The sequence below is a fragment of the Lachnoclostridium sp. An169 genome, from assembly GCF_002160525.1.
Taxonomy (GTDB): Bacteria; Bacillota; Clostridia; order Lachnospirales; family Lachnospiraceae; genus Mediterraneibacter; species Mediterraneibacter cottocaccae.
This window is the reverse complement of record NZ_NFKT01000003.1, coordinates 115,343-172,522: the sequence shown is the minus strand read 5'-3', so window position 1 is coordinate 172,522 and position 57,180 is coordinate 115,343. Positions and strand designations below refer to the sequence as shown.

The following is a 57,180-nucleotide window of genomic DNA, read 5'->3' as shown; positions in this document are numbered from 1 at the left end:
CATTACCGGCGGCACACTCATCCCGCAGACATAATTGACTTCCTGATCCATGAAATCATAGTCTTCCGGAAACGTCTGAGTTGCCACATAATCATGGACGGAATACTTTTCCCCGTCACAGAACCTGGTTACAATCGCGCAGGCGGTATTGGTCGGCGCTACCCGGCTGTCTTCCACAATAGCATTGTTGAACATGGACAGTTTTCCGCGTTCCCTAAGGGAAATATCTGCGAAACAGGTATCCCCTTTCTTCCTTTTCGCCACCAGCTCCGTCATTAGCGCTTTCTGGTAGGGAATCCCATGTTCGCTCCGCACTTCTCCGAAGCGGATCGGCTTCTCATGGAAATCCAGCTTCAGCTTCGGCAGGTCCAGGTCATTGCGATGGGCAATAAAAAAGACACGTCTCCTCCTCTGCGGAACCCCCATGGTATGGGCGTCCAGCAGGAAGATCTGTGTCACATAGCCCGCCGCTTTAAAGGCTTTCAGCAGTTCATTCACATAGCCCCTGGCGTTGCCTTTCAGCAGGCCGGAAACATTTTCCGCGATCACTGCCTTAGGCTTTAAAATCTCCGCTGTCCGGATGAAATGCAGGAACAGATCATCCAGCCGCTGTTTCTTCTGCCCTTCCCGGAATGCCTTTTCCTTTCCCCATGCCTTCTCCCTGTCCCCGGCAGTGGAAAATACGGAACAGGGCGGCGACCCGTCCAGGATATCCAGATGTCTTAATTCCTCCGGGTAGACCTGCAGCTGATTGAATTCCCGGATATCCATCAGATACGGATATTTCGGATGATGGTTCCGTCTGTACAGCTTCATCATCTCCGGGTCAATCTCGCAGTTCCCCAGCACCGTATACCCGGCAAGCTTATATCCCATGGAAGAGCCTCCGCCGCAGGAAAAACAGCTGAATACCGTCCTTCCGTTCTTTGGAACGTCCTTCAGGTCATCCAGCCGCCATTTCCATGGGAACCTGTGGTCAGTTGAATTTAAAGCCGCATCTCGGACATTCGTGTGCGAATTCCTCATCTCCAAACTCCCCCTCGTCATACTCCTTATTGCTTCCCGTATCGTCCGGATCCTCCCGAACTGCGAACAGGTCTGTCACCTCATCCTCGCGGAAGCCGGTCAGGGATACGTCAAAGTCCTCTCCCTGCAGGCTTTCAATCTCGATCCTCAGAAGTTCCTCGTCCCATCCGGCATCCATAGCCATACGGTTGTCCGCCAGGATATACGCTTTCTTCTGGGCTTCGCTCAGATGGTCTGCCAGCACACAGGGAACTTTTTCCATCCCTTCCTCCTGTGCGGCCAGCACACGCCCATGCCCTGCGATAATTCCGCAGTCCCCATCAATGATTACCGGATTAAGGAACCCGAATTCCCGGATCGATGCCCGCAGCTTCGCGATCTGCGCCGGGGAATGGGTCCTTGCGTTGTTGATATACGGCACCAGCTTCGCGGTCTCTACCATCCGCATTTTATGTTCCATCTCACATTCCTCCATTTCTTGCCCGGAGCAGCCGCTCCATCACATCATCCTGGGGCGTAGACCCCTGCCACTCCACCGAACAGTTTTCCTTCACCACCTGGTAGATCTGATACCAGATCTGGTTGACCTGTTTCATATACTGCTGGGACATGGAAACATACGGGGAAGCGATGGCGTTCCCTGTGGTGGGATGTTTGGCAAGGAAGCCATACTCCGAAATACATTCCTCGCACTGGATCCACCGGGATACGGACACCGCATACTGCTCCACCAGCTGGATATTGACCAGCCGGTCACATCCCCGCTCCCTCAGCCATTTCCAAGTCTCTTCATACACCTCTGCTGCGCAGAAACTTTTTCCGCTTTTCTGTTTCGCTTTCAGGTAATCCTTCACCGGCGGCATTTCTTCCCCAGACATCTCCGAAGGCTCCGGCAGATCCAGGACCATTGCCGTGCCGCCGTCGCTGATCCGGTCGGTCAGCGCTTTCTTTTTCCTTCCGGCGCCGACTCTTGCGCCGCCCCGGCCGGTACCATCCCTGGCCATGACCTTCACCTCTTTCCTTTCCGGGGGCAATACCCCCTTTGATTTCCATTTTTTGTACGCGACACCCCCGCACCGTTCCCCGGAAGAAAGGGTACAGAGATTTTGACCGCCCCTCCTCGGCTGAAATTTCACCGGTTATGCCAGCGGTCTCCGTTCTCCGCATGGATCTTCGCATGGCAGGACCGGCACAGGGCGATCAGGTTGCTCCGCTCATGGGTGCCGCCCTGAGACAGCGGCAGCTTATGGTGGATCTCCTCGGTCTTCACATACCGCCCTTCCTTCAGGCACTGCTCACACAGCGGATGCTCCGACGCGTACTTATCGCGGATCCGTTTCCATGCCCGTCCATATCTGCGGCGTACAGCAGGATCCCTGCCGTACTTCTCGTAGCAGCGGTTCTCTTCTTTCTGGTGTTCCTCACAAAACCTTCCCTCCGTCAGGTTCGGGCATCCCGGCCAGGAACATGGCCGTTTCGGTTTTCTCGGCAATACTCCCACCTCCTTCGGGCATAAAGAAAGCCCTGGGGAATCGCTTCCTCAAGGCTCTCTCATTTTATTTTCCGCATCTTAACAATATCACAAAGGCATACTGTAATGTACTTGATTTTACTGTATTGTTTCAGGAATTTTGATTTCCGCAAGGGCTTTCCTGTGAAGCCGGAATACATTATCAATGCCATAGCCAAGCTCAATCGCGATTTCTTCCCATCTCATATAGGACAGATACCGCAGTTCCAATACCACCTGTAGTTCCGAATTGTCCACAGCTTTTATTCTGCGGACAATTCCCTTCTTCAATTCCACAAGCCGAAGCATATCCTGGTTGATTTCTGATTCCAGGTCTATGATCCTGCAGACGGTATCTTCCATTCTGGAACCATCCCTGTTCGGACTCTTCGGCATATCTGAATAAGCCGCTGTAACCTTGGCCGCCAGATTATGAAGTTCCTCAATCTGATTCAGCTTGCTTTCGATCCGCTGGTTCAGCCCGAATGCCTGGGATAAATACTTCTTTGCTTCCTGCTGCTTTCTGTTCATAAGCCACCTCCGATTGAAATCTGTAAATAGTTCCCCTCGGATTGCCTCCCTTGATTGACTATGATGATCTTATCTCCGCCTGAAGTCTGCGGATCAAACATTCTCCATCCACGGAAGTCAGTGACTGATACCAGCCGGAACGGAAAAAGCGCTCAATCCGCAAAGCTTCATTTATGACATCCTTGTTTTTAGGGTGCGCTTTTATTTTCTTCAGCGCTGCTCTGTAATCCTCTGCCGCCTGCACAATGATCGCGTTCGCAAGATTCTCATAAGCATTCCCTGTCTGCTTATTGACTGCTGCCACCTGCCATCACCTCCGCTCTCACAGCATCGATCAATGCACTCTGTGTATGGTCTTTTGTTTCCAGCGCATGCATGATCTGCTCATCAATCGTCTTCGCCGCAAGGATGTGGATCACGGACACCGTCTCCTTCTGTCCCTGCCGCCAAAGCCTCGCCACCGTCTGCTGGTACAGTTCCAGGCTCCATGTAAGCCCGAACCACACCAGGATATTCCCGCCGCTCTGAAGGTTCAGGCCGTGTCCGGCGGATGCCGGATGGATCAGCCCCACAGGGACTTCCCCCTCATTCCACTGCCGGATATTCCGCTCTTTATCCAGTCTGGCGCAGCCGATCTTAAGTCCGGAAAGCCTTTCCTGTATCCGTTCCAGGTCATGCTGGTACCAATAGGCCGCAAGGACCGGCTTTCCGTTCGCCGCCTCAATGATATCCTCCAGGGCATCCAGCTTTCGGTCATGGATCGTTTCATAAGTGCCATCATCAGAATATACCGCTCCGTTTGCCATCTGGGACAGCTTCCCGGACAGCGCTGCTGCGTTCGCGGCTGTCACTTCCCCGTCCGGCAGCTTTAAAAGAAGATCCCGCTTCATCCGCTCATATTTTACAAGTTCCGGTTCATCCAGACGTACCATATATCTGGAATTCACCAGTTCCGGCATCTTCAGGTGGTCAGCTGATTTCATGGAGATCGTGATATCAGAAATCCTGTCATAGATCGCTTCTTCCGCTCCCGGAAGGAGTTTATAGCTGTATACGACATGCCCATTCGTCTTATCCGGCACGAAATACCGGTTCCGGTACTGTCCGATAAACCTTCCCAGTCTCTGCCCCATATCCAAAAGCTTATATTCCGCAAACAGGTCCATCAGGCCGTTGGAAGAAGGCGTTCCGGTCAAGCCCACGATCCGTTTCACTTTCGGCCGCACCTTCATCAATGCCTTAAAGCGTTTTGCCTGCCAGTTCTTAAAAGATGACAATTCATCCACAACTACCATGTCATAATCAAACGGCAGGCCGCTCTTTTCCACCAGCCACTGGACGTTCTCACGGTTGATCAGGTAAATATCCGCCTTTGCTTCCAATGCCGTCATCCGCTCAGTCTCTGTTCCCACCGCCACGCTGTATCGAAAATCCGATGTATGGTCCCACTTTTTAATCTCATCCGGCCAGCTCATGGTTACGACTCTGATCGGGCCGATAATAAGCACTTTATGGATCTCAAAGCTGTCAAACATCAGATCACAGATCGCTGTCAGCGTAATGGAAGTCTTTCCAAGCCCGCATTCCAAAAATACCGCCGCCGCGTCATGCTCTTTGATATATTCCGATGCGTAAACCTGGTAATCATGCGGTTCGTATTTCATCAATGATCCCTCCAATCTGCCCCGGGTCATCCAGCACATACACCCGGTACCCCAAAGACCGCAGCAGCTCATGTCTTGACTCCTGCAATAGCCTTGCTTTCTTCCCCGGAGCCTTTACTTCCACAAAGCCCATCCTCCCGCCCGGTAAAAGAACGATCCGATCCGGCAGGCCATCAAATCCAGGCGCTGTCCACTTGGGACAGATCCCGCCTGCCGCCTTCACCGCTTTTACCAGTTTCTGCTCCACTGTTTTCTCTCTCATACAGCCTCCTATTTCCAGAACAGCAGAACCCAAAATCCCTTACGCGCGTATATATACGCGCTGTACGCACCTTATTTCTATAAAAAACACCATTTATTTGTGCTATAAAGAAATAGATGTTCTCCCGTTCTTTTTCACCTCAAAACCGCCCGTAAAATCAGGCTTTTTCCAGGAACAGCCGTTAGGAACAGAACAAGCATCGGTTCCGTTCCCATCCGCTGTTCCATTGTCTTACCCGTTCCGTCTGTATATCCTCTGCTTGCCGTAGATTGGCAGGACTCTTGCCTTCCCGGTCCTGCTCCACCCGTCCATTCTCTCCATGATGGCCGCAATGGAATAGCTGTCCGATGGCTTCATATCCTCTTTCGGCTTTCCGAAGCATTCGCACCAGATTTCCATGTTGGAAACCTCCATCCGGCGGACGCTGCCGTCCAGCCGCATCGGGTCATCCGCGTCCCGGACATAATCACGCCGCTTATAGACATCCATCGAATCCCAGTTATCGGGCAGGAGCATATCCAGGTATTCCTGCACCAGCCCTTCCCGGTCATCCCGTTCCATCGCCGCCCGCTGCTCTTCTTTGGCATAGTCTTCCAGTTCCGGTGAAAGATACAGCTTCTCCCCGGCTTTGGCATATACCATGACCTCCGCCCAAATCTGCTTCACCGTATCCTCATCCATATCCCAGGGCTTGTACTTCCCGTTTCCCGGCACCTTCACATTCCAGTACCTTCTGTTCCCGGTAATGTCCCTGAGATACCCGCTCTGGCTGTTGGTGGTGCCAAAAAATACGCACTGTCTCGGATGGGGCGTTACCCTTCTTCCGAAGCTTGCCCGGTACTTGTCATCCTGCCTGGAAATAAAGGCTTTCACCTTATCCAGGTCCGCTTTCCGCATCCCGGCAAGCTCCCCGATCTCCATGATCCAGTACCCCTGCAGCTTCTCCGCCGCCGTCTTGTCATTCATATCCGACAGGTTCAGGCTGTCCGAGTACCATTCGCCGCCCAGCTTCGCGATCAGCGTACTCTTCCCGATCCCCTGATCCCCGTTCAGAACAATCATGCTGTCAAACTTGATTCCCGGATGGTACACCCGGCAGTAAGCCGCACAGCTCCTTCCTTGTAACTGCCCGAACATATGGAGTGTCCTCCGCCCCAAGATAATCGATCAGCAGCGTATCCGCCCGCTCTACCCCGTCCCAAGCAGGAAGCGTCTCAAAGAACTCCCGGATCGGATGGTAGGACCGGTCATCCACAGCCTTCGTAACGGCGATATCATAATTCCTGGCAGAAAATGTCCCGTATGCCGCGTCCACATAGCAGATCAGCTGGGCGTCATCCGCGTCACGCCAGAACTTGGCCGGATGCGGCCAGGGAACGTTTCCCCGGATCTCCATACCGTCCGCCAGCTGGTTGAACACAATCCCCTTCAGGTTCTCATCATTCTCCAGGATCAGCATAAGGTTATGCAGGTTATTCTTAAGTTCCATACTCTTCTTTTCATACTGAAGCTGCTTCTTCCACGCGTCCGGATCCGCTTCATCAAAATCCTCCGCTGCCGCCTGCCGCTTTTCCTCAAAGATACGGAGTTTCACCCGCTCATCCGCCACGGCGAATTCGGCCATTGCATTATAGGACTTTTTCGGGTCATCATCCGGGAACTTATGCACCCTCACCGCGTCAAAAGCGTTCAGCAGCTGCCCGCAGGCCGGATCCGTCGCGTGGAAGCTGTAGGCAAACTTCTCATCAATGATGATGACGCCGGCGGAACTGTCTGCGGGGATATAGTCATATCTCCCTTCCATTGCCGACGGCGCGTAAACATCCGGCAGGAACTTTTCAATCGCTTCCCGGATCGGATAAGCACGGCAGAAAGCCCCCACCACGCCGGTCTTTGCCAGCGGGTCCGCCTGCTGTTTCGCAGACTTCTCCACCGCTTCCGATTCCCTGGACGATACCGGCCAGGTGGAAACGTCCCGCCAGTCATCATAAAGCCCCAGGTAAGCATCCGGATCCAGGAGATCGCCGTCCATGACCCGGAACACATACTCCCCGTTTGAGGAAGTAGACGGCCAGTACATAAGCCGGTGCGGCTGGTATGTGGTATCATCAAACAGATTCATTCCGATCTCCTGCGCCACCTTGCGGGCAAGGGCCGGATATTCCTCCTCGGACACATCCCGTTTCAGCGGGAAGATCAGCCGCAGCCGCGGCGCCTCCGGCGTATGCTTGTGCGTAGAGTAGACACACATCTCATGGGAATTGAACAGGGAAAGCTCATCCAGGATATCCGGCGTGCCATGGTCCATATCCAGCGTCAGCATAGACCGGCACAGAACCGTCCCAGTCTTTCTCCTGCCGCCCCGCAGATGCCCGCCCACAAAGCCGCCCACATCCTTGACAGCGTCCTGCTGCGGCTTTGTCATCTTCCTGTATTCCTCCACTGTTTCCGTGGTGGTCTGCGTGGTGCTGACCCTTTTGCAGAAGTCATCCCAGGAGATCTCATTATTCTTCCATCTCTTCTCCATACGGGAATTTCCATACGCGATCTTCATCCTGCCATCCCCTCCTTCTCCCGCAGGTCATCGGTAAAATACCGGATCTTCTTGCGCAGTTTCCTGGCCTTTTCAATCTCAGCGGCCATGCCTTCGGAGACTGTATCCCCGAACACCCAGACCTCTTCGCATTTTCCCATAAAGACAATGCCCATCTTAAGCCCCAGCCACCGTTCTGTTTCCTCATCCAGGTACTGCGGGCAGAGAAGGTGCGGGGCAATCGGGATGCAGTGTCTCTCCACTGCGAACCTGGAAAATGCCCTTGCCCGGAACGTATTCTTCTCCACATCTCCCGCGTAAGGAGAACAGATATAGACCAAAGGGCGGTACGCGGCTGCCGCCCTGGCCGCGCGCTCTTCCGCCTCGATCCTGGTCAGCGCCTCATATACCACGGGATCATAATATCCCTCGCTGTTATACTTGCTGACTCCCATGCTCAGTTCCCCCTTTCAATCAGCGGAAGGATTCCGTCCGCTTTCAGCAGGTCATAGATGAAAAGCCTTCCTTTCTGCGTCCAGTACGTATGCACCTTCGTATGCGTTGTCCCGTCATGCGCCGGATAAGCGTGTGTCTTCGTGCTGGTGTAGCCGCACCCGGCATATTTCTGGTACAAAAGCCAGATCTTTCCGCCCTGCTTATACTGCACGCCTTTCTCATGCAGGTACTGGTTCATCCGCTTCGCGCTCCATCCATAATCTTTCGCGAATTCCGATACCGCCATCAGGCTGGGGCTGTTCAGGACCACATCATAATAGCTTGCCTTCGGCCTCATCTCCGCAAGCTGCTGCTTCTGCACGGCGGCCTCCTGTTCCAGCGCCATCCTCTTAAGCCGCTCGGCCTTAAACGCCTGCAGCGCTTCGATCAGGGCATCCGTGTTGTTCACAATGTCATCCATCGCAAATACTCCGTGCTTTCGGATCGCCGGAAGGACTTTCGATGTCACCCACCTCTTGAAGCGTTTCGCTGAAGGAAGCTTACTGGACAGGATCAGGCTGTAAAGGCCGGATTCGTTGATAAACACCGGCGTCTGCTCCCTTCCGATGGAGTCGCGGATCGCTACCCCATCCATTCTGTCCTCTTCATCCACATGCTTCGCCAGAGCGTCCCTGGTATTGGCGTAACCAAGGATCTCCGCCACATCCTTCCCGACAAAAAACGGCTCGCCATTGACTGTGATACTGCGGACCGAGCCGAACTCCGCGTTGCTGAATACCTGTAACTCACTCATGAATTACCCTCCTTAGTAAGAATTATTGAGTTTGTTTTCTCAAGTCACAGGCAATAAAAAAGAGAGGATTTTTACCCTCTCTCAAAAAAAAAGAATCCGTTTAGCTATCTGCCAAACGGACTTTATACTTTTTAATCGATCTAATTATGTATGTTTTAAGCGGGATCTACATACGCATGTACTATTATCCCCATGATCATCGTCATACCAAAGCACATTAAAGACTCTGCCTGTCATATACCCATATAATCTATGGCTGCCCGTTACGCGCAATGATATTAATGATTCTGCTTCTATATATTTTGAAGCTAACCTGTCTTGTGCAACCTTATTCAATTCGCTCAAATCCAAGGAGTGATTTTGCTTTTTATCTCGAACCAATATTTCGCTCCATGTTTGACTCTCTAATGATTTTAATCTTGGAAGAATCTCTGTCCAAAATAAACTTCCCATATGATCCTCTGAGAATGCCCACATCTCCTGATCAGAATTTGCAAAAGACCATGCAGGATTTTCTGAATAGTATCGCTCAGGATTTCCACCCTGAGCGATAAACTTCCCTTTCGGAGTTTCTTTTTGCTTTATCTCTTTTTTTCGTTTAGAGCCCGCCATAATACAACGCCATACTTTCTTTCGTAATCACATTACTGCATCCGGCACCTAACGGAACTCCTTTTCTCGCTTTAATCCAAGGATCTTCCATGTGTGTCAGCTGACTGAGCCACTGGGCATCGTGGCTGCCATAGTGCTCTAATACTTTATCGATAGTATCTTTTTGATCTGCAGATAAATCTCCATCCCCACCAGTTTCATCGCTCGCACTTACTGAATACTTACCCTGGGTTTTGAAAAACAAATCAGGACATACCGGCCCATTAGCCCAAGCCTGAAAGTCTTCTTCAAATAAAGGAGAATCATCCCAAACAAGAGACCATGCCTGAGAATAATAGCATAACTTTTGAAGTTTCATAGTTGACATAGATCCAGATTGTTCCAAAATATATTTTGCTGTATCAAAAACATTTGCCATTTTTTCATCCTCCTTTCTCCATCTATAATATAACACCAATTAGAGATTGTGACCAGTCTGCAAATTGTGAATTTTTTATGATGGATATTCATATAAATTTTATTATATGTACAGTCTTAATCCTTTTTATAAAACTGTGTTTCGTAGCCATCGGCTCTTAAAACCAGCCCCTCCGCCCAGAGCGGCGTCCGTCCCATCTGCTCACAGATCGCTTCCAGGGAAGCGTCCTTCTGGCACTCGATGATCAGCTCATCATGCACATGGGCGCAGATCCGACAGTGTGACAGAGTCCGTATGGCATAGCAGAGGATATCCCTGGATATGGCCTGCACAATGTTCTCCACAAACTTCGGGCCGTAACTCTCGATCCGCTCCCACTTCTTCGTCCCGCCCACGCCTTCATAGGTCACGGATTCCCCGCCGAAGCGGTTCTCACCAATCCTCGGCTTCACGTAGGAAAGCCTTCTCCCGGAAGGCAGGGTAATGAACAGCATCCCGTTGCGGCACTCAAAACGGATCCCCCGAAGGACAGACGGTTTCCGCTGCTTCACCGCTTTCTTTACCGCCCGGTCCACGTCCCACCAGAACCGAACGATATTGGGATTTGCGGTTCGCCAGGAATCCACCAGCGGCTGAAGTTCTTCTTCTGTCAGTCCCATCTCAATGGCTCCCATGGATTTCAGTGCGCCGACAGACCCGCCGTATCCCAAAGCAAGTTCCGCGATCTTCCCCTTCTGCCGCAGTTCCGCGTTCCGTCCATGCTTTTCCACAGGCACCCCAAACATCGCCGATGCCGACGCGCAGTAAATATCGCCGTTCTTCACAAATACGTCCATCCTCCACCGCTCCCCGGCAAGCCAGGACAAAACCCTCGCCTCGATGGATGAAAAGTCCGCCACGCAGAACTTGTTTCCTCCCGCAGCGACAAAAGCAGTCCGGATCAATTCCGACAATACATTCGGCACGGAATCATACAGTATGGCCAGGGCTTCATAATCCCCATTTTTGACAAGTCCTCTCGCCTGTTCCAAATCCTCCATATGGTTCTGCGGAAGGTTCTGCAGCTGGATGATCCGCCCGGCCCACCTGCCGCTCCGATTAGCCCCGAGGAACTGAAACATGCCCCTCGCCCTGCCGTCCCTGCAGACAGCGTTCCGCATGGCCTGATACTTCTTTACGGAAGACTTTGCCAGCTGCAGACGGAGCTTCAATGCTTTTACGACTTCTTCATCCATATCTCTATCCGCAATCATCTTTGCCGCGTCCTTCTTTCCCAGCGATTCCGTCTCTATGCCCCGGCTGGACAGCCACTGCTTCATCTGCGCCACACTGTTGGGATTTTCCAGCCCGGTAATCTTCTTCATGGCATCCAACAGCTGATCTTTTGAGATGCCATCCAACCGGATTGCGTTCTCCACCATATCTATATCCAACAGGATCCCCCGGTCATTGATCTCCTGGTCAAGCCAGAACTCTTCCCAGACAAAATCCGGCACCGGGAAATTCCGCAGTCTCTCCTGGATGGATCTTTCCACTTCCACATCCCTCTGGTTATAGGACCTGAAACGCTCCCATTTCTCCCTGTCATGTTCCGGGAGGTTCCTGGTTCTTCCTCCATTAGCCTTCGTTGCTTTGCACGGCACGCAGAAATACCGGATCAGTTCTTTCCCTTCTTTCAGCTTCTGCTCTTCCAGCCCCAGCACCGCTCCGGCGCCGGCAAGGGATAGGGGCAGCCCCATATAGGCGGACCAGACCATGGAACATTTCCATCCCCGCGGATCCAGATAATCGCCAACCGTATCTCCCGGCACACTGTAAGAGGAAAAGAATTCCGGATGGTTCCTTCTCAGCCATTCCGACAGGCAGACACGTTCAAAATTGCTGTTGAACGCCCATTTCGTCACGGTTTCATCGGACAGGGCGGCCAGAACTTCCTCCGGCATCGTCTTCCCGGACGCCAGGTCAACCACCCGGACGTCACCGCCGTCCACCGCATAGCCAAAAAGCAGGATGTCAAAATCCGGATGCTGCACATACTTGTACACGCCGCATTTACCCAGGTCATTCTCAGAATATGTTTCAATATCAATACTGATCGTCTCCATCTTTCCTCCAATCTGAAAGCAGGCGCCGGCCATTTCTGACCGGCACCCGTCTTCCCAAATATGATCATCCTGTTCTTAGGAAAGGAAATCTTCCTCATCCGCTTCCGCGAAATCATCTTCCGCCCTGCTCTTGCCGCCAAGGGGCTCGCCGTCCCGGATCTTCTGCAGGTTGTTCAATCCGCAGGCAATCCCCTTGTTCCCGTTGCTGTTGAAAGCGTAGAAATTGATGCTCGCCCTGCCGTACACCCCGGAATACACCTCGGAACGCTCCAGGATCGGGTTCCTGTCCGCGTCCACGATCCCCGGCGCCGTGCCGCTGTTTGCGTTCACGAAATAAGAATTGGCATAGGCCTCGTCATCCGGCCTTTCCGCGTCGCCGTCACGCAGCGGCGTCTTCAGCGCAGAAAGCGCCGGTACAGATCTGCCATTGCCTTTCAGCTTGCTCTGCCCTTCCTCGTAGGCCGCCTGGATTGCCGCCCGGATTTTTTCCAACGTCTTCGTGTCAGACTTCGGGATGATCAGGGACACGGAATATTTCGGCGCACCTCCATTGATGGACTTCGGCTCCCATGCGTTGACATAGCTCCATCTGGTGTTGACTCCGGTAATTACTTTTGTCGGGTTGTTAAACTTAGTCATACTTCTTTTCCTCCTTCATTTTCACTAAAATCTTCATATGCTGTATTAAGCGCCGGTCTCTTATCGGAATCCGGCACCAGCGCCGGCTTGCCTTGCGGCTTTACGATAAACGGGCCAAGCACTTCCTCGAACTTCTTTTTCCCCATAAGGGCAGTCATGGCGGTAATGCCGAGAAGCTTCTTCTCATAGGGATCATATCCCGCGGATTCCGCCGCTGAAATAACCGCGGCCTCATCACTGTATTTCCGGTTCGACCTGCCTTCCACGACTTTGAAGCCTTCATAATGCGTTCCGGACAGGGCCTGCTGCAGGGCGTATTCCTTGATATCTGCCGCCCAGGATACCAGTTCATCAATCTTCGGAAGGATCGCTGCGATCTCAGTCTCTTCCAAAACGGCAGGCATCTCAAAGTCATACCGTGCAAGTTCCAGGTTATATTCCGCTCTCTTGCGGCACGTTGCTTTCACTTTGCAGAACCGGCAGTGTTCCCCTGCCTTGAACTCTCCTTTGCCCTCATAGGCCAGGGCCGCCGTTGGCTTTAAGACTTCCTCCGCCCAGGCGAGCAGTTCTTCTTTTGTCATAGCGCAGGTACTGACATTCTCACGCCGGGGCTGGAAGATGGTCATACGGACCTCTTGGATGTCATACAGGCCGTCAAACAATTCCAGGGCGCCCAGCGCATAGCACATCATCTGCGGGTTCTTCTCCGCAGATACGAGTACGCCCACCCCATGTTTATAGTCGATGACCTGCAGCATCTCATCCGCCACGATCACGCAGTCGCCGGTACCGAAACCGTTCTCCACCCATCGGGAAAAATCCAGCCTCTGCTCGATCAGCACCTGCGGATCCGGGCAGCGCTTCTTTGCCGCCTCGATCTGTTCGTTGACATAAGAACAATAGCTTTCCGCGCAGTCCCGCATCTCCTGGTCGTAATAAGTAAGGTTTTCGGTCGGATCCGTCACATCCTTCCCCAGTGACTTTTCCACCAGATAAGCGCAGAGTTCATGGCAGTCGGTACCCTGCTGCGCGTAAGGGCTGGATCTGTCTTCCTGCTCCGCGCACAGTTTTGCCGAAGGCGGGCATTCCAGCCATCTGTGGCTGGATGACGCCGATAAAAACGCATGCTTTCCCATTATCCCAGCACCTCCGCTTCCGCCATTACCGCCGCGTATTCCTCTTTATCCAGCGCCGACAGCTTGTCCGCCCCGTGCGCTTCAAGGATCTTCCTGATCTCCGCGGTATGCCCGGCCCTGGACTTCTCCGCCAGGAATGCCCTTACCTCAGTAAAGGTATATTCCTTTGCCGGATCTGCCGGAGCTTCTGTCTTCTTTTCCCCTGTCTCAGAAAAAATCCCTGTCAGTTCATCGGCAATGTTCACCAGGCTCTCCCCGCACTTCTTCAATTCCTGAAGCAGCAGGTTCAGTTCACCCATCTTTGACATGTTTTTGCACCTCCTTCCTCAACTTCACGGATGTCTACGGATTCCACCGTCTGCCCCGGTGACAAGAGATACACCTGCGTAAACTCCCCAAACAGGAACTTAAGCAGTCTTGCCGGGAGTTTCACATCCGCGCCCTTCAGCACGTTCTCCTTACGCCCGCTGGAATCCGAGACGTTAATGACAATCTTATGTTTGACCGCCATTTTTTCTTCACCTCTCTTTCTGCAGGAAGCTGTCTTCCTTACATGTCACAGGCAAGAAAAAGGGGAGAGATTTTACCCTCTCCCGAAAAAACCTTTAAAAATATTTCTTAATGCATTCGATCGCCTTATCATAATGGACCTTTGCCACCTTGACGCTTACTCCCATGATCTTCGCCGCCTCTGTCCTGGAGTATCCTTCCAGGCCGATCAGCCGGTAAGCCTGTCTCTGCCGGTCCGTCATCTTTTCAGCGGCGATCTCGCGAAGCTTCAGCACCTCATCCGGCACATCCTCATCAAAGGGGTCATAACTGACCCCGGCAAGCACGCTGCTCTTGTCCAGCTCCCCGTCATCCGTGTCTCCGGCTATGTAATCCAGGGAAAGATTCCAGTTCATATCAAACTTCTCTCCCGGATGCGCTTCTTCCCATTCTTTTTTCGCAGTTTTCTGTTCCGCCGTCAATTTCGGATGCCCGTTCTTGATGTTGTTGGTGACTTCATTATCATCCATCCGGTGCAGATCCTGGATCCACACCTCGGTCACGCCCATCTCGCCCGGCCGGACTGTCGTATAAACCGTCCGGTAACCGCCGCGCCCGTCCTCAACACTCACTGGATAACGGTACACATTTCTCTGGTTCTGTCTCGTCTTTCTTACTCTCATGATTGCCTCCTTAGCTGGCCGGGAGGCAGTGAGAGCAGGGTACCCGGTACGGACTTCTGACCAAAGTACCCAAAGCCAACAAAATGCGCAGGAAAACAAGGGTACTTACACCCGTGTTCCATCAGCTGTCTTTCTCAAAGCTGATTTCCACGGTATGTCGTATCCTGCCTCACTGCGCACATGCGGCCGATATGAATTTTTATCTGAGCATCTTTGGGATACTCATCAGGACCGGCATCCAAAGATGCAGGTTCTGGTCAATACCCAAAGTGTCTTTCTCCTTTTAGCCGGATCTTTTATCCTCTCCTTTCCCAAACGCCTTCGGTGAAGCCTTTTCCGGCCCGTCTATTTACTTATTCTCTTTTTAAAGATGAAATTGTCCCGTTTTTTGTAAACCGCACAAAAAAAGAGCCTGACAAAATACAGATGATTTTCACATCTATACTTCGTCAGGCCCTGGTCGTTATGATCTCTCATACGCCGATTCGCTCAGTACGAACCTTTTTCTTGTGGAAGCTGACCGCAATGACCGATTTGCAGATGGGACATTTAATTTTGATGATGCCCTCTACTGTCTCCGGATCCGCGTCAAACAACCTTTTATTTTTACAACATGGACAAGCCACATGCACTTCCTGCATATCTTTTCGCCTCCCGCAAGAGGCCAGCCAAAAGGGAATGTCAAACTGACCGTTGGTGATTGTTTTATTTTCCTCTGCACTGTTTGCCGTGACTTAAATCCTATGGCAGCGATAAATATAGTATATCGAACGTGTGTTCTGTTGTCAATAATTTTCGCGCTCCCAAGAAAATCCTGGCGAAGTTTTATTCGGTTGAATTTACGTCAGAACCTTTATCTCCAAATCAGCGGATCTAAGACAGTGAAATACAATTATTCAGCACAGAGTATTCACCAAAATACACTGAACTGCAGTATTATAAATTTTTATTCTGTAATTCTTAAATCTAAATTTATAATCACAGATTTCAATAGTGTATTTACAGTAGTCAAATCTCTAAGCCTATGTTAGAATGAATATGTATAGCCGCACCACTGAACAGGTCCTAAAATACAGGTTCCAACCTTTTGACAATTACATCTTACTAAAAAGGACGGACAAATGCGGTTATGCACGGATACACTTAAACAACCCAGGACAAAGTTTGGCAAAGAGGGATAAAGCAATGGATTTCAAAGAGTTTATTCATAGATTGGCCTCTGTCATCAGCGCCGGCGGAAACACAGCAGAATTTACACGCTCAATATTTGAAGCAATCCTTTCCGATGACGGGCAAGTTATTTTAGATGAGTATCAGCCCAGCACCTATAAATCTTTTTATAATGGTCAGGCAAAGATATCGCGGCTTGCCAAGAAAATAAATACATACATTGAGCCTATGGCTTTTTCAGAATATATTCATCAATTTCCAGACGGCGCTGTTGAAAACCTTTGCCGGCAGTTTTCTGATGTTCTTCCGCATATAAGTCTGCATAATGCAGGTGATATGCTCGCCGACTTATTTAATTCAATCATTATTGAAGCGGCGGGTGCTTCTAAAAAAGGAACTATTCCGCCCATTATTATTGAACCTAAAGGCATTGCTCCTGATCTTGCTGCTGTTAAAGACGGAGTATTGTATTTTGGCGGCTTGCCCCAGGAAACCGGCGATGTACCTCATCCTTTTCAAACTTATCTCAATACTGCGTCCACCTATTATTCAACAAAGAAAACTTTGCTTTACGCTGAGAAGCCCCACCCATTTTATGATCTCTTTATCTGCAGCAACATCAAGTATAAGAAATTCAAGGCGTCAGGGCTTAGAGATTTCAAGTCCGAAAAGATTATTGAGAATGCTACTATAGAAAAACTGGAAAAAGAGTCAAATTATATTATTATTGAAGGAACCGGCGGCATCGGAAAATCCATGATGCTTACCCATCTTTTCCTCTCATCGTCTCAGTCGATAGATGCGAAGGGCCATGTTCCCCTGCTTCTTTCTCTCAAAAACTACAAAGATGACACAAATGGAATCGTGGACTTTATCTGGAAATCAGCCAAGGATTTTGATTCGAACATCTCTCAAGCAGATGTTATAAACAGCCTGCTGAATAAAGAACTTGTTCTTTTGATGGACGGACTTGATGAGATTCAGTCATTAGTCAGAGAATCTTTTGATACGGACTTGGAAGCCTTTATAAAATCATATCCGGGCAACATGATTGTGATTACATCCAGGCCAGTTTATAATTTCATAGCGTATTCTAAGTTTTCAATATTTAATATCGAACCTTTGACAAAACCTCAATCCTTAGCACTTATTGAAAAACTGGAGTTCTGGGATACCGCGGCTAAAAATAGTTTCATGGAGGCTTTGGATCAGAAATTATATAACTCTCATTATCAGTTTGCCAGCAACCCGCTACTGCTCACAATCATGCTGATGACCTATTCTTCATTCGGAGAGGTTCCTGCCAAAATGCACGTGTTTTACTCCAAAGCATATGAGACAATGGCAAGACTGCATGATGCTACAAAAGGATCATTCAAACGTCCCCTTCACACAAAGCTTACCCCGGAGGAATTTTCTAAGTATTTTGCAGAATTTTGTGCCAGAACCTATAAAGATGAAGAATTGGAATTTACTGATATCAGCTTTAATTCTTATATGCAGAAGGTACTCAAAGATACATACGCAGAAAAATGCGGTGCAGCACCTTATGACTTTCTTCGCGATCTTACTGACAACCTGTGCATCATGTACCGGGAAGGAGAAAAATATTATTTTATACACCGTTCCTTCCAAGAATATTTTGCCGCAGTTCATTTTGCCTCGGGATACGATTCAAAGCTTATCCGGGTAGGCAACTTCTTTGAAAAAATGCAGGATCGTTCCTATACTGACAGAACCTTTGATATGCTCTGCGACATGATACCGGAAAAAGTAGAAAGATACATTTTTCTTCCTCATTTACGTGCTTTATTAGAAAAATGTTCAGCATCAGGCACAGACGAAGAATATTGGACTTTTCTTGAAGATCAGTATCCTGTTCTATATTATCAGGAAGGAGAAACCGGTGACACCTATTTCAATGAAGCGCAGTCTTTTATTTACAGGAAAATATTAGAATTTAAGCATCTTGGAGGACTTGTTGATTTGGATTTTCTCGACTGGCCTTCACTGATTTATGATCTTCCGACAAAAGAATCCGTACGAGTTTATGAATATTTTTTGGATGAAGATGTTTATGAAAGATTTCAAAATCAAGAAGAAATCGCAGAAAGTCTGATGGATGATACAACAGTTGCTTTTGAAGAGGATGTTCCTTATCAATATAATTACCTCTTCGGCAAGCCGGAGCAAACCGGCATTACTATCGAAATAGAAATATACCAGCTGACGCATAATCCTGGTAAATATAAAATTCTTCGTGACTTTATGGAAGATTCGGGTTTCCCATTAGCAGAAGAATATCAGAACATCAAAAGATACTATGATGAACTGCGTGCTTCAATTCAAAAAGAAGACGAATCTGACGATTTATTCGATGATTAGAAAGGACAAAATCTATGAAAATCAGCTATAATAAACTCTGGAAACTGCTAATCGATAAAGGAATGAACAAACACGATCTTAAAGTTGCATCCGGCGTAAGCTCAGCGTCCATTGCCAAGTTGGGCAAATGCGAAAACATTACTACCGATGTACTGCTGAAAATATGTGAATCGCTGAACGTTCATCTTGAAGATATCCTGGAAACCATTGACGAGGAGGAAAAATAATGAAGCTGCTTTATTCAAATATACTTCCTTTGGGAACAGCGGATGATCAGCAGACAATTATAGACTGCTTTCAGGAACAGCTGGCCAAGGCAGATTATGTGGAAATAGCTGTCGGCTATGTTTCCCGTGCTTCTCTGGAAGAGTTGGATAATTTAATTTCTGATTACAGCATAAAACAGATATGCCTGAATATCGGAATGTACTATATCGAAGGCATGCCCGAAAGTTCCTATCACACTGCTGTAAAAATCAACAAAAAATGGCGCGCGTCCAGAACGGGTGAAATAAGAATTGTCCGTTCTTTCAAGTATCACGGAAAGCTCTATTGTTTTTATAAGGATGGAGTCCCTTTTTCTGCAATCATAGGATCCGCAAACCTCGGAGTTATAAAACTGGAAGCCTCAAACAGAAGACAGTATGAAATCTCTTCTCTTACAATTGATCCATCGGAATGCAAAGAGATATCGGATTTTATACAGAAACTGAAAGCTCCGGCATGTTCAGCCAATATTGAAGATATATCCGATATGCCGCTGATATTTGAAAAGAACACTGCTCTCTCAGGCATCGAGCTCGTTGCAGAAGTACCTCCTTCAAATGTTGAATTTTATAAAAGATGTTCAGCATACGCATCTTTTCTTCTTCCGCTTAAAGTACCTGCTTATGCTGAGAGACACATGGATGACGGCAAACATTTTACCAAATCAAATGTAAATGTATGCTATGCCGCTCCAAGAAACAAACGAAAATCCCGTGATTGGTATGAAACACAGCTGACTGTTGCAAAAGAAATTACCAAAATTGATGGCTATCCAGAAAAGAATAAACCATTTTTCATCATCACAGATGACGGATATTGGTTTAAGGCTCACACCACAAGCGACGGCAACAAACAATTCAGTGCTGTGGGCGATGAGCTGATCATGGGACGTTGGCTTAAAGGCCGCCTTGCCGCTGCAGGTCTTGTTGTTCCAGTAAATGATACCCAGCTGGATACGGACCGAACAGGAATGATCACCAAAGAAATCCTTCAGGAATATGGCTGTGAAAATCTATACCTCAAGAAAACCGGGCAAACAGCCCTTGATGAAGACGGAACAGCTTTAGATGTATGGATGCTCTCTTTCAGGCCTGAAAATAAGGAAGGAGACGAAGAATAATGTCGTATCTCAAAAATTATCTGAATAAAATTGTAGAACGCGGAAATACCGGGCTTGCTGAATCGATTTCGGCAACTGCAGAAGATGTCGGGAATAACTATCTTAAAAAATTCTCATTTATGAGCCATGAAATAGGACTGCTGTTCGGCAACGTACAGTCAGGCAAGACTGGTCAGATGTTCGGAATAATGTGCAAAGCAACTGACCTTGGTTTTCCTGTCTTTGTCCTGCTGACCACCGATAACGTCGTCCTCCAGCAGCAGACCTTGGACCGTGTTAAATCGGATCTGGACGGGTACTGTATCTGCGGCGAAAACGATGCCAGACTTTTTGCTGAGAATAATTTGATGCTCCCGACGATTGTTGTCTTAAAAAAGAACGCAAGAATTCTGAAACTATGGGCCAATATATTCAATTCCACTGGATTCATGCGCGGCAATCCGCTTTTTATCGTTGATGATGAGGCTGATGCGGCTTCTCTTAATACACTTGTCAATAAAAACAGACAATCCTCAATCAACAAATATCTTGGATCTATACGAGACGGCGCCTCAAGCAGTTTATATCTTCAGGTAACCGGAACGCCCCAAGCTATACTTCTTCAAACGGTAGGATCCGGATGGCATCCTCTTTTTACGCATTATTTCAAACCAGGCAAGGGATATCTCGGCGGGGACTTTTTCTTTCCTAAAAGCCGAAAAGCTGAATGCGTAACATACTTGGACACACTGGATCACGCCGAGCGCAATGTAGTTATACGCCATCTTCTTGTTTCAGCGCAGATTTTAGCGTCCGGCGGCCCTGTTTCTAATTGCCTGATACATCCCAGTGTTCGGCAGGCTGCACATCAAAGATTTGCGGACAGCATCATTTCTGAACTTAACTGGTGCAAAGATAACCTCAACGGTGAATTTTCAGATAAACTCAAGAAACAGTATGCCCTGCTTTCTCCGTCAAAAACAGAAAAGCTTCCATTCAAGCAGTTATTTGAATATATAGCAAATCATCTTCTTAATGACGAATCAAAAGTAATCGTGATGAATGGAAAATCAGATGTTGACAGTGATGAATATTCTTTCGGATGCAATTTTGTCATAGGAGGAAACACGCTTGGAAGAGGCGTTACCTTCCCAAGCCTGCAGACCATTTACTATACCCGTACCAGCAAAAAACCGCAGGCTGATACTATGTGGCAGCACAGCCGAATGTTTGGGTACGATCGTGATCCCGGAATGATGATGATTTATATTGACGAGCGCTTATATAAACTTTTTGCCGATATTAATGCCACCAACAATTCCATTATTTCACAGGTCGAACAAGGTTTGGATGATGTCAAAGTATACTATCCAGACGGATTAAACCCGACCCGGAAAAATGTCCTCGACACTGATCATGTGACTGCTATATCGGGCGGAACAAACTATTATCCGTTCCACCCAGACAATGACACCATAGATCAGATTTCTGATCTGCTGTCACCTTTTTCGGAAAATGAACCATATTATCAGGTCAGTCTGCGGCTTATGAAGGAAATACTGTCTCACGTTATCACTGATACAGATTTTAAACTTTCCTCATTCCAGGCAATTCTCGATACAATGCTCGCTGAAGCTCCGACTGCACAGGGAATTCTTATTGTGCGCAGAAACAGAGATATAGCCCAAGGCACCGGTGCATTGCTGTCCCCCAATGATTGGCAGCTGGGAGGCTCCTTCCCCCGTAAAGTAGTTTTAACCATGTATCAAGTTACTGGTACAAAAGGATGGGGCGGCAGACAGTTATGGGTTCCCAATATCAAGCTTCCGCAGGGTGCTGTTTATTATGATGTTGTAGAGGACTGATATGGCTGATAATCATACAAAAGAAGCAAGAAGCCGCAACATGTCTCACATTCGAAGCACGAACTCAAAGCCAGAGGAAACAGTAAGAAAAATTCTGTTTTCTCATGGCTTCCGCTATAGAAAAAATGTGAAGACATTACCCGGGAAACCCGACATTGTCCTTCCGAAATATAAGACCGTAATCTTTGTAAACGGATGTTTCTGGCATAAGCACGATTGCCCTCGTTTCGTATGGCCATCCTCTAATACCGGTTATTGGATTCCAAAGATTCAAAGAAATGTCGAACGAGATAAAGCCAATCAAGCTGCGCTTTCAGCCATGGGCTGGAATGTCATCGTTGTATGGGAATGTGAATTAAAGAAAAAAGTTCTTAAAGACACTATGGAACGTGTTGAAAAGGAAATCCTGGGCAACCTACCCCCAAAATATAATGAAAGAGACAAGAGTTCGTCCCACAAGGAAACGACCAGCTGAACCATCTTCAGCTGGTCGCTACATTATTCATTGATACTTGCTTCTACTGACTCATATTCAATGCCTGCAAAACATTTGAGCAAAGCTTCAAATATTATCTTTGCTCCTCGGCAGGGAACAGCCATTCCAATCTGCTTGCGTACACTTTCCTTACTTCCCAAAAACTCAAAGTCATCCGGGAATGTCTGAAGCCTTGCACGCTCTCTATTCGTTAAAGCCCTGGGTTCTTCCCAATGATAAATATGCGTTCCTCCGCCGCCGCTTCCAGTCACTGTATATGACGGCTTATCCGGATCAAGTCTTTTATATATTTGACTTATTTTTGCGCCTTTGATATTAAGTTTCAACTCATCCGGCAAATCAGCCGTAAAAGCATTCTGCCCGGGAAGTATATGCTTAAGCCTTTCAACAACCTGCTTTGACTGTCTTGTCGGCTCATTATTAAATGCATCGGCAGGAATAGGCGGATTCTCTATTGCATTTCTGCATGTATTATCTATTCCAGCATAAGGTGCAGGAGACGGAACTTTAAATTCAATGTCAATATCGTTTCTTATCCCAATAATAATCAAACGATGTCTCGCCTGCGGTATGCCATATTCTTCAAACTTATACAAATGAGGCGTTATCTTATATCCTGCACCTTCCAGTTCTGATAGGATCTTCTTAAGTGCCTTTCCCTCATTAGCACTTCTAAGCCCGCCAACATTTTCAGCCAAAAACCACTGCGGTCTAAACTTTTTCAGTGCTTTTACTCCATATGTGTACAGAGGTCCAAAAGTTCCATCCATGCCCTTCTGCTCGCCCACTACACTGTAATCGTTGCACGGGAACCCAAAGGCAAGTGCATCGATCGGATCAAGCTGATCCATATCAAAGGTTCTGATGTCTCCGTGATAAACAGAATCCGGATCATCAGGACATATATTATGGCGGTAGGTCTCACAAGTGTCTTCATCATAATCATTAGCCCACTCATGTACAATTCCATATTCCGGGTCATTTATGTCTGCGTGTGTGGCTCCCCAGCCAATTCCGCCAGGACCGCAGAACAATTCTCCAAGATGAAAAATCATATCTATCATCCTTTCTTTTTTAAGATGTAGTCGATCTCTGACTGAATATGCTGTTTATCTTCATCATCCAGCAAAGCAACATTTTTAAACCCTGAGTGATACTCTTCAATATCAGACACATCGAACATTCCAGCCATAAGGCACATAGGGATTATGGGTGCTTCATAAAGAACTGCAAGCTTTTTCAGCTCAGATAGCTTCAAATTGCTCCAAGCTCCATTTTCTGCCTTAGATAATCTTGAGTCCGTTATCCCTGTCTGCTGATAAACCTTATACAAGCTCAGCCCCATATCATTGCGAAGCCGTTTCAAATGCTCTCCCAAATTCTGCATAGTACCACCTCTAAATTATTATAAATTTTCCGCTGCGAAATGTCAAGTATATTTTTATTTTTCGCTGCGTTTTCGCAGCAATCAGATTCTTCCATTCATCTGCCACTTATCATGTCCCTTAATCCTCTGCACCGCCTGTCGCAGTGTACCAGCCCTACCATGCTGGTGATACGGATGTGATGCCTTATGCTTATGAAAGATAATACAGCTGCCTTTCCCCGGATACTCCGGGTTGTGGATGTACCAGTAATGCCCCGTATTCCGGGACATTACCGTTACATCATATTCATCCGCCGCAATGACAGCAAAATATTTCCTATCCAGGCTTTTCAATTCTTCTTTACTGAACAATATCCGGCGCCTCCCTTCGGAACCACGCTTCCAGAGCCCTTTCCACAATATCTGCCGCCTCTGCTGTCTCCCGGTCTGCAAAATACTTTTGGTACACTGCTGTCGGCAGCTTAATATTAACCGTCTCCTTTTTCTTGTGTCTGGCCGCCGCTATTTCCCGGATACTCTTCTGCGTAATATTTCCAGACTCCGCCCTGATCGCCGCCGCATTTTTCGGATTCAGCTTCACCTTATCCTCTGACGCCGCGGCCGCCACAGCCTTCTGCTCTTTCTCCGATAAATAAGACAGATCCACAGCTGCCACCAGGGACAATGCGCCATTATCCAGTTCCTCTTTAAATTCAGGGATCAGCTTATCCACCCTCATATATCTTGCGATATTCCTTCCCGTCATGCCGTACTCGTTTCCCAGTTCATCCCGGCTCCTGAACTTGTGGACATCATGTCCACAAGTTCCTTCCTGTCCATTCAGAGCCGCAATCTCCTGAAGGATATCATTGCGCTTGCCTTGACTGCTGATTTTTTCATACCTCACCGTCAGAACAGCCGCTTTTTCTGACGGAAGCAGTTCCGAAAAAGACCGCTGAATCATATTTGTTTCAATCACATAGACAATCGCGTCTTCATCTGAAAGGTTTTCTTTTACAATGGCAGGAATTTTGTCAAGCCCCGCCAGCATCGCCGCCCTCTGCCGGTTATGGCCGGAGAGCATCTCATACCCGTCTTCCTGTTTCCGGACGATCACCGGATTTAAAACTCCATGTTCCCGGATGCTTTGGATCATGTCTTCCAGCCGCTCCCCTTCATACATCCGAAAGGGATGGCCGCGAAACGGGCGGATACTCTCTGCCGGCAGCATCCGGACCGCATTCTCCGGAACCGCCGCGGCTTCTTCCATCCGATCCAGCAAATCGATCGCGTCATTAAAAATTTTTCTCTTTGCCCCATTAGCTTTCAATAGAAATCAACTCCTCCGCAAATTTTCTGTAAGCAATGCCTGCGCTTGCCTTCGGGCTGTACCGTTCCACTGGCATGCTGTAATAAATGCTTTCCCCCACCTTCACGGTATGGGGGATCCTCGTATCAAATATCCGGATCTGCCCCTGGAAACTCTCTGTCACCTGCTCCGTCAATGTCCTGCACAGGTTCGTCCTCGCCTCGCACATGGTCATCAGGATACCCGCGATCTTGAGTTTGGGATTGATCCGGCGCCGGATCTTCGTCACCGTCCGCAGATAGTCCTGCAGTCCCATCATCGCCAAAAGCTGCGGATTCACCGCGATAATGACCTCATCAGCCGCCGCAAGCGCATTGATGGTCAGCATTCCCAGCGAAGGGCAGGTATCAATCAGAATATAATCATATTTCTCCCTGAGTGGATCCAGGATCTCCGACAGGATCTTTTCCGCTCCCATTTCCAGCCGCAGCTTTGCGTCCGCCACAGACAGATAAATAGAAGAAGGAATAAAATCTACGCCGTCCTCTGTCCGGATGCACTTCTTCATGGCCGGAAGTTTTTCATCCTCTATCGCTGCCATCATCAGATGACCGATGGTATTTTCCAGTTCCCCTGTATTTTCAATCCCATAACAGGCCGTCAGATTCGCCTGGCTGTCAAAATCTACAGCCAGCACTTTCTTTCCCTGTTTCCGCAGCGCGTATGCAAGGTTCAGGGTGGAGGTGGTTTTCCCCACCCCGCCTTTCTGTGATCCGATAACGTAAATCTTTCCCATCATCAATACCGTCCTTTCTTTTCCGCGACCTTATCCGCCGTTTCCCTGCCGCTTTCCTCAAAAGCATCCACATAGCTTGCTTCTTCTCTAGGAACGATCACCAGACGCCCCTCCTCACAAGTAACAGTAATGGATGTCCCGCAGTCAAATCCAGCTTCACGGAGCCACTGCCCTTTCAGCATGATGGCCGGTGTGGATTTATACTGATATCCGCTCTGCTCATAGACTTTCATATTTCTGAATTTTTTCATAGCCATAGATGTGCCTCCTTAAACCGTAAATGAATATTTACTTTAGAAATGCCTTTGTCTTCCAGTTGTCGGCCGTTAGTCCAACGGCACCACCTCCCTTAAATCCTTCTGCCGGAAACATCGCTCAACTAACCTCGGCTTCGCTTCGCTAAGTGTTCACAGCAAAAAGCAGCTGCCAATGCATTCACGCATCAGCAGCTGCCGATTTAAGTTCTGTGTATTATCTATTTGACTGTTTCTCCTGATCCTTGATCCTGTAATAGTCTTCCATATCCAGGGTCAGATCCACATGAGTGTCAGGCTTTGGTTTTCGGTTGCTCAAGAGGCACACAGTCTCTGTATGCACCGTCTGACAGAACTGATCCACCGCCGTCATCCGTTCCACCCGGTACCCTCTCGCCTGGATCATCTCCAGATCCCTTGCCAGGCTTGTCATCTTACACGAGATATACACGATCCGCTCCACGCCGTAATCCAGGATCTTCGGAAGCGCCTTCGGATGGATTCCGTCCCGGGGCGGGTCAAGGACGATTACATCGGGCTTCTCCCGGATCTCATCGAGCACCTGAAATACATCGCCTGCTATGAATTTACAGTTGGAAATTCCATTTCTTGCGGCATTTTCTTTTGCAGCTTCCACCGCTTCCTCGACAATCTCCACACCCACCACCTGCTTCGCCACAGGAGCAAGCACCTGGCTGATGGTTCCGGTTCCGCTGAACAGGTCGAAGACCGTCATATCGTGGATATCTCCGATGTACTCCCGCACGGTCTTGTAGAGCACCTCCGCTCCCTGGGTGTTCGGCTGAAAGAATGAGAAAGGCGTGATCTTGAACTCCAGACCGAGCAGCTTATCATAGAAGTAATCCTGGCCGTAGAGAATCCTCGTCTCATCGCTCTTCACCACATCAGACAGGGAATCGTTGATAATGTGCAGAATCCCCACGATTCTGCCTTCCAGCGGCAGAGCGAGGAGCTGTTCTACCAACTCTGTCAGGTCATGTTCCTCCTGGCTTGTGGTCACAAGATTTACCAGGATCTCCCCGGTGGCCTTTCCCCGTCTTAAAAGAAGGTGGCGCAGATATCCCGTGTGCTGCATTTTCCGGTAATAGCCTGCTTTCCTCTCCCGGAAATATTCCAGCACACAGAGCAGGATACGGTTCATATCCCGGTGAACCAGGCAGCAGTCCCCGGCGGTCAGCACGTCGTAAGTGCTTCCTTTCTTGTGCAGTCCCAGGGAAAGGGGACCGTCCTTATATTCATCGCCAAAGGAGAATTCCATCTTATTGCGGTATCCGAACTCCTCCGGCGCAGGCTTTACCCCTTCAAAACGGTACTCTCCCTGCACCGCCCGGTCCATGATCCTGCGGATCTGTTCTTCCTTCATCTGAACCTGAGCCTCATAAGCCATGGTCTGGTACATACAGCCCCCGCAGGCAGGGAAAATACTGCAGAGAGGCTTCCGGGTCTCAAGAGGGGATTTCTCCAGGACTTCCAGAAGCCTTCCTTCTGCATTTCCGTGTTTGAACTTATTCACCGCAAATCTCACTCTCTGGCCGGGGATCCCATTCTTGACAGTCACATATCTGTCCTCTTCTGCCACATACACGATCCCCTTGTTCGGGAAATCGACACGCTCGATCACCTCATCAAAAATCTGTCCCTTTTTCATCTTCGCCTCCACATTCTTTAATTTCTCATTATTGTCCGCACCTGCCCCGACCTTCGGACCTTCTGCACGGTCCTTCGGACTTTCTGTCCGGACAATCGTTTCCTCTTTAAATACCGAATTTAATTACCGGATTAAAATACCGGACAAAACAGGCAGGATGCAGTGTCATCAACCACATCCTGCCTGAATCCTGTTCACATATCCATACACATTTTTCCCGGACATCCATCTCAGCCTGCCGGATATCCTGCCCGCATGCCGAAACTCTAATGCACGCCGGAACTCTTATACCTGGTCGTCCTCGCTGAAATAATCGTCAAAATCATCATCGAAATCGTCTTCAAAATCTTCCAGATAATCCGGTGTAAAGAAGCGGTATACCGCATAAGCGATGGCTGCAACTGCTGCCACGGCACCGATGATGGCAAGGATCCAGATAATCATGTTTTTCTGCTTCTCTTCTTCATTTCTGTGCAGTATCTCTTTGAGTTTTGATTCAGCAATCATGTCTTCTATTTTTTTGTTCATGTCTACACGTCCTTTCCCCGTCCCAAAACGGCGTTTGCTTTCTGTTATTATACCACTATCATTTTCAGATTACTACTAATTTCTATTGAAAATCTTAAGAACAATCTTAAGATGTGCATTTCTTAAGGTTCCACCTTAACCAGTCTTGCAAACGCGGCAAACATCTTCCGCACTCCGGCGTTGTCAAAATCAACCGTTACTTCGTAATCCCTGCCGCCCTCGCGGATATCCTGAACGGTGCCTTCCCCGAATTTCACATGGCGAACCCGGTCGCCCACCTGATACGGGAGAGAACCTCCCTTTTCCGCCCGGAGCTGGCTGCCTTTCTGCAGAGCGGAAAAAGGCACTGCGCGGAATGCCTGTTTCGCCTGGGCGTATGTATTCTGCACGGGGATCTCCGTATCCTTTTCGATCTTCCGATGTCCGGTCTCGATCAGTTCCATGGGGATTTCCTTGATAAAGCGGGACATTTTATTGTACTGGGTCTCGCCCCGCACCATGCGCTTTCTCGCACAGCTGAGGGTAAGTTCCTGTTCCGCCCGGGTGATTCCCACATAGCAGAGCCTCCGCTCTTCCTCCAGTTCTTCGCCGTCATCCGCCATAATCGTCATATAGCTCGGGAACAGTCCATCCTCCATACCTGCCAGATAGACATGGGGGAACTCCAGTCCCTTCGCACTGTGCAGAGTCATAAGCACCACATAATCCTGGCTTTCGTCAAGGCTGTCGATATCTGCCACCAGGGCAACCTCCTCCAGGAATCCGGCAAGAGACGCCTCCTCGTTCCGGTCCGCACAGGATTCCTCATAAGCCGCAGCCTTGTTCAGGAGCTCATCGATATTCTGGATTCTCGCCTCCGCATCCTCCTTGTCATCTGCTTCCAGCTCCTGCACATAACCGGTCTTTTCGATCACTTCCTTCAGAAGATCGGTAATGCTCTCCCCTGCTGCCTGTCCCTTAAAATATTCGATCAGCGCGGCAAAGGAGTCCAATTTGGACGCGCTGCGCCCGATTCCCGGGATCAAGTCCGGCGCCATCAGCGCCTCGTAAAAGCTGATGCCCCTCTCATCCGCAGACTCCTGGATCCGGTTCACCGTAGTCAGCCCGATTCCCCGCTTGGGAACATTGATGATCCTGCGCACCGCCAGATCATCCCGCCCGTTGTCTATGGTTTTCAGGTATGCCAGAAGATCCTTGATCTCCCTGCGCGCATAGAAATTGATGCCGCCCACGATCTTGTAGGGAATATTCATGGCGACAAATTTCTCCTCAAAGAGACGGGACTGGGCATTGGTCCGGTAGAGCACCGCGTTGTCGTTATAAGACGCGCCATCCCGTACCTGTCTCTGTATATCTTCCGCGATAAAATCCGCCTCATCGTAAGCCGTGTCGAACTGACGGAGATGGATCTTGTCGCCCTCCCCGTTCGCCGTCCACAGCGTCTTGTCCTTCCGCCCGGTATTGTTTCGGATCACGCTGTTCGCCGCCTCAAGAATATTTCCCGTGGAACGGTAGTTCTGCTCCAGTTTGACCACATACGCATCCGGGAACTCCTTCTCAAAATCAAGGATGTTCCTGATATTCGCTCCCCGGAATTTGTAAATGGACTGGTCGTCATCGCCCACCACGCAGAGGTTTCTGTATTTTCCCGCCAGAAGCCTCACAAGCTGGAACTGCACCGTGTTCGTATCCTGATACTCATCTACCATAATATACCGGAACCGCTCCTGGTAATTCTCCAGCACATCCGGCTGGGTCTGGAAGAGCTGCACGGTCTTTACAAGGAGATCGTCAAAATCCAGGGCATTGTTGGACTTCAGCTGTGCCTCGTACTCACGGTAGGCCTTCGCCAGCTTCTGCTTTGATAAATCGCCCCCTGCATTCAGTTCATACTCCTCCGGCGTAACCAGTTCGTTTTTTGCCGAAGAGATCTCGGCAAGAATGGCCCGCTCCCGGATCCGTTTCGTATCGATATCGACCTTGCGGCAGACCTCGCGCATCAGCGTTTTCTGATCGTCCGTATCATAGATGGTAAAACGGTTGTCATATCCCAGTCTGTCGATAAACCGGCGCAGGATCCTGACGCACATAGAGTGGAACGTGCTCACCCAGATACTCTCGGAGCCGAATCCCACCAGGCTGTCCACCCTCTGGCGCATCTCCCCTGCCGCCTTATTTGTAAAAGTGATGGCAAGGATATTCCAGGGATTCACGCCCCGCTCCTCAATCAGATAAGCGATCCGGTGAGTCAGCACCCTGGTCTTTCCCGAGCCGGCCCCCGCCAGGATCAGAAGGGGGCCGTCCGTGTGAAATACCGCTTCTCTCTGAGGTTCATTCAGTTTATCATAAATACTCATAACTCTCTCCTGTTCTGTCATTTTTGCGCAAACTGTAACTATCATTATCGAACACACATTCCCGATTGTCAACCTTATTTTCGGCTTGCCATCTGGTTTTTATTACTATATAATAAATACATCGGGGTGATAATATGACAATTGATACAAATGATATTCTGAACAGTATTCTTGGAAGCCTTTCACGCGTTGATTATATCCGCCCGGGGGAGATCCCGAACATCGATCTGTATATGGATCAGGTCACTACATTTATGGATAAAGAGCTCTCCTCCACCAGAAGATATGCGGACGACAAGATACTGACCAAAACCATGATCAACAATTATGCAAAGAACAATCTTCTTCCCCCTCCGGTGAAGAAAAAATACTCCCGGGAACATGTACTGTTTCTTATCTTTATCTACTACTTTAAAAATATTCTTTCCATCAAAGATATCGAGACCGTGCTAAAGCCCCTCAGGGACAAATACTTTTCCGGGGAAGGAAGCATTGAACTGGCGGAAATCTATGAGGAAATCTGCCGTATGGAAAAAGCCCGGGTCGAACCGCTCAAGGAAGAGATCCGGTCAACGTATGAATCTGCTGTTTCTTCCTTTGAAAACGTTCCCGACGGAGAGGACCGCGAAGAGCTGAAGATGTTCGCTTTTATCTGCAGCCTCAGCTTTGACGTGTATCTGAAAAAAGCGATTATCGAAAAAATGATCGATGAATTTACAGCGCAGGAAAAAGCGAAGGGATCAAACAGGAAACCGAAAGACTGACATCATATTTTCATGACAGCATATTTTCATGAAACAGGCGCGGCTCAGTATACAGAGCCGCGCCTGATTTTTCTGATCTCTATTCCTGTTCCTCCTTATGGTCGAGCCGTTCAAAGACCATGTCATACCCGTCATTCCCATAATTCAGAGAGCGGTTTACCCTGCTGATCGTCGCCGTCGAAGCGCCGGTCTTCTCCGCAATTTCCAGATATGTCTTCTGTTCCCGGAGCATCCTTGCCACCTCAAATCTCTGCGACAATGAGAGAAGTTCATTGATCGTGCAGATATCTTCAAAAAATATATAGCACTCCTCTTTATTTTTCAGGCTGAGAATCGCGCTAAAAAGATAATCTACTGCCTCTGTTCTGATTTTTTTACTCATAATCTATCAAACTCCTTTTCAGTCAAGCTGCTCTCTTAAATAATAAAAACGGCAGCCGGCACATTTTTCCTGCCAGGCTACCGTTACATTTTAGCACACTAAATTTGTAAAGTCTATCATTTTATAACGATTTATAGAGATTTAGAAAAGGAAGAAGTTTCTCCGGATCCGTCGTCACAACCAGTTCTTCGGGAAAAGCGCAGTATTTCAGCACTTCCTCCACCCGGGAGAAATTTCCCGCATCCGCATAAACGTGGGCATCGCTTCCCGTCGTCACAGGGACCTCATACTGTCTGCAAAGATCCAGCATGGTCAGCATGTTCTCCCGCGTCCCTTTCCTGCTGCTCTGGGGACGAAGCGACGAGTTATTGAGCTCCAGAAGCGTGTGCGTCTCTTTCGCCGTCTTCACAAGCACCTCATAGTCAAAAGGGAATCTTCCGTCATCCGGATGTCCGATAATATTGACATAGGGCTTCTTCATCGTCTCCACATATGCCCTTGTATTCTCCTCAGCCGTATGCCCCAGCCCATAGCACGGCGGATGGATGCTCGCGACCACAATATCCAGATCACGGCATGTCTTTTCCGGCAGATCGATGTTCCCGTCAGGATCCATGATATTGACTTCCGCCCCGAGCAGAAGCCGGATTCCGCACATCTCTCTTGGTACTACATCCAGATTCTGAAAATAAAACAGCCCGCAGGTTCCCGGCATCTCGGGCGCGTGCTCCGTGATCGCAAGCGCCTGAAGTCCCTTCGCAGCCGCAGCCTCCGCCATCTCCCGCATGGTATTGTATGCATGGCCGCTGGCCAGTGTATGGGAATGTGTATCTACTTTAAATATCATATCTCTGTTTCCTCCTCAATTACTCAGCATATCATCACTGCCGGCTTATTATAGCACGATTTTTCTTTTCGGGAAAGTCCGGCATCTGTTCATAAAACATCCCGGAACGGACATACTGTTCTCAGAACAAATCCATAACCGAGGTGACAAACATGAAGAACATGAAGAAAAAGAAGACAAACCAGGAACTGATCGACAGCTGCGATTATCTCTCCAATGCAGCTTCTGCAACTGATTTTACCGGGCTGATCCCCTCCCTCCCCGAGACTGAAGCGGAACTGGAATCATACAAAGACCTCTACACCTTCCGTCCGCCTTCCTCGGAAACGCCGGAAAAGGAAAAGTAAGCGCCCCGCACTGTCGAAAATCAACAGGGAAAACCTCTCTTAAAACGACGAAATGTTGCAATTTTCCATTGTTCTCGACACTTCAAAATGCTATAATAGGTATGTTGTAAATTTTGGCCTTATACGAGAGAGGAGTACAGATATTATGAAGTGTCCAATATGTGGAAAAGACCTTGAACTGCGCAAGAAACAGATTGGCACCAATGAAAACGGTGATCCAATCTTTAATGAATATGCAATCTGCCGTGACTGTAAAAAACAGTGGAATCTGGATAAACAGCGTGCGAAAAAAATGGCTGCCAAAAAGGCTGCTGCAAAGCAGGGGGAGAAGCCGGCAGCCGCATCTGCTGCAAAACCGGCAGCGAAACCCGCTGAGAAACCGGCGGCAAAACCAACGGCAAAGCCAGCTGAAAAGCAGGCGGCGAAACCCGCTGAAAAACCCGCAGCAAAGCCAGCGGCGAAACCCGCTGCAAAGCCAGCTGAGAAACCGGCGGCAAAAACCGCTGCAAAGCCTGCAGCAAAAACCGCTGCAAAAAAGGCGGCACCTGCAGACACAGATACTCCTGCTCATAAGAAGACCACTAAAAAGAAACCTGCTTCGGAACAGCATGAGGCTTCGGAAGACGAGAAGCGCTACGGAAATATTCCTTCCCAGAAGCAGCGCACAAAGAGTGAAAAAGCTGTGCGTAAGGGATATGAAGAGATGTTATCCACAGATCCGGATCACAAGTCTTCGAAAAAGAAAAAGGCAGAGACAGACGCCAGGACTTCCCGCAAAGTGCCGGAACCGCCCGTGGAGGAGACTGACGAATACGAGGAGGACTACTATGATGATGTGCCAAGATTCCGGGCAGCACGCATCATCCTTGCAGTCATTTCGCTGGCAGGCTTCGCGTTCTTTGCATACAGAGGCTTTACGACAGGGCTCAGCAGCGTCTCCGCAGGCGATGACTCCAACGCCGGAATGGTCTACATCATTCTTGCCGTGTGCATGCTGGTATCTGCACTGCTGTACCTCATTCTTCAGAAGAAGAATACCATCTTTGCTTTCCTTCTTCCCATGATCGTATATCTGGGAAGCGCGGCATATGCTTTCCTCATGAGAGGCTCCGATATCCAGCTTCTCATCAGCGCTATTGCATCCGCAGTTCTCGCACTGATCTCGCTGATCCTTGCGATTACTTCAAGGGGCGGATACGATGAGTATGACGATGACGAGGATTACGAAGATCCTTTTGAGGATGATTACGCTGACGAATAATCTGACGGACTGATCCTCCGCAGAGGTAACTGAATCAGAATACTTTATGGAACGGTGCATATCTCCTGCGCCGTTCCTTTTTTCGTGAACCATCTGTTCTCTCTTCTCATATAATACTACGTAATCTTGAAAACAGACTGGAGGATTCTATGAAAAAGCGTATCACAGGTATTCTGCTTGCCGCTGCACTCTCCTTTTCTCTCTTTACCGGCTGTTCTGCGGGCAGCGACGGAAAGGACAGTGAAAATACTGACCTCGCACAGACAGAGCAGACTGCAGATGAAAACCGGGAAGAGGCTGACAAAACAGAAAAAGAACTTACCGAGGTAACTTTAAACGAGGTGGCTCACTCCATCTTTTATGCACCCATGTATGTGGCAATCGAGGAAGGATATTTTGAGGATGAGGGAATTGCACTTGATCTCGTGTGCGGATTCGGGGCCGACAAGACCATGACCGCCGTAATCTCCGGCGAAGCTGAGATCGGCTTCATGGGCTCCGAGGCGTCCATCTACACCTATGCGGAAGGAGCCACCGACTATGTGGTGAATTTTGCACAGCTCACCCAGCGTGCCGGTAACTTCCTCGTAGCCCGTGAGGAGATGCCGGATTTCAAATGGGAAGACTTAAAAGGCCATCTTGTGCTTGGGGGACGAAAAGGCGGCATGCCGGAAATGGTATTCGAGTATATTCTGAAGCAGAACGGCATCGACCCGGGAACCGATCTGGAGATCAACCAGAACATCGATTTCGGCTCCACGGCAGCCGCATTTGCTGAAAATCAGGGCGACTTCACTGTAGAGTTCGAGCCTGGGGCCACATCCCTGGAATCCGAGGGCAAAGGCTATGTAGTGGCGTCCCTGGGCGAGGACAGCGGCTATGTCCCCTACACGGCGTTCAGCGCAAAGCAGAGCTATATCGAAGAGAATCCCGATGTGATCCAGGGATTTACCAACGCCCTGCAGAAAGGCATGGATTACGTGCAGGCGCACACACCGGAGGAAATCGCGGAGATCATCGAGCCGCAGTTCCCGGAAACCGATCTGGCGACAATTACCACCATCGTTACCCGCTACTACAATCAGGATACGTGGAAGAGCGACCTCATCTTTGAGGAGAGCAGTTTCGACCTGCTCCAGGATATTCTGGAAAGCGCCGGAGAGCTCGAGGAGCGGGTTCCCTACGAGGATCTTGTGACCACAGAATTTGCCGAGGCGGCCGCAAAATAAAGAACCTCTGGTCAGCCGCACGGCAGATCCGGCAAAAAACTCTGGTATCCTGCCCGCATCCGTTCTATAATAGGATACAGAACATCTCAGGGAGGAACCACATATGATCGACAAAAGACTTGTTCCCGTCGGAGGGCTGAAAAAGGAACCCTTTTCCGGGAGCCACAACGGAATGCGCTACTATTTCCGCGGCGACGACGGCAAGAGCAGCACTACCTTTACCGTATATATCTATCCGGAACCATGGTGTTTTGAAGATACTCCGGACGAGGAGAAAGAAAGCGCCACATTTCCCCTCTCGGATGAGGGCATGGATCAGGCCGTTGCATGGCTGTTCGAGCGCTATGAGGCGGAAAAATCCCGCTGGGTCAATTCATCCAAGGATATGATGCACACGGTCAACCGCACGGACTACTCAGCGCGCGGCAGCTCGGGCAGCCGGTAAAACAAAGACTGACAGAGAAGGGATGAATCTCAGGATCCCCGGTCTGTCAGTCTTTTTATTTCTCCATATTTCAATAGCTGCGGATAGCATTCTCATCCAGGTCGCACCGAACCGTCACACGGCTCCTCCCGCCAAATGTACAGGTAAACAGCGTCAGCGCCCAGCCGCCGTCTGTCATCTCCTCCACAGCCGTGGGTTCCAGCGTCTGAACCTCAGCCACAGTATAAGAAAATACATTACCGTCTGCATCGGTAAATGTCACCCTGTCCCCCGCAGCCAGATCCCGGATTTGCCCGAAATGGGTGCTGTAGTTGTGCGCTGCAATAACCAGATTGTTCTTATATGCAGTTCCGGCGTACCGGCAGGGAGCAATTTTCAGGTTCGGATAACTCCACTCGCTCATGACGGGAAGCGTAAGTTCCAGAACAGGAATATCCAGGATGCCGATATAATCGTGATCATCAATCTCCAGAGCCGGCATCTCCATATCCGGATTCAGAAGATAATCCGGAATCTCCTGTTCTTCAGACGTATCCGCATTTTCCGGCAGTACCGTCATCTGCTCGAGCACCTGCTCTGCCGCCCTGTCCGCGCGATACTCATCCCAGAGATTAAACAGGGTCAGCAGAAGAGCCGCTGCGATCATCAGCACTCCGCCCCGCATGAACCAGATCCCGGGGCTCTTCCCACGTCTCTTTTCAGGTCGCTTTTCAGTCTTCCTGCCGGTTATCTTCATTTCTCCGTTTCCCCCATCCGATCAGGAAAAGCAGGATGCCGCCAAAGGCAAGCAGCGGAACCGGCCACCAGAGCATCCCGGTCTGAGGAAGCCGGGGAGACGATGGCGTATCAGGAGTATCCGGAGTGTCCGGCGTCCCGGGGGTATCCGGTGTATCCGGTGTATCCGGCTGATATGTGTTTGTCATTACAAAAGTGATGCCTTCCCGGCTTACCGACACCGTATAATCCTCCGGCGTCTCATACTCAGCCACCTGCCATCTGGAATCCTCATCCAGATCCGTCCATTCATAACGCCAGTTGTTGCTCTCATCCAGAGTTACCGTATCGTACACAGTTCCATCCCTTAACAACTGAACTGTAATCTCTTCCGGACGTTTTTGCTCATTCCCGTCGTCCTTCCAGATCTTCATCACCTTGCGGCGCACTGTATTCTCAGTGGGCGGCACCTGTCTGCTGTCGAATTTGCAGGAGACAGACATGTCATAATTCCACTGTCCGTCTTCCTCATCCCAGTCAAGAAGGCAGATGAAAAACGGCTCCGGAGTGTACGTATACCCTTCACTCTCATAACTGTCGCCGGTAACCAGATAAAGCCCCACGGGCAGACCTTCGAACACCGCCCCGCCGCTCTCTCCTGTCCCGGCTTCACTAAACGGCAGCAGCCCGTCGCGGGCAATATAAGCGTCTGCCGTCTGCGCCAGTGCTCTCCATCCGGAACTATCAAGCCCTTCCAGAGAGAGCGGATACTCAGCGAAATCACCGGTCAGAGTCAGTTCCCCCGCCTCGGATACATCCGCTACCCTGTAGCCCCGGAACTCCACACCGGAGAAATAAAAAGCTTCCGGTCACATATGTAAACTCCCCCGCAGACGCAATGGAAAAAATACCGCGTCTGCAGAGGAGTTTATTGTCTTTTTATAATCTTTAAAATTTCTTCCAAATCTCGTCACATGCGATTCACAAATGACTGCTATACTTTAACCATACAAACAGAAGACAATGGCTGCATGGGCAGCTGGCACGTGCGGTCATTGGACTTCGCCTAAAGAAAGATTACATATTCAGGCTTTACCGCCTGCTGTTTATTCCGGAGATTTATCCCGGAATATTTTTTTGATGCTCCGGTTCATAATGTAATAGTACATGACGATCAGCAGGCCTCCTGCCAGCACCCAGGCAGCCGGGCTTGCCATGCATACGCCCAGATAGCTTCTCTGTCCCGCCGCGATCAGCGCCACGACGCCTCTCCCGACAAGTTCCGCCACTCCCGCCATCATGGGGAGGATTCCATAACCCAGTCCCTGGATTCCGTTCCGGTAGATATTCACAACCGCCAGAGGAATAAAGAACATTCCCACACATTTCAGGTAGATATCCACAGAACCCATGATCGACTGCACGTCATCCGAGACAAAGAGGTACGTCATATATTTTCCCACCGTCATGACAAGAGCCGCGGCGATCACCGAATAGATCACGCCGAGAATGGTACACGCCTTGAATCCCTGACGGATCCTCGGCACGTCTCCGGCTCCGATATTCTGCGCGCCGTATGTAGCCATCGTCGTTCCCATGGCGGTATATGCCTGAGTCACAACCTGCTCGATCTTTCCCGCTGCCGTGTAAGCCGCCACAAGTGTGGAGCCCAGGATGTTCAGCGAGGACTGTACCATCATCGTGCCGATGGCTGTGATGGAATACTGAAGCGCCATGGGAATCCCGATCTGAAGCTGGGTCCGCAGCAGCGCCCCCTTCGGATGCCAGTCCTCCCGGGTCATGTGCAGCACCGGCACTTTCGCCCCGATATACACCAGACAGAGCAGCCCGGAAACGCCCTGTGAAATCACCGTGGCAACAGCCGCTCCCGCCGCTCCCATATGAAACGCAATGACGAACACCAGGTCCAGCACGATGTTGAGCACCGCAGACAGGATCAGGAAATAGAGCGGCACCCTGCTGTCTCCGAGAGCCCGCAGAATACTCGCCAGAAGATTGTAGAGCATCTGGGCGAGAATTCCGCCGCTGATAATCATGATATACGCATAAGCCTCATCAAAAATATCTGCCGGTGTATTCATAAGCACCAGCAGTGGTTTCATAAACGCCATGAAAAGAACGGTCAGCACCACGCCCACAGTCAGGGAAAGAATGGCTGCCCCCGCCACAGTCCTGCGCATTGCCTTCATATCTCCCGCGCCGAATTTCTGTGCCGTCAGCACCGTAAATCCTGCCGTCATTCCCACTACGAATCCGTAGATCAGGAACATGATCGTGCCTGTGCTCCCCACAGCGGCAAGGGCATTCGTCCCCACGAATTTTCCCACGATCACCGCATCCGCCATGTTGTAAAACTGCTGAAAAACATTTCCGATAAAAATAGGAAGGGTGAACCCCAGGATAATCTTCATGGGACTTCCTGAAGTCATGTCTCTCTGTGCCGATTTCATAGCATAAGCCTCCTTCTTACCAACACATTCGAGTGCATATTATATACCAGTTTTTTCCCACTGTAAATACCCTTTTCCCGTCTTTTTCTGCTTCCCGTTTTTACCGGAGGAAGTTTCACTGCAGGAAGAGAACCGCATCCTCGTCAAAGGCGAGATAATCCGGCATGCCCCGCTCTTCCAGGACCTGCAGCTCCTCTCTCTGCACAAACCAGCAGATCACATCAGAGCGGAGACCGTTGGCACGGACCGCATCGCCGCGTGGAGCACCCGCGGGGATCGCATCGCCGCGGGGAACACCCGTGCGGATCGCATCGTCCCGGGCGCTCTCCGGTCGGATGTAATAGTTCCGCTCAAAAGGGAGCGCCGCACTGTCCGCAAGGTCGAACGGGATCATGTTTTTTTCCCGTTCTCCCCAGACGGGGATAAAATCATGGGCCCGGTAGCCGATCCAGGATGCGTCCTCCGGCACCTCCCGGTCCAGCTCCAGTGTCACGCCCCAGTCAGAAGCCTGCACCGTATGGGCGTCCACCCTTACGATCCGCGAGAAGTTCTTGCATCCGGTCAGACGCGCCGCCTCCCGGCTCACGGGATTCTTGAACAGTTCCTCCGTAGGGCCGGCGGCGACGATCTTTCCGCTGTCAATGACAATCACTTCTTCGCTGAAGCGGTAGATCTCATCCCGGTTGTGGGAAACCATGATCACGGTTCCCCGGTAATCTTCCAGCATCTCCATCAGCTCCCGCTGAAGCTGGTCTTTCAGAAACATGTCCAGGGCGGAAAAGGGCTCGTCAAGCAGGATCACCTCAGGCTCATATGCCATGATTCTCGCCAGGGCAACTCTCTGCTGCTGCCCGCCGGAGAGCCGTCCGGGAAGCCGTTTTTCCAGTCCTTCCAGGCGGAACTTCTCCACCATCTGCCGGACCCGCTTCTCCTTCTCCCTCCTGCTGCCCTTAAGCCCCGCCGCAATATTCTGCTCCACAGTCATGGTGGGAAACAGGGCGTAATTCTGGAACAGATAACCTACGTTTCTCATCCGGGGTTTCAGATTCACCCGTTTTGCCGCCTTTTTCCCCGGCTTTCCCGTGTCGAACAGGACTCTTCCCCCGATCTCTATATGTCCTTCATCCGGAGTTACAATTCCCGCGATACTCTTGAGGGTCATGCTCTTCCCGCACCCGGAAGCCCCCAGGATCCCGATTCTGCGGGCGCTGCTCCGAAAGTGGATGTCCAGGCGGAAACTGTCCAGTTCTTTGCAGATATCTGCCGAAACAGCCATCGCCTACCACCTCCCCACGTTCTTCATCTTCTTCCCCGAGATGAGATTCATAAGAAAGATGACCACAAATGCGATCACCATGACAACCGCCACCCAGATTCCCGCCGTCAGGTAATCGCCGTCCTGAATCACCATGGCGATCTTCTGGGAGATTGTCCCGGTCTTTCCGGGGATGTTGCCCGCCAGCATGGATGTGGCCCCGTATTCCCCGAGCGCCCGGGCAAATGTCAGGATCGTGCCGGAGGCAATCCCGGGGCCGGCCGTAGGCACGACCACTTTCCAGAATATCGCCATATCCGACATTCCCAGGGTCCGTCCCGCATAGACAAGATTCTCGTCGATCTGCTCCATGGCTGCCCGCGCGTTCCGGTACATAAGCGGAAAGGCGATCACTGTGGCAGCGATCACACATCCAAGCCAGGTCTGGACCACCTTAAATCCGAACTCGTCAAACAGGAACTCCCCCAGGGGTCTCCTCCTGCTGAAAAGCAGAAGGAGGAAAAAGCCTGCCACCGTGGGCGGAAGCACCATGGGAAGCGTCAGGATGCCATCGATGACAGCCTTCTTTCCCGGCGACGCCTTCACCACTTTCCGCGCCGCAAAAATCCCGAGGAAAAAGGAAATCACTGTCGCCACCACCCCCGTTTTCAGGGAAATAAACAGGGGGCTCCAGTCCAGTTCTTCTATAATCTGCATGATCTCATCCATATCATCCGCTCCACTCTTTTACTCTACGTTTGTATCAAAATAATAGGAGTCAAACACCGCTTTCGCCTCGTCGGACAGCACAAACGCAAGAAAATCATCCGCAGCCGCATTCTGTGCATCATCTGCTTCCTCGTTGACGACACGGGCGATGGGGTAAATGACATTTCCCGTGAGATCATAGCTGACGGTCTGGAGAATGTCAAGATCATCCTCGTATCCGTACGTATCGGAATAGTAGGTGGTCCCCACCTCGCATGATCCTTCCACAACAGCGGTCAGCACCTTGCTCACATTGTCCTGCTCGCTGATCTCCACGCCGCCCAGCGCCTCGGAGATCTCAGAGGTCGTGATGGACGCGGGGTCGTCTGTCTCAGGCAGGATGCCAAGATTGACCAGCGCCACTCTCGTGTAGCGCCCCACCGGCACACTGCCGCCTGCCAGGGCGATGCTCTCCGCATCCTGCAGATTCTCCAGTCCGGTCACTGCCGTGCCACTGTCCTTAAGGGTGACGACGACCACCTGGTTGTTGACCACATTCGCCCGGGTTCCCTCCACCATCAGCCCGTCCTCTTCCAGAGTGTCCATCTGGGTCTGTGCTGCGGAGAAGAAGATATCGCACTCATACCCCTCTTCGATCTGGGTGAGCAGAGTACCGGAACTGTCTGCATTGTATGTAATCTTCACTTCCGGATGATCCTCATTGTACGTTTCAGCGAGCTCGGTCATCACCGTATTCAGGCTGGCGGCAATGAATAGCTGGATCTCGGTCTCCTCTGCATCTGCCCCGTCATCCCCGCTGTTGTCCTCCGTCCGGCTGTCATCCGAATTCCGGCTGTCATCCGAAACCTGTCCGCCATTTCCGCCGGAGCATCCCGCTGTTCCCAGTACCATTGCTGCGGCAAGCACTGCCGCAAGAACTTTTTTCTTCATAATCTCTCCTCCTGATGCTATAAACTTCTTCATCCCCCGTGGCTGCTTTCTCATATTATACCCGATTACTTTTTAAAAAACAATCGGTCAGGAAAAGAAACGGCCGAAATTCTCCGGCCTTATTCTCCTTCAAAAATCTTCCGGTACTCTTCTTCCGCAAAGGAAGCGATCCTGCGCCCCATGGTCTCATACTGTTCCATCAGCGCGCGCCCCCGGGAACTTACTCTGGCGCTTCCGCCATGCTTTCCGCCGGGGCTCCGCTCCACGATCACATACCCCAGTTCCTTCTCCGCCGTGCGGATCAGTGTCCATCCCTTGCTGTATGACATGCCGGTTTTCTCACATGCCTCCCGCACATTTCCCAGAACTTCGATCTGGCGCAGCAGATTCATAAGCCCCGGACCGAAAAAAGGCACATTCCGCACAAGCTGCACTTTCACCCTGGGGTGAACCGGAACCGGCTTTTCTCTGCCCGCCACTTCCTCAAACCGGTCCTCCTCCCGGGCCCGCAGGAGCACTCCGCCATCCTCCACCGCCACAAAGGATACCGGCACCCCCGCGGCGTCGATGGCTCCTTTCAGCCCTCTGTCGCCCCGGTAGGAGGCAATCTGTCCGGCAAGCGAGGCGTTGATCAGCACCGGATGCCCTTTTCTGCCCCGGTATACGGGAATGACAACCGGGGCGTCCTCCCCCGCCATCATGCGGAGGGTATGCTCCTCAAAGAGGGGAACGTCCGACGGACAGAAATAGAACCTGCCGCACGTCTTTGCCAGATAACGGATCCCCATCACGGCAAAGTCCAGCATCTGTGCCGTCTCATAGTTCTCACAGCGCAGGAAGACAACTCCCTGCTTTGCCAGGCTTTTCTCCGTCTCCTCCGCCCGGTATCCGGTGATGACTGCAATCTCCTCCACGCCGGCGCGGCGGAAAGTTCCGATCATCCGCCGCACCATGTCGGTTCCTTCTGTATGGGCCAGTCTGTCATACGCCCGGAATCCTCCGGGCGCGCCTGCCGCGGCGATCACCGCTCCCAGCCTCGCCTTCCGGCTTTCGTCTGTTTTCTGCTTCTCTGTCATTGTCCTCACTTTACTGCCTTCTTTTTCTTCGAATAATACGTGTTCTCCATGGGCAGCTTCGTCCGCAGCACGTGATCCATCGCGTAGTATGCTCCCTGGACTGCCGGCGCTGTGGGAATTGTGGCGATCTCACCGATTCCCTTGGCGCCGTACGCAAAGGGAAGAAGCTCTTCCTTCTCCACATAGATGGCATGGATATCCGGGATCTGGGTGGCGCGCATCAGCCCGAGTGTGCCGTACCGTGCCTGGGGCACACCGTCCTTCAGCGGAAAATCTTCCGTCAGCGCATACCCCAGTCCCATGAGCACGCCGCCCTCGATCTGCCCCTGAATGGAGATGGGATTGACGACTTTCCCGGAGTCATGGGCCGCATAGACTTCCTTCACCCTGCCATCATCGTCCAGGATCACCACATGGGTGGCAAAACCGTACGCCACATGGCTCTTGGGATTGGGCACATCCGCCCCCAGTTTGTCTGTGGGATCAAAGAACTCTGCAAAGAACTCCCTTCCCTCCAGTTTCGAGAGGTCGCCCCCTGCTTTTTTCAGCTCTTCGTCCAGCTGTGCCGCCGCCATCCGCACAGCCTCCCCGGTAATCAGCGTCTGCCGGGATCCGGAAGTCGTACCGGAGTCCGGAGCCACCTCCGAGTTGGCTCCCATGTTCCGGATCATCTCCCTGCCAAGCCCGGTCGTCTCGGAGACCATCTGAACCAGTACGGTGGCGCATCCCTGTCCGATATCCGAGGCCGCACTGTAGAGCTCCACTTTCCCGTCATGGACGACAAGCTTTGCTCTTCCTTTGTCCGGCAGCCCCACACCTACCCCGGCGTTTTTCATGGCGCAGGCGATGCCCGCCCTGCCCGGATTCGCCTCATAGACATCCTTCACCGCAAGCAGCGTCTCCTTGAGTGCGGTGGAGCAGTCCGCGATCTGTCCGTTGGGAAGAACCTTCCCCGGCTCGATGGCGTTGCGGTAGCGGATCTCCCAGGGCGAGATGCCGACCATCTCCGCCAGCAGATTGATGTTGGACTCCAGCGCGAACTCGCTCTGGCAGACGCCAAAGCCCCGGAACGCTCCCGCCGGTGGATTGTTCGTATAATATCCGTACCCTCTGATATCGGTGTTCTGGTAGCAGTAAGGCCCTACGGAATGGGTGCAGGCGCGCTCCAGAACCGGTCCGCACAGGGACGCATATGCCCCGGTGTCAAAATAGATCTCGCAGTCCAGTCCGGTAAAGATCCCGTTCTCATCGCACCCCAGGGTGAACGTTCCCTCCATGGCATGGCGCTTGGGATGGAAATTGATGGACTCCTGACGGGAGAACACCACCTTCACGGGACGGTTCACCTTCACCGCCGCCAGGGCTGCGATATGCTGGGCCGACACGTCCTCTTTTCCACCGAACCCGCCGCCGACCAGCTTGTTTTCCACAACAATCCGCTCCGGTTCCCACCCGAACATAATGGAGATCTCCTTGCGGGTATCATAGACTCCCTGATCCGAGGACAGGACTTTTACCCCGCCCTTATAGGGGAAAGCCACCGCGCACTCCGGCTCAAGAAACGCATGTTCCGTAAAGGGCGTCCGGTATGTCTTCGTCACCACGTATCTGGAATTCTCCAGGGCTTTCTTCGCATCCCCTCGGGTCACATGACGGCTCTGGCAGAGATTCCCCCCGGAGTGGACCTTCGGCGCATCCGCCGCCATCGCCTGGCGGATCGAAGTGACGGGAGTGAGCTCCTCGTAATCGATCGATACCAGTTTCTTTGCCTCCTCCAGTATCTCCCGGCTCTCCGCCACAACCAGGCAGATGGCGTCTCCCACGCAGCGGGTGATATTCCCCTTTGCGATCATCACATCCCAGTCCTGCTGCAGATGTCCCACCTTGTTGTTGGGCACATCGTCCGCTGTCAGGACAGCGAGGACGCCGGGCAGCGCCAGAGCCTTCTCCGCGCGGATATCCAGGACTTTCGCCCGGGCATACCTGGAGCGCACCGCAGAGGCATAGACCATTCCCTCCATCTCCACATCGTCCGGGTATTCCCCGTATCCCAGCACCTTCTCGCGCACGTCCAGACGGAATGCCTTTTCCCCGACTCCGTATGTTTCTCCTTTTTCCAGACTTTCCTCGATCTTCGCATCCCCCCGGAGGATCGCTGCCGCCAGCCGGATCCCCTCTATGATCTTCTTATATCCGGTACACCGGCAGATATTCCCCTTCAGGGCTGCCTTGATCTCCTCCTCGGTGGGGTCGGGATTTCTGTCAATCAGCGCCTTTCCCGCCATCACCATGCCCGGGATGCAGAAGCCGCACTGTACCGCTCCTTTTGAGCCGAAAGCATAGACAAATGTCTCCTTCTCCCGCTCGCTCAATCCCTCTGTGGTAATGATGTTTTTCCCTGCCGCGCGTTTCGTCGTGAGCACACAGGACTTGACCGCTTTTCCGTCCACAATGATCGTACAGGTGCCGCAGGCTCCCTCGCTGCACCCGTCCTTGACCGAATGCAGATGCAGATCATCCCGCAGATAGCGCAGGAGCGGCTTATCCACATCCGTGCTGCGCAACACTCCGTTTACCGTAAAAGAATACTCTGCTTTCATAACTTACTCCTTTCCGCACAGGCTGTTCACGACAGATCTTCCCTTCGGTCGATGTCTTTGAGTTCCTCCGGGTCAGCCTGCACGATCTTAAGGCTGCCGGCATGGCGCTTCATCACCTGCCGTCCTCCCCGGTCTCCCGAAAGTTCCATAAGTTCCGGGAAATACTTCCTGTCCCAGAGAACGGGATTGCCGCAGCGGCTGCCGTTCCCCGCACAGACCACAGCCCCCGGATGGCGTGCCCCTGTATTGAAAATCTGCTGAATCGTGGACGCGGACATGCCCGGCTGGTCACACACGGAAAACAGGACTCCCTCCAGATCCGGAGCATCTCCCAGCGCGCGGGCAAGCCCCAGATTCAGGGAACGCGAGATTCCAAGCTCCGGTTCCCGGTTCCACACCGGGACAATCCCCAGTTTTTCCGCCTGCTCCGCGATCTCTCCGGAGCCCGTCACAACATATGCAGGGAAGGAACCGAATCCTTTCATCCTCTCCAGAGTGTGCATATACAGCGGTTTGTTCTTCACCAGGGCTCCCAGTTTGTCTCCTCCGAAACGGGAGCCCGCCCCCGCGGCAAGAATCACGATGGCGAATCTCCCCTTCATCCGTTCAAATCCGGTTACCGCCTCGAGGACGCCGCCGCCGATGGCCCGCGCCTTGTCCGAGATGGTATGGCAGTGGGATACCTCTGTTCTCGCATCAATATCTCCGATCTTCAGATTCTTCTGTACCTGAGCCCCTTCCTGCAGCATGCCCCGGACAATGCCGGACATCTGTGCGTACACCGGGACTCCGCCGGTAAACGCCACAGTCTGCCCTTTCTCCACATAGTCTCCGATCTGCACGCAGGGTTCTATCTTCCCGTCCGCCGCCGCGCGGATCAGGCGCTCGATGGTGTATCCCCCTACATTTCCCGGCACGCCCGTATTCGGGATGGCGCTTCCCCTCCAGATAATATTTCCCAGGGTATGCCCCCGCTTTGTCTCCACCACGCAGTTGCAGTCCTCCCCTGCGGCAAAGCCCGGTCCCACGCCAACTACAAAAGGCGCGTCATCAATCCGGGTGCCAAGGTTCCGCTTCGCCAGAATAGCGTCCACGATCACGTCCGGACGGAACCACCCGCGGCAGTTCATCCCGGGATCCACCATCACCGCAACGTCCCCCCGCTCCATGATCTTCCACGCCTCTGCTTCATCTCCTGCAAGGAATCCTTCCATCTCCTCGATCCGCGCCCTGCCCTCATAGACTGCCCTGGAAAGCGCCACAGTCCTGCGCACCGTCAGGGGTTCTCCGATCTCCGTCATAAGAATGGTATGGCCTGCTCCGTAAAGTCTCGAAGCGATCCCTGTCGCCAGATCCCCGGCTCCTCGTATCAGTATCTTCATATTCCGTCTGCCTCCCGGTCTCCGGCTTCCGGCCCGCCCAGGCAGGATATCACAACATTTTCAACGCCCATGTCCATCAGTCTCCTCCGTATGAGGGAGGCACAGGACCTGCGCCTGTCATCGTCAGCTTTGTTGAGGACTACCGTATACACGGCGTTCCCGGGGCACCCTTTTCTCCCGGCCTCCTCCGATGCTGCGAGAAATGCGATATCTTCCTCGGTTACCGGATCCGTTGTCTTTTTATTTAACAGAAATGCCGCCCTCTCCGGACGGAAACAGATCTCCTCCAGCGGACGCCCCACTGCATCCATGCCATATACAGACATAACATGCGTGGTCTCCGGAAGGATCACCGGCTCCCGCTCTCCCGGAACCTTCAGCGGCAGTCTTCTTGCACCGTCCGCCTCGATGAGGACCGGAAGGTGCGTATTCCATATTTTCTCCATAAACTCCGGGGAAACGCCCTGCATCTTCCCCTGTGAAGCAGGTGTTCCCACCCATGCCTGACCGTATTCCGTCAGAATCCGGTGCAGCTTCTCCTCCGACGGTTCCAGAAGGAACCAGGGACAAGGCTCCGCCATCATATGGGTCGTGGTTGTCACGATCACCTGCTGTCCCCTTCTGACATATCCCTCTGCCAGCCGCCGGAGCAGGCTTGTCTTTCCGCCCGCCCCGACTGCGCTGACCACGGTTCTGCCCTTCCCGGGCAGCCCCAGAACATCTGTGATGTCACGCTCCACGGTATCATGCTTCATGGCCGCCGCCCTCTACTCGCCGGCGCCATGTCTGACATAGCGTCCTGTCTTTTCCACCAGAACCTTTCCGTTCTCTGCCACAAGCTCTCCTCTCAGGTAGACCTGCTCCGCCCTCCCGCGGATCTGCGTGCCCTCCATGGGGCAGTACCCTGCCGCAGACTGCATGGAGTCCGCTGTCATGGTCCACTCGGCTTCGGGATCCCACACGACGATGTCCGCGTCGCTTCCGGGGATCAGGGCTCCTTTCCAGGGGTAGAGCCTGTAGAGCTTGGCGGGATTTTCCGACAGATATATGCACATCTGTTCCGGTGTGATCCGTCCTTCCCCTACGCCGAAGTGCCAGATCAGAGCCGGTCTCTCCTGGGCTCCCGGCATGCCGCACGGCGTCCTGGAAAAGTCCTGCGCGCCTGCGTCCTTCTGCTCCTTTGTAAAGCTGCAGTGATCCGTGCTGATGGTCTGGATCCTTCCTTCTCTGAGTGCCTGCCAGAGGATTTCCTGGTTCTTTTTCTTCCGCAGGGGCGGGGCGATCATATAGAGCCTTGCCTCCTCTGCCGGAAGGGAATACCTGCTCTCATCCATGAGAAGATACTGGGGGCAGGTCTCCACGTAGACGGTCTGTCCCGCCTCTCTTGCCCGCAGGATCTCCCGGTATCCCGCCGCCGTGCTCAGGTGTACGACGATCACCGGGGTATCCACGCATCTGGCGATCTTCAGAAGCCTGCCGACCGCCTCGGCTTCCGCCTCCTTCGGGCGGGTCCACGGATAGTCGGACACATCTTTTCTGTCCCCTTTGTTTTTTAGCACCTCTTTGAGCCTGGCGCTGATAATCCCGTGGTTCTCACAGTGGACTCCGGCGATGGCTCCCAGCTCCTTTAATCTGGAAAGCACTTCGTACATGGTCTCGTCGTCCACCCGGTTGTCATATGTCATATACAGTTTGAAAGAAGAGATCTCTTCTCGTACCACCCGCTCCAGCTCCCGGCTGATCTCATCGTTCCACTCCGACAGCGCCAGGTGAAAAGCATAATCGCAGGACGACTCGCCGTCTGCCTTCCTGTGCCAGTTCTCCAGTGCCTGCGCCAGTGTCTCTCCCTTATACTGAGTGGCGAAATCGATGATGCAGGTAGTACCTCCTGCCAGTTCCGCCTTTGTCCCCGTATCGAATCCATCCGCCGTAACCGTGCCGCTCACCTCGAGAGCCATATGGGTATGGGCGTCGATAAATCCCGGAAACAGAAGTTTCCCCGTCACATCCACAATCTCCGCGTCCTGAAAGGACAGATCCTCTCCGGATGCCAGAATCTTTTCCCCTTTTACCAGAAGATCCAGTTTTCTCATCCCGTCGCCGCTTACTACTGTTCCGCCTTTGAATAACCGTTTCATCGCTGTTCCCTTCTTTCTGTATCTGCCGGAATCATCTCAGCAGATACGGATAATCTCTGCACACTGTCTCCATGAGTCTCTGAAGTCCCTCCGGAATCCCGGTCTCCTCACCTTTTGTCCACACGGTCGTCTCTCCGAAGAAGCGCACCCTGCATTTCACCTGTTCTGCGTCCAGTACCGCGAATCCCTGATTTCTGCTGTCATCCATGTCTTTCTCATCTGCAAAGAGGGTGAATTTATCCAGATACGGAGCGCTGTCATAGGGACAGAAGCTCCGGCAGTTGCCGCACTCGTTGCACATGTAGTCCACATGGATGATCTGGTGCTTCTCCATGCCCGGAACCCGGATGGAAATGTTCGCCCGGTTCGGGCAGACCTCCACGCAGTTCTCACAGATGCCCGAACATCCCAGGCACCGGCTGCTCTCCTGCGCGTCTTCTGCCGCATCGGAAAGTATGCCTCTCTTATTATACACCGCTTTTTCATCGGTATGTGAAGCAATCTCTCTGACCAGCTTTTCTCCTGCCACTGCTTCCGCAGCTTTCAGGCCGTCCCGGATTCCCTCCACCACAGTGGCCGGTCCGCCAAGGCCGTCTCCGATCACGTAGACGCCCGGGATACTGCTCTCGCAGGTTTCCCCGTTTACGATCGCTCTTCCCCGGTCGCTGACTGCGATCCCGTTCGCCTCATAGAATGCGGTGGGAACCCGCTCGCCAACTGCCGCGATGACTGTATCCGCGGGAACCTTCCTTGTCTCGCCGGTGGGAACCACGCCTCTCCTTCCGGAGGCGTCAATATCGCCCAGTTTCATCACGTCGCAGAGCAGCCCGCCGTCCTCCAGCTTCACCGGGGAGAGCAGTTCCATGAATTCCACGCCGTCCTCCACGGCCATAACCAGTTCTTCCTCATCCGCCGGCATATACCTCTTTGTCCGTCTGTATACAAGATACGCATGCTCCACGCCCTTTGTGCGCTTCGCCGCCCTTGCGGTATCCATGGCGGTATTTCCTCCGCCGATGACGACCACATTTTTCCCGATATCAAGATTGCCGTCATGCGCCTTGAAATCTGCCAGGAACTTCAGGGCGTTGACCGGCTCGCCTTTCTCCAGTTTAAGTACGCCCGGTTCCGACGCTCCTGCCGCCACGATCACCGCCGTGTAATCCGCGTTGCGGAGCATGGCGAGATCTGTGATCTCTGTGTTCAGGCAGATATTCACACCCATCTTCTCCAGAAGAGCCGCGTCTTTCTCAATGGCGCTGTCCGGGATACGGAAACCGGGGATCACGTGGCGCACCACGCCTCCCAGGGCGTCTGTCTTCTCAAAGAGCGTCACCTCCATGCCCGCCCTTCTCAGGAAAAAGGCTGCCGCCATTCCCGCCGGACCGCCGCCGACCACTGCCGCCTTCCCTCTGCGGGTCACTGCCGGGGCCGTGATCTTCTCCATAAGCGCATCGTAACCGTTCTCCGCAGCGATCAGCTTCATGCCGCGGATGTGGACCGGATCCTCATAGAAATTCCTGGTACATTTTCCCATACATGCGTGGGAGCAGATCGTCCCGGTGATAAAGGGAAGCGGATTCTTCTCTGTGATAACCTCAAGGGCTTCCTCGTATTTCCCCGCGTTCACAAGCTGCAGGTAGGCTGTGATGTCCTGATGGATGGGACACCCTTCCTTACAGGGCGCCACGAAGCAGTCCAGAAGGGGAACCTGCTTTTTCATCTTCCTCGAGGGAAGCGGCTTCACCGCCTTTACGTGGTGCGGATCTTTCTTCGCCTCCTCCGCCAGCGCCCGGACCGCCGGGGCATCCACTCCCTCAAACACCGCGTTCTCCTGTTCCAGGAGCACTGCCATCTGATTCATTCTGTCATATCCGCCCGGCTTCAGGAGAGTCGTCGCCACCGTTACCGGCCAGATTCCCGCATCCACGATCTTCTTAATATTGTAGAAGTCAGCGCCGCCCGAGTAGGAGATCCGCAGTTTCCCGTCAAAGTCTTCCGCCAGTTTTGCAGCCACGGAGATAGAGAGGGGATACAGGGATTTGCCCGACATGTACATCTCCTCGCTGGGAAGTTCATTCTGCTTTACATCCACGGGGAAGGTATTCGTAATCTTTACGCCGAACTCCAGATTTCTCTCCTCACAGACCTTCATCAGCCTCCTCAGCATAGGCACGGCGTCCTCGTACTGCAGGTCGTCCCGGAAATGAAAATCTCCGAACGCCACATAGTCATACCCCATGTCATCCATTGTCTTTCTCGCGTACTCATATCCGAGCAGGGTCGGATTGCACTTGATAAACGTGTGGAATCCTTTCTCCGTGATCAGATACATGGCGATGCGCTCGATCTCCTGCGGCGGACATCCGTGCAGGGTGGAGATGGTTACCGAGTTGCAGATATCGCCGGAAATACTCTCGATATCTTCCTTCGTCACATGTGCAAAGAGATCTGTGTGTTCCAGAAGGTATGTCCTGCAGAACCGGAATATCTCCGAATCCTGCGCGTGTTTCATGGTATTGAGGAATGTATCGATCTTCTCCGACTGAATCCCCGCCAGGTCGTATCCCACGCTGATGTTGAACTGGAAACCGTCCATGCTCCCCAGCCCGAACTCCTTTGCCGCCACCTTGCACAGGAACCACGCCTTGATGTACTCCTCCATAGCCTGGGGAACATAGAGCTCCGTGGACCACTCGCAGTTATAACACTCATCGTCCGCCTTGATACACGGCTTGTTCACACAGGCTGAGAGCTCCGCCCCGTCCATGATCTGAACGGTCTTCAGCTCGAAGAACCGGCTCCCCGTATAATATGCCGCCACAATATTCTGGGCGAGCTGGGTGTGCGGACCCGCCGCCGGACCTGCCGGAGTCTCCAGAGGACGCCCGAAAATTGTCCTGCTGTATTTTTCATCTGCACGGTAGGGATGGTGCTCGCCGAACACGGTTCCGCTCTCCCTCTTCTCTGTCAGCATCCAGTTCAGGAGCTGTTCAAACGCCATTGGCCTCATAATATCACTCATGTCTGTATCCTCCTCATTTTCCTGCCATGCCGCCGATCCCGGACTGTTCCGGAAACTGCCGGCTCCCCCGTACTTTTCTCTCTTACTTTTCTCTCTTACTCGGCTCCCGGCCTGTCTTTGGGCAGGATCAGATTCAGGAACACCGCGAAGATGGTAGCCAGTACAACCGGAGAAGAGGCAAATGTATTGTTGATGATGGACTGGAAGCTTTCCAGGCTCATGCTCAGATTCAGCGCTCCGTGGATGCTCTCCGACATCTGGTTCAGGCAGCCGTCATTCAGGGAGACGCCCATACCGATGGCGATTGCAAGTCCTGCCACGGTCGTATTGCGGTAAGTCAGTTTCTCCGTCACAAGAAGCTTGATGCCGGTCATTGCGATGGATGCGAACACCGACGCCACCGCTCCTCCCAGCACGCACTGGGGAATCGTCCGCAGCAGTGCGGAGAACTTCGGGATCAGGCCCGCGATCAGCAGAATTGCCGCCGCCACGGTAAACACTTTTCTGGCAATCACTTTTGTGGAGCCCACGATACCCACGTTCTGGCTGTATGTGGCCGTAGGAGGACATCCGAAAAATGCGCCGATGATATTGCTGACTCCATAGCCGATGATTCCTCCGTTGAGCTCATCGTCCGTGGGCAGCCGGTCCATGCCTCCGCTGGTCGTCGCGGAGAAATCTCCCATCGCCTGGATCGAGTTGACCAGAAACAGAATCGCCAGAGGCAGGATCGCCGAGATATCAAAACGGATGCCGAACGCCAGGGGCATGGGAACCTGGAACCATCCCGAACTGGAAAGCGCGGAGAAATCCACCATGCCGAACAGCAGCGCCACCACATAGCCGCAGATCAGCCCGATCAGGATGGAGGCAAGCTTGAACAGCCCCTTTCCATAGTGATTGAGCAGCACTACAATCATCAGCGTGACAAATGCCACGAACCAGTTCTGCCAGGATCCGTATACAAGCGCTTCCGTTTTTCCCTGCTGCTCTACGATCAGCTCGTAGGTATTGGAAGAATTTCCCGCCATGTAGTTGACCGCCGTGCTGTAGAGGGAAAGTCCGATCGCCAGAATCACCGTCCCGATTACAAGGGGCGGGAACACTCTCCTGATCTGGCGGATAAAGAGCCCCACCAGGATCGCCACAACGCCGCCGATGATCATGGCTCCGAAGATCGTATCCACATTCTTTGCCTGTGCGGCAATCGCCGTCATCGTAGGCACATAGGCGAAGCTGACTCCGATGATAACCGGCAGCCCGGATCCCAACCGGATCTTCTGTGCGTAGAGCTGCAGGAGCGTGGAGAGAGCCGCAAATACCAGGGACACCTGGATGAGCAGTCCCATATTTACATTACCGCCGGCATTGTTCGCCGCGTTCGCCACCAGGATTGCCGGAGTTACACATCCTACAACGGCTGCAAGCACATGCTGCGCCGCCAGGGGGAGGATCTGCCCCACAGATGGATTCCCATCCCATTTAAATAACTCTGAATTACTTTTTACCGCCTTCTTGTCGCTCATTTTTCTGTATATCCTTTCTTATTTTAGGAACCGCCTGCCGCCGGTTCTCTTCCTGCTCTCTCCTACCGGCTGTTGATCCGTTCCGCCAGCTCCGCCGCTGCCTGCCTGCAGTCCGCCATTACCTTTTCCTCATCGATCTCTGTCAGCCTCCGGTTCTTCATAAGGACCTTTCCTGCCGCCACCGTAGTCACCACATCATGGCCGGTCACTCCGAACACCAGGTGTCCGTTTATATTGCCCGCGTTCATGGGGGTAAGCGGATCATAATCTACAATAATCACATCCCCTGACGCGCCTTCCTTAAGTACCCCCAGCTCCCGGTCAAAATACCGTCCGGCAATCTTTGCATTGTTCTCAAAGAGCATCTTCGGCACCTCGGACCATGCTGCATTGGGATCGCAGAGATGATGTTTGTGCAGCACATTGGCGACTTTGAAGGATTCCATCATATCATGGGTGTATCCGTCTGTCCCCAGGCCGGTCAGGATGCCCCGGTGGACCAGTTCCATCGTCGGCGGACATCCGCATGCATTTCCCATATTGGACTCCGGATTGTGCACCACCATGGTATCCGTCTCTTTGATCAGGTCCATCTCGTGGGGATTGATGTAGATGCAGTGTCCGAGCAGGGTCTTCTCCCCCAGGATGCCGTGATCCATGAGCCGGTCCACGATCCGTTTGCCGTAGTGCTTCAGACAGTGGTGCAGGTCCTCGATCCCCTCCGCCACGTGGATGTGGTAGCCTACGCCCTCCGGCTTGTTCGCTGCCGCCAGTTCCATGGTCTCATCCGAGATCGTGAACTGGGCGTGCATTCCCATCATGCCCGCGATCATCCCGGTGTCATCTTTCTGTGCATGGCGGATGAACTCCGCATTCTCCATCACAGACTCCCTTGCCTTGTCCATGCCGTCCCGGTCGGAGATCTCATAGCAGAGGCAGGATCTCACTCCCGTCTTCTTCGCCGCTTTCTCGATCTCGAACAGCGAGCCCCGGATGGACCCGAAGCTTGCGTGGTGGTCGAACACGGTAGTGACGCCGTTCTTAATACTGTCGATGTAAGTCGCCATGGCGCTTAAATATGTATCGTGAAGGGTCAGGTTCCGGTCGATGGTCCACCACATTCCGTCCAGGATATCAAGGAACCCTTTCGGATTGTAGCCTTTCACGGACAGGCCGCGGGCAAAAGCGCTGTAAATATGTTCATGGACATTAATAAACGCCGGCATAATCAGTCCGCCTTCCGCGTCGATGTACTCTGCCTGCGGGTACTCCCGGCGAAGCTCTTCATCCCCGCCCACCCGGCAGATCTTCTCACCTGCAATGGCAACTGCCCCGTTCTCCAGATAAGAATTCGCCGGGTCTCTTGTTATCACTCTTCCGTTACCCAAAATCAACATGGTCATTTCTCCTTTTTTAGATATTTTTTCCACACGCCGCGGTTTTACTCTGTGCATTTCGCACATCTGCACTGTTTATTTCCTATAGAATACCATTAAATATATATAAATGCAACAAGATTCTAAATTATTTTTAGATCGCCTAAAAAATTTTTAGAAAAACTATTGACTCTCTATTCCTTTATTGCTATGATGGGTTCAGAAACGCACAGAAGGCACCAGAAGGACGGTGAAAAAATGAACCAGCAACTTGATTTTCTGAAACAGCTTGCCCACGGACTGGCCGTTCAGTTCGGCCCTTCCTGCGAGGTCGTCATCCATGACCTCTCCGGAAAGGATCTGGACAAATCAATCGTCTACATTGAAAACGGAGAAGTGTCCAACCGCCATACAGGGGACGGCCCTTCCGGGATTGTTCTGGAGACGCTGCGCTCGGATCCCGCAAAAGTCAGAGACCGGCTTGCCTATCTCACGAAGACGGCGGACGGGCGTATTCTCAAATCCAGCACCATGTACATCCGGGACGAACTCGGAAATATCGCCTATATCTTTTCCCTGAATTATGACATTACAGCGCTTCTCACCGTGGAGTCAGCCCTCCGCGATCTCACCCATACCGAGCCGGCTGACCCGTCGGAGCGGGAGACGGACGCTCCCAGGACGATCACCCACAACGTCACGGAACTGCTCGACCAGCTGATCGAACAGGCCATCGCCAGGGTGGGAAAACCGGTAGCGCTCATGAACAAGGATGACAAGGTGGCTGTTGTGCAGTATCTGAACAATGCCGGGGCATTCCTGATCACAAAATCCGGCGACAAGATATCCTCACTGCTGGGCATATCGAAATTTACACTGTACAGCTACATGGATAAGGGATAACACATTCCAATATTCTGTGGATAAGAGATAACATATTCTAATATTCTAAGGAGGTTTCACACAATGGAAACGATCAAATGGGCAGTAAACAACATGCCAAAGACGGATGACCGGAACCTGAAGATCATGGGACTCGATGAAGTCCGGAAAGCCCGGACTTTCCATGAAAGTTTTCCACAGTATTCCGTCACGCCTCTGGCAAAGCTTGACCGCATGGCAGCGCGGCTCGGACTCGGATCGGTCTACGTCAAAGACGAATCCTACCGCTTCGGGCTGAACGCCTTCAAGGTTCTCGGCGGCTCCTTTGCCATGGCGCGCTACATCGCCGAGCAGACCGGCAGGGATGTCTCCGAGCTTCCTTATAATGTACTGACCTCAGAGGAATTAAGGAAGGAATTCGGTCAGGCCACCTTCTTTACCGCCACCGACGGCAACCACGGACGCGGCGTGGCATGGGCAGCAAACAGGCTGGGACAGAAAGCCGTCGTCCTCATGCCCAAGGGAAGTACGCAGACAAGACTGAACAACATCCTGGCGGAAGGGGCCCAGGCCACAATCGAGGAATACAACTATGACGAATGTGTCCGCATGGCAAACGCCATGGCGGAGAAAACCGAGCACGGCGTCATGGTGCAGGACACCGCATGGGACGGGTATGAGAAGATCCCCTCCTGGATCATGCAGGGATACGGAACCATGGCGATGGAGGCGGATGAACAGCTCCACGAATACGGATGCGAGCGCCCGACCCATGTATTCATCCAGGCGGGCGTGGGATCTCTTGCAGGGGCTGTCCAGGGATATTTTGCAAACCGCTACCCGGACAATCCTCCGGTTGTCGCTGTCGTCGAGGCTTCCGCTGCAGCCTGCCTCTACAAAGGCGCCTGCGCCGGAGACGGAGAGATCCGCATCGTGGACGGGGACATGGTGACAATCATGGCGGGACTTGCCTGCGGGGAGCCCAACACCATTTCCTGGGATATTCTGAAAAATCATGTGGATACATTTATCTCCACCCCCGACTGGGCTGCCGCAAGAGGCATGCGGATGCTCGCCGCTCCCGTCAAAGGCGATCAGCCCGTCACCTCGGGAGAATCCGGTGCAGCACCTTTCGGCACCCTCGCCTGCATCATGACCATGGAGGAATATGCGCCGCTGAGAGAGCATCTGGGACTGGATGAGAACTCAAAAGTCCTGCTCTTCTCCACCGAGGGCGACACCGATCCGGAGCGATACGAATCCATCGTCTGGGGCGGAAATGACAGGTAGGTTATTCTCTGCATCCCCGGAAGCGGGGGCAGCTGTATAACGTTTGAGCACAGGCGGCACCGGACAGACACACATCCCCTCCGTCGGTCCGGC

General features: G+C 51.8%; 56 protein-coding genes and 1 pseudogene (1 of these 57 running past the window's edge). 12 read left to right on the top strand and 45 right to left on the bottom strand.

The genetic code is table 11. The features are described 5' to 3' along the window. The 20 genes and pseudogenes from B5F07_RS03690 to B5F07_RS03600 form a co-directional block, all read right to left on the bottom strand. On the bottom strand, nt 1–1,026 hold the 5' portion of the coding sequence (locus tag B5F07_RS03690; RefSeq protein ID WP_087159922.1) for a DNA cytosine methyltransferase. The gene continues 51 nt to the left of window position 1, outside the view; 1,026 of the gene's 1,077 nt are visible here — the first part of the coding sequence; it begins with the start codon at nt 1,024–1,026; the stop codon falls past the left edge of the window. 43 nt (nt 1,027–1,069) lie between these two features. Next, nucleotides 1,070–1,486: pseudogene (locus B5F07_RS03685) on the bottom strand (ParB/Srx family N-terminal domain-containing protein); the annotation flags it as partial. Between the two features lies 1 nt (nt 1,487). Further along, nucleotides 1,488–2,030: a P27 family phage terminase small subunit gene (locus B5F07_RS03680; RefSeq protein ID WP_087159920.1), complete on the bottom strand. Its 543-nt coding sequence runs from the start codon at nt 2,028–2,030 to the stop codon at nt 1,488–1,490. A 128-nt stretch (nt 2,031–2,158) separates the two neighbouring features. After that, a complete protein-coding gene (locus B5F07_RS03675) occupies nt 2,159–2,518 on the bottom strand; it encodes an HNH endonuclease (protein WP_087159919.1) in 360 nt (119 codons plus the stop codon). A gap of 117 nt (nt 2,519–2,635) precedes the next feature. Next, the gene (locus B5F07_RS03670; protein ID WP_087159918.1) at nt 2,636–3,067 is read right to left on the bottom strand and encodes a hypothetical protein; all 432 of its coding nucleotides are present in this window, start codon (nt 3,065–3,067) and stop codon (nt 2,636–2,638) included. A gap of 58 nt (nt 3,068–3,125) precedes the next feature. Next, nucleotides 3,126–3,371 carry a hypothetical protein gene (locus tag B5F07_RS03665; protein ID WP_087159917.1) on the bottom strand — a complete coding sequence of 82 codons (246 nt, stop codon included), beginning with the start codon at nt 3,369–3,371 and terminating at the stop codon, nt 3,126–3,128. Then, nucleotides 3,355–4,731, bottom strand: a complete 1,377-nt coding sequence (locus tag B5F07_RS03660; RefSeq protein WP_087159916.1) for a DEAD/DEAH box helicase — start codon at nt 4,729–4,731, stop codon at nt 3,355–3,357. The genes B5F07_RS03665 and B5F07_RS03660 overlap by 17 nt, the downstream gene beginning before the upstream one ends. Next, nucleotides 4,712–4,993 (bottom strand): VRR-NUC domain-containing protein, encoded by a 282-nt coding sequence (locus tag B5F07_RS03655; RefSeq protein ID WP_087159915.1) that lies wholly within the window; start codon nt 4,991–4,993, stop codon nt 4,712–4,714. The genes B5F07_RS03660 and B5F07_RS03655 overlap by 20 nt, the downstream gene beginning before the upstream one ends. 231 nt (nt 4,994–5,224) lie before the next feature. Then, entirely contained in the window at nt 5,225–6,130 is a 906-nt protein-coding gene (locus B5F07_RS23355) for a virulence-associated E family protein (protein WP_330397719.1), read from the bottom strand. Continuing rightward, nucleotides 6,060–7,547 (bottom strand): hypothetical protein, encoded by a 1,488-nt coding sequence (locus B5F07_RS23350; RefSeq protein ID WP_330397718.1) that lies wholly within the window; start codon nt 7,545–7,547, stop codon nt 6,060–6,062. The genes B5F07_RS23355 and B5F07_RS23350 overlap by 71 nt, the downstream gene beginning before the upstream one ends. Beyond that, nucleotides 7,544–7,981 carry a DUF7768 domain-containing protein gene (locus B5F07_RS03645; RefSeq protein ID WP_087159914.1) on the bottom strand — a complete coding sequence of 146 codons (438 nt, stop codon included), beginning with the start codon at nt 7,979–7,981 and terminating at the stop codon, nt 7,544–7,546. Before B5F07_RS03645 ends, B5F07_RS23350 begins: the two co-directional genes overlap by 4 nt. Nucleotides 7,982–7,983: 2 nt before the next feature. Continuing rightward, on the bottom strand, nt 7,984–8,775 hold the full coding sequence (locus B5F07_RS03640) for a phage antirepressor (protein ID WP_087159913.1): 792 nt from the start codon (nt 8,773–8,775) through the stop codon (nt 7,984–7,986). A 144-nt stretch (nt 8,776–8,919) separates the two neighbouring features. Beyond that, the gene (locus B5F07_RS03635; RefSeq protein WP_087159912.1) at nt 8,920–9,387 is read right to left on the bottom strand and encodes a hypothetical protein; all 468 of its coding nucleotides are present in this window, start codon (nt 9,385–9,387) and stop codon (nt 8,920–8,922) included. Beyond that, a complete protein-coding gene (locus B5F07_RS03630; RefSeq protein WP_087159911.1) occupies nt 9,374–9,805 on the bottom strand; it encodes a Panacea domain-containing protein in 432 nt (143 codons plus the stop codon). The genes B5F07_RS03635 and B5F07_RS03630 overlap by 14 nt, the downstream gene beginning before the upstream one ends. Nucleotides 9,806–9,921: 116 nt before the next feature. Continuing rightward, nucleotides 9,922–11,910, bottom strand: coding sequence for a DNA polymerase (locus B5F07_RS03625; RefSeq protein WP_087160024.1), 1,989 nt, complete (start codon nt 11,908–11,910; stop codon nt 9,922–9,924). 75 nt (nt 11,911–11,985) lie between these two features. After that, a complete protein-coding gene (locus B5F07_RS03620) occupies nt 11,986–12,549 on the bottom strand; it encodes a DUF2815 family protein (RefSeq protein WP_087159910.1) in 564 nt (187 codons plus the stop codon). Beyond that, entirely contained in the window at nt 12,546–13,685 is a 1,140-nt protein-coding gene (locus B5F07_RS03615; protein WP_087159909.1) for a DUF2800 domain-containing protein, read from the bottom strand. Before B5F07_RS03615 ends, B5F07_RS03620 begins: the two co-directional genes overlap by 4 nt. Continuing rightward, a complete protein-coding gene (locus B5F07_RS03610; protein ID WP_087159908.1) occupies nt 13,685–13,993 on the bottom strand; it encodes a DNA ligase in 309 nt (102 codons plus the stop codon). Before B5F07_RS03610 ends, B5F07_RS03615 begins: the two co-directional genes overlap by 1 nt. Beyond that, on the bottom strand, nt 13,972–14,196 hold the full coding sequence (locus B5F07_RS03605) for a hypothetical protein (RefSeq protein WP_087159907.1): 225 nt from the start codon (nt 14,194–14,196) through the stop codon (nt 13,972–13,974). The genes B5F07_RS03610 and B5F07_RS03605 overlap by 22 nt, the downstream gene beginning before the upstream one ends. 94 nt (nt 14,197–14,290) lie before the next feature. After that, nucleotides 14,291–14,857 carry an RNA polymerase sigma factor gene (locus tag B5F07_RS03600; protein ID WP_087159906.1) on the bottom strand — a complete coding sequence of 189 codons (567 nt, stop codon included), beginning with the start codon at nt 14,855–14,857 and terminating at the stop codon, nt 14,291–14,293. A 1,185-nt stretch (nt 14,858–16,042) separates the two neighbouring features. Between B5F07_RS03600 and B5F07_RS03595 the strand changes: the two genes are divergently transcribed. Genes B5F07_RS03595 through B5F07_RS03575 form a run of 5 tightly spaced genes read left to right on the top strand, consistent with a single transcriptional unit; the run spans nt 16,043 to nt 22,118 of the window. Further along, complete coding sequence (locus tag B5F07_RS03595) at nt 16,043–18,412, top strand: NACHT domain-containing protein (RefSeq protein WP_162613045.1); 2,370 nt, start codon at nt 16,043–16,045, stop codon at nt 18,410–18,412. Between the two features lie 14 nt (nt 18,413–18,426). Beyond that, on the top strand, nt 18,427–18,639 hold the full coding sequence (locus B5F07_RS03590; RefSeq protein WP_087159904.1) for a helix-turn-helix domain-containing protein: 213 nt from the start codon (nt 18,427–18,429) through the stop codon (nt 18,637–18,639). Continuing rightward, a complete protein-coding gene (locus tag B5F07_RS03585; RefSeq protein WP_087159903.1) occupies nt 18,639–19,799 on the top strand; it encodes a restriction endonuclease PLD domain-containing protein in 1,161 nt (386 codons plus the stop codon). The genes B5F07_RS03590 and B5F07_RS03585 overlap by 1 nt, the downstream gene beginning before the upstream one ends. Continuing rightward, a complete protein-coding gene (locus tag B5F07_RS03580; RefSeq protein ID WP_087159902.1) occupies nt 19,799–21,643 on the top strand; it encodes a Z1 domain-containing protein in 1,845 nt (614 codons plus the stop codon). Before B5F07_RS03585 ends, B5F07_RS03580 begins: the two co-directional genes overlap by 1 nt. Before the next feature lies 1 nt (nt 21,644). Then, entirely contained in the window at nt 21,645–22,118 is a 474-nt protein-coding gene (locus B5F07_RS03575) for a very short patch repair endonuclease (RefSeq protein ID WP_087159901.1), read from the top strand. Nucleotides 22,119–22,141: 23 nt separating this feature from the next. Here B5F07_RS03575 and B5F07_RS03570 read toward each other — a convergent pair whose 3' ends face one another. From B5F07_RS03570 to pcrA, 9 genes are all read right to left on the bottom strand, one after another. Next, nucleotides 22,142–23,194: a DNA cytosine methyltransferase gene (locus B5F07_RS03570; protein ID WP_087159900.1), complete on the bottom strand. Its 1,053-nt coding sequence runs from the start codon at nt 23,192–23,194 to the stop codon at nt 22,142–22,144. Nucleotides 23,195–23,199: 5 nt separating this feature from the next. After that, nucleotides 23,200–23,526 (bottom strand): helix-turn-helix domain-containing protein, encoded by a 327-nt coding sequence (locus tag B5F07_RS03565; protein WP_087159899.1) that lies wholly within the window; start codon nt 23,524–23,526, stop codon nt 23,200–23,202. Between the two features lie 81 nt (nt 23,527–23,607). Further along, entirely contained in the window at nt 23,608–23,877 is a 270-nt protein-coding gene (locus tag B5F07_RS03560) for a hypothetical protein (RefSeq protein ID WP_087159898.1), read from the bottom strand. Continuing rightward, the gene (locus tag B5F07_RS03555) at nt 23,867–24,835 is read right to left on the bottom strand and encodes a ParB N-terminal domain-containing protein (RefSeq protein ID WP_087159897.1); all 969 of its coding nucleotides are present in this window, start codon (nt 24,833–24,835) and stop codon (nt 23,867–23,869) included. Before B5F07_RS03555 ends, B5F07_RS03560 begins: the two co-directional genes overlap by 11 nt. Next, complete coding sequence (locus B5F07_RS03550; RefSeq protein WP_330397717.1) at nt 24,825–25,613, bottom strand: AAA family ATPase; 789 nt, start codon at nt 25,611–25,613, stop codon at nt 24,825–24,827. The genes B5F07_RS03555 and B5F07_RS03550 overlap by 11 nt, the downstream gene beginning before the upstream one ends. Further along, on the bottom strand, nt 25,613–25,867 hold the full coding sequence (locus B5F07_RS03545) for a SymE family type I addiction module toxin (protein WP_087159896.1): 255 nt from the start codon (nt 25,865–25,867) through the stop codon (nt 25,613–25,615). Before B5F07_RS03545 ends, B5F07_RS03550 begins: the two co-directional genes overlap by 1 nt. Before the next feature lie 214 nt (nt 25,868–26,081). Beyond that, nucleotides 26,082–27,533, bottom strand: coding sequence for a 23S rRNA (uracil(1939)-C(5))-methyltransferase RlmD (rlmD, locus tag B5F07_RS03540; RefSeq protein ID WP_087159895.1), 1,452 nt, complete (start codon nt 27,531–27,533; stop codon nt 26,082–26,084). Between the two features lie 285 nt (nt 27,534–27,818). Then, the gene (locus B5F07_RS03535; RefSeq protein WP_087159894.1) at nt 27,819–28,061 is read right to left on the bottom strand and encodes a hypothetical protein; all 243 of its coding nucleotides are present in this window, start codon (nt 28,059–28,061) and stop codon (nt 27,819–27,821) included. Between the two features lie 122 nt (nt 28,062–28,183). Beyond that, a complete protein-coding gene (gene pcrA / locus B5F07_RS03530) occupies nt 28,184–30,418 on the bottom strand; it encodes a DNA helicase PcrA (protein WP_087159893.1) in 2,235 nt (744 codons plus the stop codon). A gap of 134 nt (nt 30,419–30,552) precedes the next feature. Between pcrA and B5F07_RS03525 the strand changes: the two genes are divergently transcribed. Then, nucleotides 30,553–31,182, top strand: a complete 630-nt coding sequence (locus tag B5F07_RS03525) for a DUF1836 domain-containing protein (RefSeq protein ID WP_087159892.1) — start codon at nt 30,553–30,555, stop codon at nt 31,180–31,182. 79 nt (nt 31,183–31,261) lie between these two features. Here the strand turns inward: B5F07_RS03525 and B5F07_RS03520 are convergent, their stop codons facing one another. After that, nucleotides 31,262–31,564 carry a YerC/YecD family TrpR-related protein gene (locus B5F07_RS03520; RefSeq protein ID WP_087159891.1) on the bottom strand — a complete coding sequence of 101 codons (303 nt, stop codon included), beginning with the start codon at nt 31,562–31,564 and terminating at the stop codon, nt 31,262–31,264. Nucleotides 31,565–31,685: 121 nt separating this feature from the next. Beyond that, complete coding sequence (locus B5F07_RS03515; protein WP_087159890.1) at nt 31,686–32,411, bottom strand: phosphatase; 726 nt, start codon at nt 32,409–32,411, stop codon at nt 31,686–31,688. Nucleotides 32,412–32,563: 152 nt separating this feature from the next. On the opposite strand from B5F07_RS03515, the gene B5F07_RS03510 reads away from it, so the two are divergent. From B5F07_RS03510 to B5F07_RS03495, 4 genes are all read left to right on the top strand, one after another. Continuing rightward, nucleotides 32,564–32,758, top strand: a complete 195-nt coding sequence (locus tag B5F07_RS03510; protein WP_330397716.1) for a hypothetical protein — start codon at nt 32,564–32,566, stop codon at nt 32,756–32,758. 145 nt (nt 32,759–32,903) lie between these two features. Then, on the top strand, nt 32,904–34,019 hold the full coding sequence (locus B5F07_RS03505; RefSeq protein WP_087159888.1) for a DMT family transporter: 1,116 nt from the start codon (nt 32,904–32,906) through the stop codon (nt 34,017–34,019). A gap of 149 nt (nt 34,020–34,168) precedes the next feature. After that, a complete protein-coding gene (locus tag B5F07_RS03500) occupies nt 34,169–35,248 on the top strand; it encodes an ABC transporter substrate-binding protein (RefSeq protein ID WP_087159887.1) in 1,080 nt (359 codons plus the stop codon). A gap of 103 nt (nt 35,249–35,351) precedes the next feature. Further along, entirely contained in the window at nt 35,352–35,693 is a 342-nt protein-coding gene (locus tag B5F07_RS03495; RefSeq protein ID WP_087159886.1) for a hypothetical protein, read from the top strand. A 70-nt stretch (nt 35,694–35,763) separates the two neighbouring features. Here B5F07_RS03495 and B5F07_RS03490 read toward each other — a convergent pair whose 3' ends face one another. The 14 genes from B5F07_RS03490 to ssnA form a co-directional block, all read right to left on the bottom strand. Further along, nucleotides 35,764–36,429, bottom strand: a complete 666-nt coding sequence (locus B5F07_RS03490) for a sortase (protein WP_242972420.1) — start codon at nt 36,427–36,429, stop codon at nt 35,764–35,766. Beyond that, a complete protein-coding gene (locus B5F07_RS03485; RefSeq protein ID WP_087159885.1) occupies nt 36,404–37,252 on the bottom strand; it encodes a Cna B-type domain-containing protein in 849 nt (282 codons plus the stop codon). Before B5F07_RS03485 ends, B5F07_RS03490 begins: the two co-directional genes overlap by 26 nt. Before the next feature lie 261 nt (nt 37,253–37,513). After that, nucleotides 37,514–38,878, bottom strand: coding sequence for an MATE family efflux transporter (locus B5F07_RS03480; protein ID WP_087159884.1), 1,365 nt, complete (start codon nt 38,876–38,878; stop codon nt 37,514–37,516). 115 nt (nt 38,879–38,993) lie between these two features. Further along, a complete protein-coding gene (locus B5F07_RS03475; RefSeq protein ID WP_087159883.1) occupies nt 38,994–40,154 on the bottom strand; it encodes a sulfate/molybdate ABC transporter ATP-binding protein in 1,161 nt (386 codons plus the stop codon). A 3-nt stretch (nt 40,155–40,157) separates the two neighbouring features. After that, complete coding sequence (gene modB, locus B5F07_RS03470) at nt 40,158–40,862, bottom strand: molybdate ABC transporter permease subunit (protein WP_087159882.1); 705 nt, start codon at nt 40,860–40,862, stop codon at nt 40,158–40,160. Between the two features lie 18 nt (nt 40,863–40,880). Beyond that, the gene (gene modA, locus B5F07_RS03465; protein WP_087159881.1) at nt 40,881–41,792 is read right to left on the bottom strand and encodes a molybdate ABC transporter substrate-binding protein; all 912 of its coding nucleotides are present in this window, start codon (nt 41,790–41,792) and stop codon (nt 40,881–40,883) included. Nucleotides 41,793–41,911: 119 nt separating this feature from the next. Further along, nucleotides 41,912–42,868 carry an NTP transferase domain-containing protein gene (locus tag B5F07_RS03460; RefSeq protein WP_242972427.1) on the bottom strand — a complete coding sequence of 319 codons (957 nt, stop codon included), beginning with the start codon at nt 42,866–42,868 and terminating at the stop codon, nt 41,912–41,914. A gap of 5 nt (nt 42,869–42,873) precedes the next feature. Continuing rightward, complete coding sequence (xdh, locus tag B5F07_RS03455) at nt 42,874–45,468, bottom strand: selenium-dependent xanthine dehydrogenase (RefSeq protein WP_087159879.1); 2,595 nt, start codon at nt 45,466–45,468, stop codon at nt 42,874–42,876. Between the two features lie 26 nt (nt 45,469–45,494). Further along, complete coding sequence (yqeB, locus tag B5F07_RS03450) at nt 45,495–46,850, bottom strand: selenium-dependent molybdenum cofactor biosynthesis protein YqeB (protein ID WP_087159878.1); 1,356 nt, start codon at nt 46,848–46,850, stop codon at nt 45,495–45,497. Continuing rightward, nucleotides 46,847–47,605 (bottom strand): selenium cofactor biosynthesis protein YqeC, encoded by a 759-nt coding sequence (gene yqeC, locus B5F07_RS03445; protein ID WP_087159877.1) that lies wholly within the window; start codon nt 47,603–47,605, stop codon nt 46,847–46,849. Before yqeC ends, yqeB begins: the two co-directional genes overlap by 4 nt. 12 nt (nt 47,606–47,617) lie before the next feature. Next, the gene (hydA, locus tag B5F07_RS03440; protein ID WP_087159876.1) at nt 47,618–48,988 is read right to left on the bottom strand and encodes a dihydropyrimidinase; all 1,371 of its coding nucleotides are present in this window, start codon (nt 48,986–48,988) and stop codon (nt 47,618–47,620) included. Nucleotides 48,989–49,019: 31 nt separating this feature from the next. Then, complete coding sequence (gene ygfK / locus B5F07_RS03435; protein WP_087159875.1) at nt 49,020–52,013, bottom strand: putative selenate reductase subunit YgfK; 2,994 nt, start codon at nt 52,011–52,013, stop codon at nt 49,020–49,022. A 95-nt stretch (nt 52,014–52,108) separates the two neighbouring features. Then, a complete protein-coding gene (locus tag B5F07_RS03430; protein WP_087159874.1) occupies nt 52,109–53,539 on the bottom strand; it encodes a uracil-xanthine permease family protein in 1,431 nt (476 codons plus the stop codon). A gap of 62 nt (nt 53,540–53,601) precedes the next feature. Further along, complete coding sequence (gene ssnA / locus B5F07_RS03425) at nt 53,602–54,936, bottom strand: putative aminohydrolase SsnA (protein WP_087159873.1); 1,335 nt, start codon at nt 54,934–54,936, stop codon at nt 53,602–53,604. Between the two features lie 237 nt (nt 54,937–55,173). Between ssnA and B5F07_RS03420 the strand changes: the two genes are divergently transcribed. Then, a complete protein-coding gene (locus B5F07_RS03420; RefSeq protein WP_087159872.1) occupies nt 55,174–55,818 on the top strand; it encodes a helix-turn-helix transcriptional regulator in 645 nt (214 codons plus the stop codon). A 63-nt stretch (nt 55,819–55,881) separates the two neighbouring features. Further along, entirely contained in the window at nt 55,882–57,087 is a 1,206-nt protein-coding gene (dpaL, locus tag B5F07_RS03415; protein ID WP_087159871.1) for a diaminopropionate ammonia-lyase, read from the top strand. Nucleotides 57,088–57,180 lie beyond the last annotated feature (93 nt).

What these genes read in the sequence shown, in the direction of transcription:
- B5F07_RS03680 (WP_087159920.1), bottom strand. Translation starts at nt 2,030, where the DNA reads ATGGCCAGGGATGGTACCGGCCGGGGCGGCGCAAGAGTCGGCGCCGGA.
- B5F07_RS03670 (WP_087159918.1), bottom strand. Translation starts at nt 3,067, where the DNA reads ATGAACAGAAAGCAGCAGGAAGCAAAGAAGTATTTATCCCAGGCATTC.
- B5F07_RS03660 (WP_087159916.1), bottom strand. Translation starts at nt 4,731, where the DNA reads ATGAAATACGAACCGCATGATTACCAGGTTTACGCATCGGAATATATC.
- B5F07_RS03655 (WP_087159915.1), bottom strand. Translation starts at nt 4,993, where the DNA reads ATGAGAGAGAAAACAGTGGAGCAGAAACTGGTAAAAGCGGTGAAGGCG.
- B5F07_RS23355 (WP_330397719.1), bottom strand. Translation starts at nt 6,130, where the DNA reads ATGTTCGGGCAGTTACAAGGAAGGAGCTGTGCGGCTTACTGCCGGGTG.
- B5F07_RS23350 (WP_330397718.1), bottom strand. Translation starts at nt 7,547, where the DNA reads ATGAAGATCGCGTATGGAAATTCCCGTATGGAGAAGAGATGGAAGAAT.
- B5F07_RS03645 (WP_087159914.1), bottom strand. Translation starts at nt 7,981, where the DNA reads ATGGGAGTCAGCAAGTATAACAGCGAGGGATATTATGATCCCGTGGTA.
- B5F07_RS03640 (WP_087159913.1), bottom strand. Translation starts at nt 8,775, where the DNA reads ATGAGTGAGTTACAGGTATTCAGCAACGCGGAGTTCGGCTCGGTCCGC.
- B5F07_RS03635 (WP_087159912.1), bottom strand. Translation starts at nt 9,387, where the DNA reads ATGGCGGGCTCTAAACGAAAAAAAGAGATAAAGCAAAAAGAAACTCCG.
- B5F07_RS03630 (WP_087159911.1), bottom strand. Translation starts at nt 9,805, where the DNA reads ATGGCAAATGTTTTTGATACAGCAAAATATATTTTGGAACAATCTGGA.
- B5F07_RS03625 (WP_087160024.1), bottom strand. Translation starts at nt 11,910, where the DNA reads ATGGAGACGATCAGTATTGATATTGAAACATATTCTGAGAATGACCTG.
- B5F07_RS03620 (WP_087159910.1), bottom strand. Translation starts at nt 12,549, where the DNA reads ATGACTAAGTTTAACAACCCGACAAAAGTAATTACCGGAGTCAACACC.
- B5F07_RS03615 (WP_087159909.1), bottom strand. Translation starts at nt 13,685, where the DNA reads ATGGGAAAGCATGCGTTTTTATCGGCGTCATCCAGCCACAGATGGCTG.
- B5F07_RS03610 (WP_087159908.1), bottom strand. Translation starts at nt 13,993, where the DNA reads ATGTCAAAGATGGGTGAACTGAACCTGCTGCTTCAGGAATTGAAGAAG.
- B5F07_RS03605 (WP_087159907.1), bottom strand. Translation starts at nt 14,196, where the DNA reads ATGGCGGTCAAACATAAGATTGTCATTAACGTCTCGGATTCCAGCGGG.
- B5F07_RS03600 (WP_087159906.1), bottom strand. Translation starts at nt 14,857, where the DNA reads ATGAGAGTAAGAAAGACGAGACAGAACCAGAGAAATGTGTACCGTTAT.
- B5F07_RS03595 (WP_162613045.1), top strand. Translation starts at nt 16,043, where the DNA reads ATGGATTTCAAAGAGTTTATTCATAGATTGGCCTCTGTCATCAGCGCC.
- B5F07_RS03590 (WP_087159904.1), top strand. Translation starts at nt 18,427, where the DNA reads ATGAAAATCAGCTATAATAAACTCTGGAAACTGCTAATCGATAAAGGA.
- B5F07_RS03585 (WP_087159903.1), top strand. Translation starts at nt 18,639, where the DNA reads ATGAAGCTGCTTTATTCAAATATACTTCCTTTGGGAACAGCGGATGAT.
- B5F07_RS03580 (WP_087159902.1), top strand. Translation starts at nt 19,799, where the DNA reads ATGTCGTATCTCAAAAATTATCTGAATAAAATTGTAGAACGCGGAAAT.
- B5F07_RS03575 (WP_087159901.1), top strand. Translation starts at nt 21,645, where the DNA reads ATGGCTGATAATCATACAAAAGAAGCAAGAAGCCGCAACATGTCTCAC.
- B5F07_RS03570 (WP_087159900.1), bottom strand. Translation starts at nt 23,194, where the DNA reads ATGATTTTTCATCTTGGAGAATTGTTCTGCGGTCCTGGCGGAATTGGC.
- B5F07_RS03565 (WP_087159899.1), bottom strand. Translation starts at nt 23,526, where the DNA reads ATGCAGAATTTGGGAGAGCATTTGAAACGGCTTCGCAATGATATGGGG.
- B5F07_RS03550 (WP_330397717.1), bottom strand. Translation starts at nt 25,613, where the DNA reads ATGATGGGAAAGATTTACGTTATCGGATCACAGAAAGGCGGGGTGGGG.
- B5F07_RS03545 (WP_087159896.1), bottom strand. Translation starts at nt 25,867, where the DNA reads ATGGCTATGAAAAAATTCAGAAATATGAAAGTCTATGAGCAGAGCGGA.
- rlmD (WP_087159895.1), bottom strand. Translation starts at nt 27,533, where the DNA reads ATGAAAAAGGGACAGATTTTTGATGAGGTGATCGAGCGTGTCGATTTC.
- B5F07_RS03535 (WP_087159894.1), bottom strand. Translation starts at nt 28,061, where the DNA reads ATGAACAAAAAAATAGAAGACATGATTGCTGAATCAAAACTCAAAGAG.
- pcrA (WP_087159893.1), bottom strand. Translation starts at nt 30,418, where the DNA reads ATGAGTATTTATGATAAACTGAATGAACCTCAGAGAGAAGCGGTATTT.
- B5F07_RS03525 (WP_087159892.1), top strand. Translation starts at nt 30,553, where the DNA reads ATGACAATTGATACAAATGATATTCTGAACAGTATTCTTGGAAGCCTT.
- B5F07_RS03520 (WP_087159891.1), bottom strand. Translation starts at nt 31,564, where the DNA reads ATGAGTAAAAAAATCAGAACAGAGGCAGTAGATTATCTTTTTAGCGCG.
- B5F07_RS03515 (WP_087159890.1), bottom strand. Translation starts at nt 32,411, where the DNA reads ATGATATTTAAAGTAGATACACATTCCCATACACTGGCCAGCGGCCAT.
- B5F07_RS03510 (WP_330397716.1), top strand. Translation starts at nt 32,564, where the DNA reads ATGAAGAACATGAAGAAAAAGAAGACAAACCAGGAACTGATCGACAGC.
- B5F07_RS03505 (WP_087159888.1), top strand. Translation starts at nt 32,904, where the DNA reads ATGAAGTGTCCAATATGTGGAAAAGACCTTGAACTGCGCAAGAAACAG.
- B5F07_RS03500 (WP_087159887.1), top strand. Translation starts at nt 34,169, where the DNA reads ATGAAAAAGCGTATCACAGGTATTCTGCTTGCCGCTGCACTCTCCTTT.
- B5F07_RS03495 (WP_087159886.1), top strand. Translation starts at nt 35,352, where the DNA reads ATGATCGACAAAAGACTTGTTCCCGTCGGAGGGCTGAAAAAGGAACCC.
- B5F07_RS03490 (WP_242972420.1), bottom strand. Translation starts at nt 36,429, where the DNA reads ATGAAGATAACCGGCAGGAAGACTGAAAAGCGACCTGAAAAGAGACGT.
- B5F07_RS03480 (WP_087159884.1), bottom strand. Translation starts at nt 38,878, where the DNA reads ATGAAATCGGCACAGAGAGACATGACTTCAGGAAGTCCCATGAAGATT.
- B5F07_RS03475 (WP_087159883.1), bottom strand. Translation starts at nt 40,154, where the DNA reads ATGGCTGTTTCGGCAGATATCTGCAAAGAACTGGACAGTTTCCGCCTG.
- modB (WP_087159882.1), bottom strand. Translation starts at nt 40,862, where the DNA reads ATGGATGAGATCATGCAGATTATAGAAGAACTGGACTGGAGCCCCCTG.
- modA (WP_087159881.1), bottom strand. Translation starts at nt 41,792, where the DNA reads ATGAAGAAAAAAGTTCTTGCGGCAGTGCTTGCCGCAGCAATGGTACTG.
- B5F07_RS03460 (WP_242972427.1), bottom strand. Translation starts at nt 42,868, where the DNA reads ATGACAGAGAAGCAGAAAACAGACGAAAGCCGGAAGGCGAGGCTGGGA.
- xdh (WP_087159879.1), bottom strand. Translation starts at nt 45,468, where the DNA reads ATGAAAGCAGAGTATTCTTTTACGGTAAACGGAGTGTTGCGCAGCACG.
- yqeB (WP_087159878.1), bottom strand. Translation starts at nt 46,850, where the DNA reads ATGAAGATACTGATACGAGGAGCCGGGGATCTGGCGACAGGGATCGCT.
- yqeC (WP_087159877.1), bottom strand. Translation starts at nt 47,605, where the DNA reads ATGAAGCATGATACCGTGGAGCGTGACATCACAGATGTTCTGGGGCTG.
- hydA (WP_087159876.1), bottom strand. Translation starts at nt 48,988, where the DNA reads ATGAAACGGTTATTCAAAGGCGGAACAGTAGTAAGCGGCGACGGGATG.
- ygfK (WP_087159875.1), bottom strand. Translation starts at nt 52,013, where the DNA reads ATGAGTGATATTATGAGGCCAATGGCGTTTGAACAGCTCCTGAACTGG.
- B5F07_RS03430 (WP_087159874.1), bottom strand. Translation starts at nt 53,539, where the DNA reads ATGAGCGACAAGAAGGCGGTAAAAAGTAATTCAGAGTTATTTAAATGG.
- ssnA (WP_087159873.1), bottom strand. Translation starts at nt 54,936, where the DNA reads ATGTTGATTTTGGGTAACGGAAGAGTGATAACAAGAGACCCGGCGAAT.
- B5F07_RS03420 (WP_087159872.1), top strand. Translation starts at nt 55,174, where the DNA reads ATGAACCAGCAACTTGATTTTCTGAAACAGCTTGCCCACGGACTGGCC.
- dpaL (WP_087159871.1), top strand. Translation starts at nt 55,882, where the DNA reads ATGGAAACGATCAAATGGGCAGTAAACAACATGCCAAAGACGGATGAC.